Raw genomic sequence first — 46,147 nt, forward strand, 5'->3', positions numbered from 1 at the left:
CCGTCGTCGCGGGCGCGTCGATGGTCGCGCTGGTGCCGCTGCTCGGATTCGTGGCGAAGGAGGCCGCGTTCGAGGCGCTCCTGCACGGCAGCGTCGCCGAACGGTGGGTGCTCGCCCTGATCGTGGTCGGCTCCGCGCTCACCACCGCGTACACGCTGCGTTTCCTGTGGGGCGCGTTCGCCCGCAAGCCGGGGCTCGCCGACACCGCCGTGCACCGCGTCGGCCCCGCCTTCCTCGCACCGCCCGCGTTGCTCGCCGTCGCCTGCGTGCTGCTCGGCCCGGGGATCGGGTGGGTGGCACCGCTCTTCGAGGCGTACGCGGCGCAGTATCCCGTCCCCGCGCACCCCTATCACCTCGCGCTGTGGCACGGGTTCGGGCCCGCGCTCGGTCTGTCCGCGCTCGCCTGGGCGGGCGGCGCGGCGCTGTTCGTGGGCCGCGGCGGGGCGGTGCGGCTCGGGCGGCGGCTCGCGTGGCCCAAGGCGGACGAGGCGTTCGGGCGGACCGTGCTCGGTGTGGAGCGGACGGCTCTGCAGGTGACGGGCGCGGTACAGAAGGGATCGCTGCCCGCGTACGTGGCCACCGTCCTGGGCGTCATGCTCGCCGGGCTCGTCGCGGTCCTGGTCGTGGACCGGCCCTGGCACGGCGCTCCCGCGCCCCGCGTCTGGGACAGCCCGTGGCAGGCCGGGGTCGCCGCGCTGACCTGCGCCTGCGCCCTGATGTGCCTGACCGTGCAGCGCCGCATGAAGGCGGCCGTGCTCGCGGGCCTGACCGGATACGGCACGGCGCTCCTGTACGTCGTCCAGGGCGCTCCCGATCTGGCGCTCACGCAGTTCGGCGTGGAGACCGTGTCGACCGTGGTCCTGGTCCTCGTCCTGCGGCGGCTGCCGGTGCACTTCGGGAAGACGGCGAGGTCGTGGCGCGGCACGGCCAGTCTCCTGCTCGCGTTCGCCAGCAGCGTCGTGGTCGCCTGCGCGGTATGGCTCGGGGCGGCAGCGCGGACGGCGGATCCGGCCGGGGCGGCCATGACGGTGGAGACCGCGCACCACGGCCTGAAGGACGTCGTCGCGACGATTCTGGTGGACTTCCGCGCCTGGGACACGATGGGCGAGTCGGCCGTACTCGCCGTCGCCGTCCTGGGCGTGACGAGCCTGCTGTACGTGCACCGCAGGCAGGGCCCGGCTCCCGGAACGCCACCCGCGCTGCCCGGCGGGGTGACCGCCTGGTCGACGGCGTCTCCTGCCATCCAGGTGCCCCTCGAATTCCGCCGGACGGCGCCGGAGCGCAGCTGGCTGATGGCCGGTGACACGCTCGCACCCGAACACCGCTCGGTCGTCTTCGAGGTGATCGCCCGCCTGGTCTTCCACCCGATCCTGATGCTCTCGGTGTACCTGCTGCTGTGCGCGGAGAACCTGCCGGGCGGCGGATTCGTCGGCGGGCTCGTCGCGGGCGTCGCCCTGATGATCCGTTACCTTGCGGGCGGACGCCATGAGTTGGAGGCCGCGGCCCCGGTCCACCCGGGCTTCTTCACCGGGCTCGGCCTGGCCCTCTCGACAGGCGTCGCGCTCACGGGTCTCGCCGACGGGACGGTGCTGCACGCCTGGACGTGGCACGGACACCTGCCGCTGATCGGCGACTGGCACATGGGCACCGCCGTCCTCTTCGACCTCGGCGTGTACCTGCTGGTGCTCGGTGTGGTCCTCGACGTCGTCCGCGCACTCGGATCGAAGATCGACCAACAGACCGAGCGCAAGGCCGGGCTCGCGCTCGCCGGAGCGGAGGACCGGTGACCGTCAGCCTGACCCTGCTGATCTGCGCCGTCGTCCTGACCTCCGTCGGCGGCATCCTCATCCACACCCGCAGCCTGACCCGGGTGCTCATCGGGGTCATCGTGTGCGGCAACGGCATCAATCTGCTGGTCCTCACCACCACCGGGCGCGCCGGGGCTCCGCCGCTCCTGTACCCGGGCGTCGCCTACGCGCGCGTCACCGACCCGCTGCCCCAGGCCATCGTCCTGACCGCCGTCGTCATCACCCTCGCCACCACGGCGTTCGTCCTCGCGATGATCTACCGCAGCAGCCAGCTGACCGGCTCCGACTTCGTGCCCGACGACGTGGAGGACCGGCGCGTCGTCCTGCGCGCGGAGATCGCCGAGGAGCGCGCCGAACTGCGCGAACTGCACCGCGACGAGGGGCCGCGCGCCTGGCGCGACGAACGCCGCGAGCAGCGCCGCAGGGTGCGCGCGGAACGTGCCTTCCAGGCCCGCGCCCGCGACGCCACCGGCGACCTGTGGGACGACATCCTCGGCGCGGATCCGCCCCGCACGCTCAGCCCCGTACGGCAGGAGAACGACCCCCGGTGAACGCCCTCGTCCCGCTGCCCGTCGTGCTGCCGCTGACCGCCTGCGGCCTGAGCCTGTTCATCGGGCCCCGGCTGCGCCTGCTGCACCGGCTGATCGGCATCGGCGTCCTGACGGCCGTCCTCGCCGTCGACATCGTCCTCCTCGTCGAGGCCGACCGCGGCGGCCCGCTCGTCGTCCACCTCGGCGACTTCGCCCCGCCGCTCGGCGTGACCCTGGTCGCCGACCGGCTCGCCGCGCTGATGCTGACCGTCTCCGGCGCCGTCACCCTCATCGTCCTGGTCTACGCGCTGGGCCAGGACATGGTCGACCGCGAGGAACGCGCTCCCATCGCCGTCTTCCACCCCGCCTACCTGGTACTGGTCTCCGGGGTGTCGCTCACGTTCCTCGCCGGCGACCTCGTGAACCTCTACGTCGGCTTCGAGATCATGCTGATGGCCAGCTTCGTGCTGCTCACGCTGGGCGGCACCGAACCACGCCTGCGGGCCGGTTCGACCTACGTCGTCGTCTCCCTCGTCTCCTCGCTGGTGTTCCTCGCGGGCATCGCGGTCGCCTACGCGGCCTGCGGCACCGCCAACTTCGCGCAGCTCGCCGTACGGCTTGCCGAACTGCCGCTCGGCGTACGGACGTTGATCGAGGCGCTGCTGCTCACCGTGTTCGGCGTCAAGGCCGCCGCCTTCCCGGTGGCCGCCTGGCTGCCCGACTCCTATCCGACCGCGCCCGCCCCGGTGACGGCCGTCTTCGCCGGGCTGCTCACCAAGGTCGGCGTGTACTGCATACTGCGCGCCGAGACCCTGCTGTTCCCCGGCAACCGGCTCTCCGCCCTGCTCATGGCCGTGGCCTGTGCGTCCCTGCTGATCGGCATCCTCGGCGCGGTGGCCCAGACCGACCTCAAACGGCTGCTGTCCTTCACGCTGGTCAGCCACATCGGCTTCATGCTCTTCGGGCTCGCGCTCGGCAGCCGGGGCGGTATCGGCGGCGCCATCGTCTACACGGCGCACCACATCACCGTACAGACGACGTTGTTCCTGGCCGCCGGGCTGCTCGAAAGACGGTATGGCACAACGGACCTGACGCGACTGGGCGGTGCGGCGCGGACCGCGCCCCTGCTGGCCGCGCTGTGGTTCGTGCCCGCCATGAACCTCGCGGGGATCCCGCCGCTGTCCGGCTTCCTCGGCAAGCTGGGGCTGATGCGGGCGGGCGCGGCGGACGGCGGGATCGCCGCGTACGTCCTGCTCGGCGCCTGCGCCGTCGCCAGCCTCCTGACGCTGTACGTGATGGTCAAGGTGTGGAACCTGGCGTTCTGGCGGGCCGCGCCCTCGCAACTCCCCCTGGAAGGAACTGTGTTGGAGGACGTGGACGACAACGGGGATTCCGTACGCATCGTGCGCACGGTAGGCACTGGAGGCAGTGAGGGAGCGGGAGTCACGGGAGGATTCGGCGGCATCGGCGACACCGGCGCAGTGGTCGTCGCCCCGGCCACCGCCTGCGTACGCACCACGGTCCATGTGCCGCGTGTGATGATCGGCGCCACCATCGGCGCGGTGCTGCTCGGGCTGTCCTACACCGTGCTCGCCACGCCCCTGGCCGGTCTCGCCGACCGCTCGGCCGCCGAAATCCTGGCCAGGACCCCGTACATCACGGCGGTGCTCGGCCCGTGAGCACCGCCGACCCCACGCGTCGCCCGCGCCGCCGCCTCGACCTGTCCCTGATCGCCTGGCTCACGGTGATCTGGATGCTGCTGTGGTCGGGGCCGACCTGGGGGAATCTGGTCAGCGGCGTCCTGGTCGCCATCGCGCTGTGCCTGGTCTTCCCGCTGCCCGCCGTCGACCTCGCCCTGCGCCTGCGTCCGCTCGGCATCATGCGCCTTGCCGGGTATCTGGTGTACGACATGGTGGCCTCCAGCGTCACGGTGACGCGCCAGGCCCTGGGCGGCCGCAGGCGACCCGCCGCGGTGATCGCCGTCCAACTGCGGTGCCGCACCGACCTGATGACCGCCGCGACCGCTGTCGCCGTCTCCTGCGTGCCCGGCGGCGCCCTGGTCGAGGTGAACGGCGCCACCTTGTATCTGCACATGTCCGACGCCGACGACCCGGACGCGGTGCGCCGCACCCGGCGCGACGCGTGGCGCCTGGAGGCGTTGGTCGTGCGGGCCTTCGGTACGCGTGCCGAGATCGCGCGCGTCGCCGTGGACCCCGGGCCGGTGCCGCCCGCACCTCCTCCCGATCCTGACGAACCTCCCCCGCGAAAGGATCCCCAGCGGTGACCTCCGTGGACGACATCCTGCTCGACGCCGCCCTGACGGTGATCCTGCTCGCGTGCGCACTCCTGCTGATCCGTATCTGGCGCGGCCCGTCCATGCTCGACCGTGCGGTGGGCGTCGATGTCGCCGCGGCACTGATCGTGGCCGGGATCGGGGTACAGGCGGCCTCCACCCGTACCCGTTACTACCTGTCGATCATGCTGGTGATCGCCTTCCTCGGCTTCACCAGCTCGGTGGGCATCGCTCGCTTCATCGCCGTACGCGACCGCCCCACTCCGCGCCCGGCCCCGAGTCCCGCCCCGCCCGAGGAGGGTCCATGACCGCCTGGCACGACGTGGCCGACCTCGCGGGCGCGGCCATGCTCCTCGTCGGCGCCCTGGTGTGCCTGACCGGTGTCATCGGCTTGTTGCGCCTGCCCGACGTCCTCGCCCGGAGCAGCGCCGCCACCAACCCGCAGACGCTCGGCATCCTCCTGCTCACCGCGGGCGTCGCGCTGCGGCTGCGCTCGTGGGCCGACCTGGGCACGCTCGCTCTGGTCGTGTTCTTCCAGCTCCTCACCAACCCCGTCGCCGCGCATCTGGTGGCGCGCGTGGCCTACCGCACGGGGCAGATCGGCGACTGCGCCCTGCTCTTCGACGAGCTCGCCGGGTCGCGGTCGGTCACTTCGAACAGGGACGAGCGGCAGGAGCGGGAGACCTGACCAACCACTACGTGGGTCCGAGTACGCGTGGGCTTTCCTGGTCAGCGGGTGGGCCGGTGTCGCCGCTCTTCCACTCGGGGTCGTAGGCGCAGGGAACGCTCGCGCCGCCGGTGAAGTACTCCCGGTCCGCGTACCAGGTGAAGGACATCCGCTCGTCCCCGTCGTCCCGTTTGACGAACAGGTCCCAGTCCCCGCCCCTGGTGCCCTTGCGGTAGGACGTCACGTTCCAGCCGTCGTCCTTCAGCTCCTTGTGCAGCCGGCGCAGGCCGGAGACGGCCCGGCTCGCGGGCACGTGATCCAGCGCCCAGCTATGGCTCATCGCATAGGCGCCGTCGACCGTCTTGTCCTCCAGGCCCAACAAGCCCCCGTCGTAGCAGAAGTCGGTGCTGAACGTGTTCTGCGTGCTGACGCCGATGTCCTCGCCCCCTGGCTCCACCCTGCGGGTGAACCCCAGGACGTCGTACGCCTCCTGCGAACGCTGGAAGGCGCGGTCGCCCATCTCCTTGGGTGCGACCCGGGGATAGTCGGTCGACCCGGACGAGCTCCATATGAGCGGGACGGCCACGACGAGGACCACGAGGCCGACGAGTGAGACACAGCCGCATCCGATGCGTCCGAGGAGGGAGGGGGTGGAGATTGTCCGGGGCGGGGTGGTGGCCGTGTCCGTCGGGGCGGTGGTCGTGGACGTGGTGGTGCTGGGCGGTGCGGTCTCCTCGGGCATGTGGCGAGATTATGTCAGCGGGGGAGCGGGGTGGATGGGCGCGGATACCCGGGAAGGGGTGGGTACGCGTACTCAGGTGATCTTCATGTCGTCACGCGTGCTCAGTCGATCCGCGCAGCTGGAATACGAGGTCCAAGAGGTCCAAGGAGTGCGGGCAGGGCAGAATCCAGGACTGTGACGATCAGCGCGCGCGAACTCAACCGGGCCACCCTCAGCCGCCAACTGCTGCTGGAGCGTGAGCCCTTGTCCGTCCAGGAGGGAGTGCGGCGAGTGGTCGCGCTGCAGGCGCAGCACCCGGCCTCGCCGTACCTCGCCCTGTGGAACCGGCTCTCCGGGTTCACGGCGGACGCGCTCGACGCCGCGTTCACCGAAGGGTCCATGGTCAAGGCGACCCTGATGCGGATCACGCTGCACGCCGTGCACGCCGAGGACTATCCCGCCTTTCGTGCGGCGATGCAGCCCACGCTGTATGCCTCACGGCTCGGCTCCCGGTTCGCCGAGGCGGGACTGAGCCCCGCGGACGCCGACGCATTGGTGCCGGAGCTGCTGGACTTCGCCCGCGGGCCGAGGACCTCGGCACAGATGCAGGCGTGGGTGGAGGAGCGGCTCGGTGCCGACAAGAGGGACGGGGCCTGGTGGGGTCTGAAGGGGTACGCGCCGTTGCACCACGCTCCGACGGACGCGCCCTGGTCGTTCGGTCACCGGCCGTCCTTCGTCGCAGCCCCGAGCGGGCCCGTGCCGACGGGCCGGACGGCGGATCCTCAGGCGCTGCGGACCTTGATCCTGCGCTACTTGGCGGGGTTCGGGCCCGCCTCGGTCGCCGACGTGGCGCAGTTCGCCATGGTGCAGCGGACGCCGGTCCGCGCGGCGCTCCTGGGCTTGGGCGATGCGGTCGAGCGGCTCCAGGGCCCGGACGGTGAGGTGCTCTTCGACCTCCCGGGAGCCTCCCGGCCGCCCGCCGAAACCCCTGCGCCTCCCCGCCTCATGGCCATGTGGGACAGCACGCTGCTGGCTTACGCCGACCGTGCCCGGGTGATACCTCCGCACTACCGCCCTTGGGTGATCCGGCGCAACGGTGACGTACTGCCCACCTTGCTGGTGGACGGCCATGTCGCGGGGGTGTGGCGTCCGGTGGACGGCGGTGTCGAGGCCACGGCCTTCCACGCCTTGTCCCGCGCCACGTGGGACGGGCTCGCCGAGGAGGCCCAGTCCCTCAAGTCCCTCTTCGGCGACCGCGAGAGGGCGGTCTACAGCCGGTACCACCACTGGTGGGCGAAGCTCCCCGACGCCGAGGTGCGGAATCTGTAGCGCCGGGCGGCAACCCCTATGCGAGGCATGCCTGTTCGTAGATCCTTTGTCGTGGTGACCGACGTCCTGCTGCACGTCATCACCGAGACCGCGTGCCACGCGGGCCACCTCGACGCGGCACGGGCCCTCATCGACGGCCGCACGTGGTTGGTCCTGACGTAGCGGAGTTCAGGGCTCCCGGCGGGACGTCGCGGCCAGCGAGCCGAGCAGTGCGAGTGCCTCGCTGCTGGGCGAGGCCGGTTCCGCGTGATAGACGACCAGTTCCTGGCCCGGGGCCGCGCGGACGTCGAAGGTCTGCATGGTCAGCGTCAGCGGCCCGACGTCGCGGTGCTCGAAGCGTTTGTGTGCGAGCGCCTTGCCGCGGGCGTCGTTACGGGCCCACAGGTCGGCGAACTGCGGGCTCTGTTCCAGCAGTTCACCGAGCACCTGCCGCACCCGCGGATCGTCGGGCGCCGCGCCGTGGCCCAGCCGGAACCCGGCCACGGAGTTGCGCGCGACCTCGTACCAGTCGCGGTAGAAGGCACGGGCGGCCGTGTCGGTGAACACGACGTGCAGGAGATTGTGCGAGTGCGTCCAGCCGTGGAAGAGCGCGTCGGCGATCGTGTTGGACGCAAGGACGTCGTACGCGCGGTTGTAGACGATGGCCGGGTTGTGCGGCCAGGCGTCCATGAGCGCCAGCAGGCTCGGCTCGACCCGGTCGGCCACGGCGGCGGCCCTGGAGCGTGGACCCAGGCCCGCGAGCCGGAACAGGTGCAGGCGCCCGTCCTCGTGCAGTCGCAGGGCTGCGGCCAAGGCGTCGAGCACCTGCGCGGAGGGCGTGCGCTCCCGGCCCTGCTCCAGGCGTACGTAGTAGTCGACGCTGACCCCGGCGAGCAGGGCCACCTCCTCGCGCCGCAGCCCCGGCACCCTGCGGCGCCCCGTGGCGGGGAGGTTCACGTCGGCCGGGGTGACGTCGGCGCGCCGGGCGGTCAGGTAGGCGCCGAGCTCTGAGCGTGCCATGCCCGCCATGCTAGGCCCGTGCCCGCCGCGCATCCTGGGTGTGCTGCACCCAGGAGGACTCCGCCTCTCCCGCGGGCACCGAGGCCGGGCCAGTGTCGAGGCCATGACCACACAGCGACGGACCACACAACAAGAGACCACACAGCAACAGAGCGCACAGAGCGCACCTGAGCAGCCGGGCGACGCCGCGTCGGCCGACCGCAAGGTCGTCCTCGTCACCGGCGCCAGCAGCGGCATCGGCGCCGCCGTCGCCGCACGACTCGTGGCGGAGGGACATCAGGTGGTGGCCGGTGCGCGCCGCACCGATCGCCTGCGGGCGCTGGTCAAGAGCACGGCGGAGGCAGCCGCCGACTCGGGCGGGAGCCTGCAGCCCGTACGGCTGGACGTGACGGACCGCGCGGACGTCGAGGACTTCGTCCAGGGCGCCCGCCGCCTCTACGGACGCGTCGACGTCCTCGTGGCCAACGCGGGCGTCATGCCCCTGTCGCGTCTTGACTCCCTACTCGTCGACGAGTGGGACCGGATGATCGACGTGAACGTACGCGGCCTGCTGCACACGATCGCCGCGGCGCTGCCCGTGTTCGCCGCGCAGGGCGCGGGTCACTTCGTCACGGTTGCGAGCGTCGGCGCCCACGAGGTCGTGCCGACCGGCGCCGTCTACTGCGGCACGAAACACGCGGCCTGGGCGATCACCGAAGGCCTGCGCCAGGAGTCCGACCCCTCGGTCCGGGTCACGACTGTCTCACCGGGCGTGGTCGAGACCGAACTCGCCGACACCATCACCGAGGCCGGCGCCGCCGAGGCCATGCGCGCCTACCGGGCCCACACGATCGGCCCCGAAGCCATCGCGGGCGCCGTCTCGTACGCCCTCTCGCAGCCGTCCGACGTCGACGTCAACGAGATCGTCGTACGCCCCGTGCGCCAGCGCTGATCCCCTGCAGGACGGCTGCCCGCGTGGCCATCGCCAACGAACTCCTGGCCCTCCGGGACCGGCCCCAGGTCGTCCGGACCGTCATCGAAGGCGACCTCGGCCCCGTGCCTCAGGGCTTCCCTCGTAGGCTGAATCCCGCATATGCCACACATGGCGGACAGGAGGCTGAGGTGGCCGAGACGACGGTGGCCGAGGTGATGGCCGAGCTGGCCGCGCTTGAGGACCCGAAGGTGCGTGAGGTGAACGAGAGGCACGGTGACGATCACGGTGTGAACCTCGGCAAGTTGCGCGCCCTCGCGAAGCGGCTGAAGACGCAGCAGGAACTCGCGCGCGGGCTCTGGGAGACGTGGGACACCGCGGCGAGACTGCTGGCGCTCCTGATCTGCCGCCCGAAGGCGTTCGGGCGTGATGAGTTGGACGCCATGTTGCGCGACGCGCGTACACCCAAGGTGCATGACTGGCTCGTCAACTACGTGGTGAAGAAGAACGCGCATGCCGAGGAACTGCGCCTGGCCTGGTCCGCCGATCCGGAGACGGTGGTGGCGAGCGCCGGCTGGGCGCTGACCACCGAACGGGTGGCGAAGAAGCCCGAGGGCCTCGACCTCGTGGGTCTGCTCGACGTCATCGAGGCGGAGATGAAGGACGCCCCGGACCGCTTGCAGTGGGCGATGAACCACTGCCTGGCCCAGATCGGGATCGAGCACGCCGAGCACCGCGCCCGTGCCATCGACATCGGTGAGCGTCTGGAGGTGCTCAAGGACTATCCGACGTCCCCGGGCTGCACGTCTCCCTTCGCGCCCACCTGGATCACCGAGCTGGTGCGCCGGCAGCAGGAGAAGACGGCGGCTCCGTAGTCGCGGCTGGGCCGACTGCGTGCGGCTCAGCCCTTCGAGTGCGCGCCCGGTGTGTGGCCGAAGGTGCGGCGGAAGACGTCGATGAACGCGCTGGCGGACGACCAGCCGCACAGATGCGCCACCGCGGTGACGGGCGTGTGCTCGGCGAGCAGGATCAGCGCGTGGTGGAGCCGCAGTTGGGTGCGCCACTGCGGGAACGTCATGCCGAGGTCGCTGTGGAACAGGCGGGAGAGGGTGCGGTCGCTCGCCCCCACCTCGCGGCCCAGTTCCATGAGGGTGCGGCTGTCCGCGGGGTCGGCGCCCAGGATGCCGCACAGCGTCCGCAGCAGCGGCGCTGTCGGTGTGGGCAGGTGCAGCGGCTCCTGGGGCGAGGCCCGCAGCTGGTCCAGCAACACCGAGCGCAGGCGGGCCCGTTCGGGGCTTTCGTCGGCCGGGGAGTGGGTGTAGGCGACGATCAGTTCGCGCAGCAGGGGACCCACCGTGAGTACGGTCGGCGTCGCCAGGGCGAGCGGGTTCTCCGTCGCCGGCAGTCCCACCAGGTGCAGTTCGAGTTCACCGTGGGCCTGATGGGCATGAGCGGTGCCCGCGGGGATCCAGATGGCACGGGTGCCGGGGGCGACCCACGAACCGGCGTTGGTGGTGACGGCCAGGACTCCGCGGCCCGCGTAGACGATCTGGTGGTCGTCATGACGGTGGGTGCCGATCGCGGCCCCGGATGCCAGCGACTGCGTACGGGTCGGGGCGACCGGCTCATGGCGGATGTTCGTCATCGTCTGGCAGATTATCGGAAGTGCGACACGGGCCGCGGCGTCGACCATGACGGGGTGCGAAGAAATACACCGATCACTCTGTTGTCCGCCGGGCACGCCTGCGTCGACGTCTACCAGGGCGCCGTGGCGTCCCTCGTGCCGTTCTTCGTCGCCGAGCGCGCCTACAGCTATGCCGCGGTCTCGGGCATCGTGCTCGCCGCCTCCCTCCTGTCGTCGGTGGCCCAACCGGTGTTCGGCCTCCTCACCGACCGCTGGGCGATGCCGTGGCTGCTCCCGGTCAGCACGCTGCTGGGCGGTGCGGGCATCGCACTGAGCGGGGTGAGCGGCTCCTATGCGCTGACTCTCGTGTTCGTGGCGGTGTCCGGGGTGGGCGTGGCCGCCTATCACCCCGAGTCCGCACGGGTCGCCCGGATCGCCGGCCGGGGCGGCAACAAGGGGATGGGCTGGTTCTCGTTCGGCGGCAACCTCGGCTTCGCGGTGGCCCCGCTCATGGTCACCGCTGTCGTCGCCACTGGTGGACTGCGCCTGACGCCGCTGCTGGCGCTTCCGGCGCTCGTCGGCGCCGTGCTGTGCCTGCCCGTGCTGCGCGCGCTGGAGCAGGAACGGCAACGGCAGGCTGCCGGGGGCAGGCCGGCGCCGCCGGACAGGGCCGACGACAGGGCATCGTTCGTGAAGCTGTCGCTGGCCGTGGTGTGCCGGTCGATCGCGTTCATCGGACTGAGCACCTTCATCGCCCTGTTCGCCAAGGAGCGCATGGGCGGCAGTACGGCGGCGGGTACCGCGGCACTGTTCGTGCTCTACCTCGGTGGCGCGGTGGGCTCCGTCCTGGGTGGCACGATGGCCGACCGCTGGGACCGGGTCACCGTCGCGCGCTGGTCGTACCTGCTCTCGGTCGGCTGGGTCGCGGGCGTGGTGTTCGTACCAGGCCCGGCGCTGTACCTGTTCGTGGCGCTGACCTCGGCCGGTCTGTACGTACCGTTCTCGCTCCAGGTCACGCTCGGGCAGGACTACCTGCCCTCCCGCATCGGCACCGCCAGCGGGATCACGCTCGGTCTGACCGTCAGCATCGGTGGTCTGGTCAGTCCCCTCATCGGCAGCATCGCCGACGCGGCATCCCTTCGGACCGCTCTGGCGCCGTTGATCGTGATGCCCGCGCTGAGCTGGCTGCTGTTCCGCTCCCTGCCGGAGCCCGCCGCGCCGGAACATGTCGCGCCGCAACCCACCGGCCCGCAACCTGCGGACGAGGCCCATCAGGACGCGGCCCGTCCGCAGGGACGCGACGCCACCGATGCCGCGCCCACCCCTGCCCCTGCCCGTCTCGATCACCGCTGACCGGCTCCACCCGCACCCGGGCGAACGACTCCCCGAGCGATGCGCGCAACGGCACGCCGTGTGTCACAGAACGTCAACAGCCCCAACCGAACCGGCGGTTCTCGTCTCTCTCGGGGTGGACCGACAGCCCCGCGTCCGTTGTGTGCCGCCACCATCGAGGAGATCTCCACCATGCCCGGGACATCCACTCCTTCCACGAGCCGTCGCCTCCGAGGCCGCGCCACGGGACTCGCCCTGACCGCCACGGCCCTCGTCCTCGCCGCCCCGATCCCGGCGACATCCCTGACGGGCCAGGCGCAGGCCGCCGCGGCGGACCCGGTATCAGTCCTGAAGTACACCGCTCAGGAACGCAAGGAAGCCCTCACCTACTGGACGCCCGCCCGTATGAAGGCCGTCGGGAAGTCGGTGGACCTCGGCCCGACCGGACCGAAGGCCAAGCCGTGGCGGGGCACCACCCTGAAGAGCGTGGGGCGGCTGTTCTTCGTCAACGCGAACGGCGCCGACACCTGGTGCACGGCCACCGCCGTGAAGAGCGAGAACCGCTCCGCCGTGATGACCGCCGCCCACTGCGTGCGCCGGGGCTCCTCGCCCGGCAACACCAACTTCTCGATGGTGTTCGCCCCCGCCTACAGCAAGGGCAAGGCGCCGTACGGCGCGTTCGCGGTCCGCTCGGCCGCCGCCCCGCGCACCTGGGAGACGGATTCCACCAACGACATGTCCGCGCTGGCCGTCGACAGCGACAAGAACGGCAAGAAGCTCACCGACGTGGTGGGCTCCCAGGCCATCGCCTTCAACCGCCCCGTCGGTGGCACCGTCTCCTCCTTCGGTTACTCCGCCACCCGCCCGCAACTCGGCGAGGAACTCCTGCGCTGTGTCGGCACGGCGAAGAAGGAGAACGGCACGCAGGCCATCCCGTGCGACATGAGCGGCGGGTCGAGCGGCGGCCCGTGGCTGGCCGACTTCGACGCCACCACCGGCAAGGGCGTCCTTGTCTCGGTCAACAGCTCGCTGGACTCCCTGACTCCGACCAAGATGTACGGAGAGGTGTGGGGCGCCACGGCCAAGAAGGTGTACGACCGCGCCCAGCGCAGCTGAGGGGGCTCCCGCCGGTAGGGCAGTGGGCGGCGTTCGAGCTGTACGCGCCCACTGCCTCCCTGCCCCTCACGTGCCGCAGACAACCCGTCCCATAATCTCGTACGGGGGAAGATCTCATGTGATGCCGTGTGTCCCCGCTCTGAGGGGGGTTTGAGGAGGAGATGGTGACCGGAACCGGCGTGCGGTTGCTCGTGGGCGCTCTGATCGTGGCCTGCATGGCGCTCATCGGCCCCAGCACTCCGGACGGCGCTCGCGTCGCCAAGCCGCTGCCGGCCGACGCCCCCAAAGACTTCGTACCGAACCGGGTCATGACGTGGAACATCTGCAACCCCTGCAACGCCAGCGGGTTCAACGTCGGCCGGGCGGCGGAGATCGCCTCGTACGCGCCCCAGGTCGTCGGCCTGCAAGAAGCGTGCGTGCGTGACGTCGAGCGGATCCGCGATCATCTGCGGTATCTGTACGGGCTCGAATACCACGTCAAGTACGGTTCGGTGCTGCAGAGTTGGAGCCGTTGCGGGGGAGTTCCGTGGAACCCGGGCGGCTTCGGCCAGGCGATCCTCTCGGCGGCGCCGATGACGGACCGTGTGAACGAGGAATACCCCGACGGCGGATCCGAGGACCGCGGGTACATGGCAGTCACCACCCTCGTGGACGGCCACCCTGTCCGGGTCTTCAACACGCACCTGGCGCAGCGACGTCAAGAAGCGGTCCGAGCGAAACAGACCCGCGTACTCGCCAAGGCCGTCGCCCGGCACGACCGCGTGATCGTTCTCGGCGATTTCAACGCGGAGCCGGACACCCCCGAACTCACCGGGATGTGGGGCCTGGCCACGGACGCCGACCCCGGGTGCGGCCCCAAGGCCACCGGCACGTGCGAGCCGACCACCGACTGGCGCAGCAAGTTCGACTACGTCTTCCTGCGAGGCTTCGTCCCGGTCGACCACGGGGTGCATCTCACCCAGTACTCGGACCACGACCCGCTGCACGCCGACGTGGGGCAGTCGTAGTCCGTCCCCCCGCGTGTCGGTCGGTCAGCGATTTCTGCGGGTGCCCCACAGGGGCAGCTGCTCGAAGACGCCGACGGCCTCTTCGTTCCAGTGCCGGTGCCAGGAGGCGGCTTCGGCCGACGCGGCTCGGGCGTTGCGGTCGATGGCCGTCTGGAGGCGGGTGTGGACGTCGTGGCGGTGGGCGATGTCACGGACGCGGTCGATCGTATCCGGGGTGCAGTGCGGGCTGCCGAGGGCGGCCCGCACGGTGTCGTGATCGTCGCCGCCGGTGGCGGCGAGGAGCTCGCGGGTCGCGTAGGTGTGGCGGCCCGCCCGCAGGTCGGCGCCCGTCGGCTTGCCGGTGACGTCGGGGTCGCCGAAGAGGTCGAGGTAGTCATCGCGCATCTGGCCGCTGAGGCCCACCAGCCGGGCGTAGCGGCGCAGGCTCTCCTCGTGCGGCGCCAGATCCTGGCCCGCGGCGAGGAGGCCGAGGCGCAAGGGGGCCAGGATGGTGTAGCGGGAGGTCTTGTACTCGCACACCGTCTCAAGGAGCTCCTCATCGGTTGAGGAGGTCACATCACGTTCGAGGTCGAGGACCTGGCCGATGACGGTGTCGGTCGTCACCTCGAGCTGCACATCGAGCATGGCCTGCTTGCGGTCGGCGGGCAGGTCGGCCTGGAACAGGACGCGCAGGGCGAGGAAACCGGCGAGATCACCGGTCATCATGGCCAGTCCCAGCGCGGCCTGCGGGTGGTCCGGGAGGTCTTCGCGGCATGCGTAGTACGTCGACGGCCCACCGCGGCGCATCGGTGAGTCGTCCATGATGTCGTCGAGGACGAGCGCGTGGCTGTGGAGCAGCTCGAGACTCAGCGCGGCTTCCGCGAGACCCGGCACCTCCTCCCTGGTGACGAGGCCCGCCGCCTCGTGGAGCAGGGCGACCCGGATCCGCTTCCCGCCGCGTAGCGACAACTGCGCCAGCAGCTCCAGACACCGGGGCGCGAACCGGCCCAGCTGCGCGCCATTGAGGTCACCCGAGAGTTCGGCGAAGTACTTCGCGAAGGACACGTCGAACCGCTGCTGGTGACCGGCGACACGTTCCAAGGCGCTGGGGGCACTGCTGTCCATAGGTGCTCGGGCCGACCTCTCCTCGTGGATGCGGATGGCCAGCCTGTCATTCGCCGCGGAAGGCCTCGTCACCGGCGTCCGGGCCGCGGGGCCGTGGAGGAGTCAGGGCGGACGCGGGGCTCAGGCTCACCAGGCGACGGGCAGAGACCTCACCCCGTACACGATGCTCTTGGTGCTGAACTCCAGCTCGTCCTCCGGCACCGCGAGCCGCAGCTCGGGCAGCCGACGTAGCAGTGTCTCCAGGACGATCTGCAGCTCGGCGCGGGCCAGCGGCTGCCCCAGGCACTGATGGACGCCGAAACCGAAGGCGAGATGGCGGCGCGCGTCGCGCGTGAGGTCGAGTTGAGAGGGGTGGGCGGGGGCGTCGGTGCGGCCGTGGGCGTAGCCGTCCGGCGCGAACAGTTCCTCGTCCCGATTGGCGGTGGACAGCATGCAGATCACCCCGTCGCCGGCGGCGACCGACGTTCCCGCGATCTCCACGGGCTCCTTTGCCACGCGGGCCAGACCCAGATGGATGATGGTGAGATGGCGCAGCAGCTCCTCGACGGCCGCGGGGATCAGCTCCGGGCTCTCGCGCAGGAGCGTGGCCTGCCGAGGGTCACGAAGGAGCGCCAGGACGCACAGCGCGCTCATGTTGGCCGTGCTCTCGTGGCCGGTGACCAGGAGCAGGAAACCCAAGGAGGCGGTCTCCTGCGGGGTGAGGTCGTCGCGTGCCACGAGCCTGCTGAGGATGTCGTCGCCGGGCTGCCGCTGCTTCTGTGCGGCAAGTCGGGCCAGGTACGACATGAGCTCGTGGTGCGCGTGCGTGGCTTGATCGTGGGTGGTGTCGTTGTCGAGCAGGGTGCGGCTCAGGGACTGGAAGAGGTCGTGGTCCTCGTACGGAACACCGAGCATCAGGCAGATGACCAGGGAGGGCACAGGCAGCGCGAAGTCGCCGACCAGATCGGCGGGGGCCCCCTTCGCGACCATGCGGTCGATGGCGTCGTCGACGATGCGCTGGATGCCGGGTCGCAGCGCCTCGACGCGCTTCACCAGGAAGTCCTTGGTGACCATGCGCCGCAGCCGCGCGTGCTCGGGGTCGTCCATGCGGATGAAGCTCGGCCTGGCGGTGGCCAGTTGACGCTGGCCCGGGGACAGGAAGGGGAATCCGGGGGTGCGGGCGTCGGCGCTGAAGCGGGCGTCGGCCAGGACGGCTCGGACTTCCTGATAGCCGGTGATCAGCCAGCACGGTGAGCCGTCCGGGAGCACGGTGCGGGTGAGGGGCCGCTCGGCCGCCGCCTCCAGGTAGGCGGGTGGCGGGTCGTAGGGGCAACTGCCGTACGCCGCGGGGAGCGTGAGGGCGGGCGCCGTGGAGGTGATCGACATGGAGGTGCGCTCTCCGGGAGAGTTGGAGGGGAGGAGGCGGGGCAGGGGTTATGGCTTTGAGGTGACGGTGATCGCCCCACCGGGGCACAGCGCGGCGGCCAGCCGGACACCGCTCTGCGCTACGGACGCCTGGTGCCCGGGGCGGAGCAGTACGAGACCGTCGTCGTCGCACTGCTCGAAAACGCCCGGAGCGGTGCTGACGCACTGGCCCGAACTGCAGCACAGCTCACGTTCGATGCGTACGTCGAAGACCTGGTCCGCCGCGGCATCGGTTCGGGGCGCGTGCGACGCTTCGGCGGCCCGTGGGCCACCGGACCCCGTGCTGTCCGGCAGCGTCCGAAGGGTGCGCAGCGTCATGCACATCGTCGCCGACTGCCCGGCCAGCAGCAGGAGTTCGACCAGCTGATCAGGGCGCAGGCGCCGGGCCAACGGCTCCCACAGGGCATCCGGTACGTCGGCGCGCTCGGCCAGTGCGTCGACGGCCCGCAGCAGCACCAGGTCGTCGGGGTCCCAGCCGTGTGCGTCCAGGGGGGCCGCGGTGGCGGCCGTCTCGTCGGGGCGCAGTCCGGCGGTCCGGGCCTGGGAGGTGTGGCGGTCGTGGACGTAGGCGCAGTCGAGCCGGTGGGCGGTGCGCAGGATGACCAGTTCGCGGTCGCGCGCGGTCAGGGTGCCGTCGTGAGTGAGCACCCGGGCGAGCGCCAACCACGCCTCGGCCAGCGGCAGATGGTGGGCGAGGGTGCCGAACAGGTTGACCCGGCCCGGCCCGTCCTTGCGGGACGCGTCGAGCACCGCACGCAGGGCGCTCGGCCACTGCTCCGGGGGGACGGGGGCGATGCGGGGCTCGGTGTCGGAAGAATCGGCGGTGAGAGTCAGAGCGGGGGAGGAGAGGGGCATCGTACGACTCCGTACAAGAACAAAGGGAGGGGAAGCCGGGCAGAAGCGCGGAGTGGGGTCACCACTCGCACAGGACCAGGCCGCTGCTTGCGCCACTGGCGAATCCGAACAGGCCCACCAGGTGGCCTCGTTGCAGCCGGCCACTCTTGAGGGCGGTGGCCAGCTGGAGGGGAAGGGTGTTGGTGGCGACGTTGCCGTAGCTGGGGAAGGTGACCAGGATCTGCTCGGGGTCCACCCCGACCCAGTCGCAGGCCACCTTGGTGAAGGCCACCGACGGCTGATGGACGCAGACGAGGTCCAGGTCACCGGCCTTCACCCCGAAGTCGTGCAGGGCGCCGCGCACCTTCTCGGGCATGCCCTCGAAGGACGCCACCAGTGCGGCCGAGTCGATGCGCAGCCGGCCCAGGGTGCGGTGCTGGGCGTAGGGGTTGGGCAGGGTGGCGGCCTGCCAGCCCCAGGAGTTGGCGAAGAAGCGGCTGCCGAGGATGCCGGGACGATCGGCGGCCTCGACCAGGACGGCGGAGCCCATGTCGCCGGTGCTCAGGCTGGGCAGCGCGTGCAGGATGTCGGCGGCGTCGTCCAAGGACCAGCGGCTCTCCCGCGTGCTCACCTCGCCGGTGGTGACGAGGACGCGGCGGTACTGGCCGGACCTGATGAACGAGTCGGCGACCTCCAAGGCGTTGAGCACGCCGTTGCAGGCGTTCTTCAGATCGAAGACGGGACAGCCGAGACCCAGCTTGGCGGCGACGACATGGGCCGTGGCCGGTTCCTCCATGTCGGCGAGGATGCCGGCGAACAGCAGCAGGTCGATGTCCCCCGGGCCGGTGCCGTGCTCGTCGAACAGATTGCGGGCGGCCTGGGCGGCGAGATCGGAGGGCTGCTCGTCGGCGGGTGCCACGGCGCGCTCACGGAGCCCGTACATGTGCCGAAGGACACCGGGGGACAGGGCGATGCCGGGATTGTGGGCCCGGAATCGGTCCTCGGTCTCGGTCACGGTCTGCCGGCCGGGGGGAATGTGGACGCTCGCGTGGGCGAGCGCGCTGTACACGGTCACAGGGGAGGTGACTTTCTGAGGATGGTGATGTGCGGGACGGGATGGGGCGACGGTTCGGCGAGGGCGGGGGACGGCGCCGCTCAGGGCGCGCGCAGGACGAGGACCACGTTGTGTCCGCCGAAGCCGAACGAATGGCTGGCCGCGGCCCGTACGGTCTGCTGCCGGGGCCGGTCCACCACGCAGTCCAGGGGGAACCCGAGGTTGTCCGTCGTGAGGTTGGCGATGGGCGGAACGGTGGAGTGATGGATCGTCAGGGCCGTCAGGGCAGCCTCGATGGCCCCTGCCGCACCGAGGCTGTGTCCGATGACGCCTTTGGCGGAGGTCACGGTGGGCCCCTGCGGCAGCACCCGCGCGATCAGCTCGGCCTCGGTCCGATCGTTCAACGGGGTCGATGTGCCATGGGCGTTGACATGATCGATGTCCGCGGGCACGAGCCCGGCCCCGCCGATCGCGCCGCGCAGCGCCACTTCCGCCACCGTGCCGCCGGGGGCGGGCGCCGTGGGGTGGTGGGCGTCCGAGCTCAGACCGACGCCGGCCAGCTGGGCGTACTGCCGCGTGCCGCGTGCCCGCGCGTCCTCGGTGCGTTCGAGTACGAGGATGGCGGCGCCCTCGGCGATGACGAAGCCGTCACGGTCGTCGGCGAACGGCCTGGACGCCCTCGCGGGATCGTCGGTCCGGGCCGAGAGAGCGCCCATCCGCTGGAAGCCGGTGGTGACCACGGGGCTGATTGCGGCCTCGGCGCCGCCGGCCACCGCGATGTCGCATGCGCCGGAGAGCAGCAGGTCACGGGCGACGGCCAGGGCGCTGGCCCCCGATGCGCAGGCCGTCTCCGTCGCCAGGGACGGGCCGCGCGCGCCCAGGTCGAGGAGGACTTCACCGGCGGCCATGTTGGAGATCAGCATCGGGATCAGGACGGGGGACACCAGGTCGGCGCCCGACTGCAGGCGCAGGGTCTGCTCCTCCAGATGAGCCGCGCCGGCCAGGCCGGAACCGATGACGACGGCAACCCGGGCGCCGTCCCATGTGGTCGGATCAAGGCCCGCGTCGGCCACCGCCTCGCGCGCCGCGAGCACGGCGAGCTGGGAGAACCGCCCCATCCGCCAGGCCTTGCCGCCGCCGATCCTGCCCTGCTCCGGCGTCATCGCCGGAACGCGGCAGGAGAAGTCGACGGGAAGTCCCTTGAGCTGGTGGTCCTGGGCCGCGGCGGACTCGCCGCGCAGTACGCCTTCCCAGGTCGCGTCGCGACCGACACCGGCCGGGGTGATGAGCCCCAGGCCGGTGACGGCGACCGCACGGCCGTCAGTCGTCACAGCACCCCTGCCGCGGTGCGCTTGGCGGCCAGGGCGGCGGTGAGCTGGGCGACCGTGGTGCTCTTCGTCGCCTCGTGTTCCTGCACCTCGACGGCCAGCTCCTCCTGCAGGGCCAGGGCGAGTTCGGCCAGGGCGAGGGAGTCGAGGTCGAGGCTCTCCAGCGTGGCCTCGGGGCGGATGAGGTCCTGGGGAACCTCGAACTTCCCGGTCAGTACGGAGTGGATCGCGGTGTCGACCGAAGACGAAGGCATGGCTGTGCCCTTTCAGGGGATGCGGGGATATTCAGGGGTATTGAGGGGGTATTGAGGGGGTATTGAGGGGGTGTTGAGGGGGTGTTGAGGGGGGTGAGCGGGGACTGCGCGAGAACCGCCGCTCAGAGGGAACGCAGCGGGCCGGCGGCGGCGCCGTGGACCGACGGAACCGGGGCCAGGTCGGGCCACAGCAAGGCGGCGGAGCCCCAGGTGAGCCCGGCCCCGAAGGACGTGAGCAGGACGCGCTCCCCGGCGTGGAGCCGGCCGCTCCCGGCCGCGTCGGCGAGCGCCAGCGGAATGGAAGCGGCCCCGGTGTTGCCGACCCGGTCGATGTTGGCGACCTGCCGGTCGGCGGGTACGGGGATGCGGTCTGCCACCGCGTTCAGGATCCGCGCGTTGGCCTGGTGCGCGACGAACCGGTCGACGTCCTCCACCGACCAGCCGACGTTCTTGAGCAGCACCTGCGAGGAGAGCGTCATACGGGTGACGGCATGCTGGAACACGTCGCGTCCCCGCATCCGGAAGTGCAGGTCCGCCGTGGTGTACCGGTGGGGCGCCGAACGTGCCAGCGCGCCACCACCCGGCACTTCGATCAGTTCATGCCCGGCGCCGTCGCTGCCCAGGTCGAAACCCAGGACGCTGCCGGGTTCGCCGTACTCGCCCCGGCGCAGCACCACCGCCCCCGCGCCGTCCGCGAAGACGACGCCCGCGCCACGGTCCTCCGGCGCGATCAGCGTGGAGTACACGTCGGCGGCGACGACCAGGACCCGGTGGGCGATACCGGCCCCGATCGCACCGGCGGCGGTGGCCAGCGCGTAGACGAATCCGCTGCACGCAGCGGCGACGTCCCAGGCGGCGACCTCGCCGAGGCCGAGCCGGTGCGCCAGTTGCGGCGCCATGGCGGGCATCGGCCGGTCCGGGGTGGACGTGGCCACGATGACCGCGTCGACGCGGGGAGCGGTGGCCGCGCCCAGTGGATGGACCGGCGCGGCTGCCGCCACGTCGAGCGCGCGCCCCGCCGCCTCGAAGGCCAGGTCTCCGGTCGATACCCCCGGCCCGACCCAGTGGCGGGTTCCGATGCCGGTGCGACGGCGTACCCATGCGTCGTCGGTTTCCCATGCGGCCGGGAGCTCGTCGTTGCTCACCGCACGCGGCGGCACGACACCGGCCAGGCCTTCGAGCACAGCGGTTCGCTCTACGCCCGGCCGCCCGCGTGTACGAGACAGCGTCACCAGGGAGCCCTCTCCGCGCCGCCGACCGGGCCGCGGCACACCGCGCGCAGCCCGCACCCCGTCGCACCACGGAGCTTCAACTCCCTTGCCGTACACAAGAGTTCGCCAGACACCCACACCTCACCCGGGATCGCGTTCTGCTGGAATCGGCATGACCTTATGGGCGCAAAGGATCTTGGCAAGAATGGGCTGTTCTTCGAACGAAAGACCTAGATGCGCCAACCCGAGGCGATCGCGCAGCTCAAGAGGGCTCCTGCAGGAACGTTACGGCCGCTGCGCCGAACGGGAGTCACGCCAAGGGGTGAAGATTTGCGGCCATTTCGGTGCCGGCCTGCCGCCGGGGACAGGGGCGGGGGGCATCAGAATCGCCACCGCTCCGGTCAGTCAACGACCGGCTCGTTCGGCAAGGTTCGCGCCACGCCCCGGGTCGATGTTGAACGTGTTGAATCCCGGGCGCGGAGCTCCTGTCCCCCTCGGCTGTGACAACGGAAAGGAGCTGCGCTACGAGCCAGGGATCGGTCATGTCTCCATGCTCGGCGACCCGTTCGCGACGCGCACGTCCGACACGCGTCCCTGCAGCGGCACGACGCGGGGCGCGTGGTTCAGGCCTGTCGTACGGAGCGGATGCGTGCGATCTCCCGAGCGGCGCTGACCGAAGCGATGGTGACGTTCATCTGCTCGGCGGCGGCCACCGCCGAGCACATCTCCTCGCGGCGGCCCTCCGCGTGGTACAGCCGGGCTCGGGCCAGCAGGCTGAACAGGACGGCGCGCGATTCCTGCGAAGGGCGCTCGTCGAGCGAGGCGGTCAGCGCCGCATGGGCCTCACGCGGCTCACCGACACGGACCAGGACGGCGGCCCGCTGGTAGTGCAGGGACGCCGTGGAATAGACCGCGAAAGGCTCCTCGCCGCCGGTGTAGTGCGGCAGCAACCGGGACGCGGTCTCCAGCCATTCCAGGGCCGCCCGCCGCTCGCGCCGCGCCGCGCACACCCGGGCGGCCTGCGCGGCGACGTACGCACGCACCGGTTGGGGCGCGTGGCGGGAGACCTCCAGAGCGCGGTCGAGGTACCCCGACGCTAGAGGAGTCACGCCCTGCAGCAGGGCGTTCTCGCTCAACTGCCGCAGGGCGATGGCCTGCACGGGCCTGTCCTGTGCGTGGTCGGCGAGCGCTTCGGCGGCGGTCAGCGCCCCCTCCGCCTCCTGGGTGCGGCACGCGTCGGCATAACTGCCGGCCAGGAGAACGGCCGTCCGGGCGGCATGCGCCAACCCCGCCCTGGACTCCGTCGCCATGACCAGGGCGCCGCCCGCGGGACCGAAGGTGGACCGCAGGTAGGCCAGCAGCACCGGCTCGGTGCGCCGCCCGCCCAGCGCGCCCGTCTGCTGCACGAAGAATCGCTCCGCCCCTCGCCACACCTGCTCGTGCGACGCCGGAACCGGCAGGCCTTCGCTGGAGGGACGGGCGCGCTGCCCCGGCACGCGCTCGGAGGGCGGTTCGTCGCCTTGGACACCGCCGCGGACACCGCCGTGTACGCCGCTTGCGTCGAGGCCGGGGATGGCGGCGATCAGCGAGGCCGCGTCCTTCCGCGCCGGTGGCCGGCCATCGGCGAGCCCCAGCTCCACCGGCGTGATCAGCCGCCCGAGCCGCTGGGTGAACAGCCCGCACAGCAGTTCAGGCACCGGGCGGCGGGGGCGGGAGCCGCGGATCCAGTGCGCCACCGTCGTCCGGTCGTACGTGGTGCCCACTTTGTGCCGCCGCGCGTCCTCGTTGACGCGGTGGGCCAGGGCTTCGTACGTCCAGCCGGCCTCGCGGATCAGGCTCAGCAGGGAGTCGTTGGGCGTAGCCATGGCCTTACTCCGTCTACGAGGGCGGGAGCCCGGGAGGAACCTCCTCTCCGGGCCCAACGGGCTCGACGGCGTACGGTTTCGGCATACGGCATCCCCACACGACAGTTCCACATCCGGAGTGGGACGGGGCCATCGCCCGTCCGGGCGCGCAGCGGGTCGCCGAGCCGGTGGCCCTCATCTGCGTCACCTCTGTCACCTCTGCTTCTGCAAGACCCCCGCCTTCACGCACGACGCCGTCACCGCGAAGTTCCGCCGCACCTCCTGCTCGCCGATCACGAACGGGTTCGGCTGCGTGCCGTGTTCCCGCAGGGTGTCGATGCTGCGGGTGCCCATGGTCAGGAACGGATGGGTGCTGAGTACGGAATCGACGTGCTGCTTCTGGGCCGCCGCGCGGAAGGCGGTCAGGGACGCGGCCATCTGCCGGCGCCCTTCGAGCGTGGCGGGCTGGGCCGTGCCGCCCCAGAAGCCGGCGACATGCCGGCGGCCGTCGAAGTCCCTGACCGTCACGGTGATCGACACCGTGCCCGGTGTGTGCCCCGGCGTGGGCAGCAGGTGCATCCGGGTGGTGCCGAAGGAGAGCGTGGTCGGCCCGGAGATCGCGCGGTCCAGCGGCCTCAGCGTCGCCGGCAGCGCGGCCTCGCCCGCCGCGCCGGCCACGATCTTCGCCCCGTAGGTCTGCTTGAGGTAGGTGGCGCCGCCGTAGTGGTCCTCGTGCTCATGGGTGAGGACGACGTGCGTGATGTCCTTCGGGTCGAGGCCCGCGGCGGTCAGGCCCGGAACGATGACGTCGCGTGCGTCGGCCTCGTTCCACAGGGCGTCTACGAGGACGATGCCCTCGGAGGTCCTGATCGCGTACGCGCTCGTGCCCGGATAGCCGAGGAACACGACGTTCTCGAAGATCCGCTCGCCGTTGTATCCCGTGTCCCGGTCGGTCAACTGCTCGACCCACTCGGGCGGATTGCCCGTCGGCGAGACCGTCTCGATCTGACGGCACCACTCGACGCGGGCGTTCTGCAGGAACGGCGTGGTGCGGGTCGCGCGGGTGGCGTCATCGAGAGCCCGCCGCACCTCGGGGGTGTGCTTGCGCGTCGCGGTGGCCGCACTCCCCGCCGACGTCGCCGCCGTGGGCGGATCCGCGGCACAGGCCAGGCCGACGACCACGCCCGCCATGACGGCGGCCGCCGTCCTGCACGCGTGGTGAAGAGCCGTCCGCGGTGTGCCCCGCTGCGCTGTCCTGAGTGCTTTTCCTGGCCCCATCGCTCCCACTTCCTTACCGGTCGGCGCATTCCGCAGCCGTCCGGACGGTAGTGAGGTGCGAGGGCCCTCGGGGATGGACGGTTTCTCCATCGATGCGCGACGAGCCGGGAGAACTTCTCCCTGTCCCCGCCGAATCGGCCTGCCTACGGTGAGCGGGCTCACCTGGGGCTCACCTGGCGGAACGGTCGTTCACCCAGCACAGGGACATGAGGAGTCGTCGATGACGGAAGCCGAGACACTGCGACTGCGCCGCAGCGCACTGCGCAAGATCGCTCGAAGGCTCATCCCCTTCCTGGGACTTGTGTACTTCGTCAACTATCTGGACCGCACGAACATCGGCTTCGCCAAGCTGACGATGAGCGAGGACCTCGGACTCACGGAGACCATGTTCGGGCTCGCCTCGGGGCTGTTCTTCATCGGCTACCTGCTGTTCGAGGTGCCGAGCAACCTCGCCCTGCACCGTTTCGGCGCGCGGCGCTGGATCGCCCGCATCATGGTGACCTGGGGTCTGTGCGCGATGCTGATGGCCTTCGTGCAGTCGGCCGGGCAGCTGTACGGGGTGCGCGTGCTCCTCGGCGTCGCGGAGGCGGGCTTCTTCCCGGGGATCATGCTGTATCTGACGTGGTGGCTGCCGAGGGCCGAACGCGTGCGTCTGATCGGCGCGTTCCTGGTCGCCATCCCGCTGTCCAGCGCCCTGGGAGCGCCACTGTCCACGGCGATCATCACGTACCTCGACGGGTTCATGGGACTGGACGGCTGGCGCGTGATGTTCCTGCTGGAGGGCGTGCCGGCCGTGCTGCTCGGCGTGGTCTGCTGGTTCTACCTCACCGACCGGCCCGAGGACGCCGCGTGGCTCACCCCCGGTGAACGCCGTGCGCTCACCGCCGCCCTGGAAGCCGAACGGGCCGAACTCGCGCCCGCGGCCGAGGGCTCCGCCTGGCGGGCCCTGCTCAGCGGCAAAGTGCTCGCCCTGGGCGGCATCTACTTCGGGGTCGTGTACGGCCTGTACGCCCTCTCGTTCTTCGGGCCGACACTGGTCGCAGGCTTCTCCGAGCGGTTCGACACGGAGTTCACCCTCGTCCAGACCGGCGCCGTCGTGGCCGTGCCCTTCGTGGCCGGAGCGATCGCGATGATCCTGTGGAGCCGCCACTCGGACCGCACGGGGGAGCGGCGCTGGCATCTGGCGGGGCCCGCCATCGTGGGTGGCCTGACGATCCCTGTCGCCCTGTACCTCGACTCGCCGTACGCGGTCATGATCATGGTCACCGTCACGGCGATCGGCATCTTCTGCGCACTGCCGGTCTTCTGGCACTTCCCGCCCACGGTCCTGACGAGCGCGGGAGCCGCGGCGGGAATCGCCCTGATCAACACCCTGGGCAACGCCTCGGGCTTCCTCGCGCCGTACGTGACGGGGTGGGCCCGCGACGCGACCGGGGACATCGACACCGGGCTGTGGATCGTCGGCATCGTGATGGTCGCCGCCGGGGTGGGGGCGGCGCTGCTGCGCGAGACGCCGTCGGCGAAGGGCGGTGAGACGGCAGCCCTTGCGGGTTCGACCACGCAGAGGTCCGTCGGTTCGTGACGGGGGGTCAGGCGGAGCGGGGCGGGATCAGAGCGGCGGCCGGTTGCTGCCGCTGGGTGCGTGGCTCAGGTCGACCACGCAGAAGATGTTGCCGTCCGGGTCGGCGAGTACGACGAAATCGGGGTCGGGCGGGTACAGGTCCCATGCGACGGCTTGCGCACCCAGGGAGATCAAGCGCCGGACCTCTGCCTGCTGCTCCTCTCTGGTCTCGGTGAACAGGTCCAGGTGGAGACGCGGCCGGGACTCCACCGGTGACGCGCTGTGGGCCAGGGCGAGAGCCCTGCCGGAGCCGTCGGCATGATTGAGGGTCCGCCACGTGTCGTTCTTCCACTCCTCGGTGGCGACCAGGTCCAGCGCCTGTGTCCAGAAGGCGACGGCACGGGGGAGGTCGGTGACACCGACGACGGGAATTCCGAGCTTCAGCATGTGCGGAAGCCTAGGTGTTCGAGGAGCCTGGGCCGTTGCGGAGGCGGGGGTGAGCTGGGGCCTGATCCCTCAGGTCAGGCACGTCTGTCCGTCAAGTCGTGCAGGCGCAGGGCCAGTTGGATGTCCAGGGCCCGGTCCGCGCCGCGCCAGCCGCCGCCGAGGAGGTCGTCGGCCCGGTTCAGGCGCTGGTAGAGCGTATTGGCGTGGATGTGCAGGTCCGCACAGGTGCGGGCGTGGTGCTGCGCGTTGGCCAGGTACACCGAGAGCGTGGCCGCCAGGTCACCTCCCCGCCCCCGCTGGCGGTCATGGTCGAGCAGCGGGCCGACCGTCCTGCGGACGAACACCTGGGCGTCGTCGGTGCCCGCCTGGGTGAACAGGGAGCGGTAGGCGCCCAGTTCGGCGGGCTCGGCCACCGCGCCGTGCCGACCGAGCGCCCGCAGCATCGTCGCCGTCTGCCGCGCCTCCCGGTGCGCCCGGCGGATCTCCGCGACACCGCGCCCGCACGCGGCCAGGCCCACGGGTCCGGCGAGACCGCGTGGTTCCACCAGCGCCCTGAGCGCGGCCAGGTCGAGACCCGGCACCAGGAAGGTGATCTGGTCGCCCAGCTGGGCGCTCCAGCCCGATGTCTCCTGCACCAGCCTGGCGATCTGGTCGGGGGTGTGGTCGGTTTCGCGGGCATCCACTACGGCCACCGCCGCCACGGAGTCGACGTCCATGCCCGCGCCGAGCGCCCGGCGCCGCACCCCGGCCTCGTCGGCCTCGGCCGAGAGCAGCGAGGTCAGCACCTCCCCGCGGGTGCGCAACTGCGTCTCCAGGACCGAGCGTTCCAGCGCGGCCACCAGCGCCACGGTGACGGCGCCGATCGACAGCAGCCGTACGTCCTCGTCGTGGAACGCCTGCTCCCCGGTCGCGACCAGTGAACCGGCATGGCCCCCGCGCACCACCACGGGCAGCGCCACACCGTGGTGACCGTCGTGCTCGAACCGGCGTGCGGACCGCGGCTCGTCGCCGGTCCAGGGCCGCGGGCGTGCGCACTGCGGCCCGGCGAGCAGGTCGCCGTGCGAGTCGAGTACCGACACCGTGAGGCCGGTGGCGCCGGTGATGGCCCGCGCCACCTCGCGATAGCCGCCCCCGCCGACCACGACGTCCGTGAGCCTGTCGCGCAGTTCCGCCTCCGCCCGGCGCAGGGAATCGCTGTGCCGCAACGTCAGATTGGCCTCGCGCAGATCCGCGATGAGCGCCGCGTTGCGCAGGGCCACCGCCGCGTGGGCCGCCAGTGCGGCGAGCAGCTCCACCTCGCGGTCGGTGAACCGGCGCGGGCTGCGGTCGGCGGCGAGCAGGACCCCGACCGGCTCGTCGTCGACGATCATCGGCACGCCCAGGATCCCGCCCAGCTGCTCGGCCGCCGCGGCACTGTCGACGGCCGGGCTACGGGTGATGGCGGGGTCCTCGCGGTAGCGGACGGAGGACTGCGGCGCGCCACTGCGCAGCACGAGTCCGCCAAGTCCCGCGCCCGGTTCGAGCTCGATGCCCCGCAGCGTCGAGCCCATCGAGCCGTCGACGGTCTCGATCCGCAGCCGCTGGTCGTCGTGGAGCACCATGATGTACGCGAGGTCGACCGAGAGCAGCCGCCGCGCGTGCGCCGCCACTTCCCGCAGCACCCCGCTGGAGGCGGTCAACGCGCCCAGGCGCCGGGCCAGGTCGTTGAGCGCCGACAGCTCGGCAGACTCCCGCTGCTGCCGGGTCATGCGCCGCAGGATCTCGCGGGCGTGCGCGGCGGAGTCCTCGACCTCCTTCGCGGGCCGCCCCTCGTCGAGGAGCGCCAGGCGCAGCGCGTCGATCTCGTCGGGCGACGGGGCCTCGGAAAGCAGCCGCAGCCAGCGGTTCTCGGTGATGTGCACCCCCTCATGATGCAGTGGGGCTCAGGAGCCCACTGTGGAGAGTCTCTCCGTGGCAGGGGACGGAGCGTGGAGATTGTCTCCGTACGGATCACCGCGTCACCGTGTTTCGATCGACATCGGCAGCACCGCCCGCGCCGGCCCGGCGGTACTGCGAAGAGGGGACGGATACAGGTATGCACGCCACCGGAAGGCCCGCCTCGGGGCGAACCCACCGAGAGGACACACGATGAGCGCCACGGTCGTTCGAGCGATCCTCGAGCACATCCCAGCCGACCGGGTTCTCACCGATCCGGACAGCGTCGAGGCCTTCCGCCGTGACCAAGCGGCATGGGCGCCCAGCGGTCGCCCCGCGGCCGTAGTCCGCGCGACGTCCACCCAAGATGTCGCCGACACGGTCCGCGCCTGTATCCGTCACCGCACCCCCGTCGTCGCACGCGGCGCGGGCACCGGTCTTTCCGGGGGCGCCAACTCGGGGGACGGGCATGTGGTCGTGGCCCTCGAAGCCATGGACAGGATCGTCGAGGTGAGCCCGCTGGAGCGGCTCGCCGTCGTCCAGCCCGGGGTGGTCAACGACCACTTGCGGGCAGCGGTGGCCGAGCACGGGCTCTGGTATCCGCCCGACCCCGCCAGCTCCCCGTGGTCGACCATCGGCGGCAACGTGGCCACCAACGCGGGCGGTGTCTGCTGCGTGAAATACGGCGTCACCGGTGACTACGTACTGGCTCTGGAGATGGTCAACGGGCTCGGTGAGATTGTGCGGATCGGCCGCCGCACCGCGAAGGGCGTCGCGGGCTACGACCTGACGGGACTCGTCGTCGGCTCGGAAGGGACGCTCGGCATCGTCACGGAGGTGACCGTCCGTCTGCGTCCCCTGCCCCCGCCCGCGGTCACGGTGGCCGGCCACTTCGGCTCCGTCGTCGACGCCGGAGCCGCCGTACGCGCCGTCGCCGCGGCAGGACTGACGCCCTCGGCGCTGGAACTGATCGACCGGCACTGCCTGCGCGCCGTCGACGCGTGGAAGAACATGGGTCTCTCGCTCGACGCCGATGTGGTGCTCCTGGGCCGGATCGACGAGCCGGGCGAGACGGGCGCGGCCCAGGCCGGGCGCATGGTCGAGTGCTTCCGCGAGGCAGGCGCCTCCTGGGCCGAGCGGTCCACCGACGAGCACGAGGCGGACGCCCTGTTCGCGGCCCGCAGGCTCGCCTATCCGGCGCTGGAGCGCCTGGGCCCGGTCCTGACCGAGGACATCTGCGTGCCCAAGGACCGCATCGTGGAGATGCTCGGCCGCATCGAGAAGACCGCCGTCCGGCACGACATTCTCATCGCCAACATCGCGCACGCAGGCGACGGCAACCTGCACCCCCTGCTGATCACTCAGCCCGGCGACGACGCCGCACGCACCCGCGCCCAGGCGGCCTTCGCCGAGATCATCGCCGACGCCATCGCGCTGGGCGGCACGGTCACCGGCGAGCACGGAGTGGGCCTGCTCAAACGCCCGGGTCTCGCCGCGGAGATCACACCGGAGGTCATGGCCATGCAGCGGGCGGTGAAGCAGGCCCTCGACCCGTACGGCGTACTCAATCCGGGAAAGGTGCTGTCCTGAGGGTTGATCAGCCCGTCTCGGGCCGCCCCGTTCCAGGCGCCGACCGAACGCGAGGGCTGTGCCGGGTGAACGCCCACAGCACGAGTCCGAGACAGCTGAACGAGGCGCCGAGTACGCAGACGGCGCCCCAGCCGGCCACCGTGTAGAGGGAGGTCGCGGCGATGGCGCCGGTGGCGCTGCCGATCGAGTAGAAGACCATGTAACCGCCGATCAACCGGCTGCCCGCGTCCGGGTGCAGTGCGTAGATCAGCGTCTGGTTGGTGACATGGACCGCCTGCACGGCGAGGTCGAGAAGGAACACCCCGACGACCAGGGCCCACAGTGAGCTGCGGGTGAAAGCCAGGGGCAGCCACGAGGCAGTCAGCAGGGCCAGGGCGATGCCGGTGGTCCGCCGGGAGAGTCCGCGGTCGTTCAGGCGGCCCGCCACGGTCGCGGCCAGGGCGCCGACGACACCGATCAGGCCCAGGGCCCCGATCGCGCTGTGGGACAGGAAGTACGGGGCCTCGCTGAGCGGCAGCGCGACGCTGCTCCACAGGGTGCTGAAGGCGGCGAAGATCAGCAGGCCGAACAGGGCCCGGATCCGCAGCAGTCGCTCGGTCGCGAAGAGGGTGACCGTGGAGCGCAGGAGCTGTCCGTAGCGCAGGGTCGCCGCCGGAGCCGCGCCCTGGCGCGGCAGCACCCGGTACAGGACCAGGGCGAGCAGAGCGGTGAGCGACGCCGAGGCGAGGTAGACGGAGCGCCAGCCCGCGAGGTCGGCCATGAGGCCCGACACGGTGCGGGCGAGCAGGATGCCGATGACCACGCCGCCGGTGACCAGACCGACGACGCGTCCGCGCGCGTCGGCAGGGGCCAGCGATGCCGCGAAGGCCACCAACGTCTGCGTGACGACGGCCAGAAGCCCCGTCGCCGCCATGCCCGCGAGCAGGATCGCCGCCGTGTGCGCGGTGGTCACCACGGCCAGCGCCACCACCAGGAGCAGCAACTGGGCCACGACGAGCCGTCTGCGGTCGGCGATGTCGCCCAGCGGTACGAGGAAGAAGAGCCCGAGGCCGTAGCCGACGTGCGTGAGGGTGACCACGCTGCCGACGAGCGCCGGGCTCATGGCGAGGTCGTGGCCGACGGTCACCAGGAGCGGCTGGGAGAAGTAGACGTTGGCCACCGCGGCCCCGCAGGCGACGGCGAAGAGCAGGACGACGCCGCGGGACAGGACGACCGTAGCTTCCGCCTCGCCGCGGGCCTGGGGGTGTTGTGTCACGGCTTTACCGTTGCCGGGCATCGGCGTTCCTCCGCGCATGTGGTTTCAACTTGCTACCAGTGATGGCGGCGACGTTAGCCCGTCTTGGTAGCATGTTGCAACCGTCTATTCGAGCGCGAGGATGAGGAATGCCATGGTGACCAGGACCCGCTTCGACGACAGCGAATGTCCCGTCGCCCGGTCGGTGGACGCGATCGGCGACTGGTGGTCCCTGCTGATCGTGCGGGACGCCTTCGACGGAAGCAGGCGCTTCGGGGAGTTCCAGCGCAGCCTCGGCGTCGCGAAGAACATCCTCACCGCGCGGCTGCGCAGCCTGGTCGCGGGCGGTGTCCTGGAATCCGTCCCCGCCTCGGACGGCAGCGCCTACCGCGAGTACGTGTTGACTCCGAAGGGCGAGGCGCTCTTCCCCGTCATCGTGGCGCTGCGGCAGTGGGGCGAGCAGAACTTCTTCGCCCCCGGCGAACCGCACTCACAGCTGGTCGACCGACGGCAGGGGCAAGGTCTTCGCGCGCTGGAAGTGCTGTCCGCGGACGGGCGACGGCTGAACCCCGCCGACACCACCGTCCACAAGGTCCCCACCCCGTGAGCTGAGCCGGACCGATGGATACGTACGCCGGCACGCGACGCCGCGTACGTATCCACTCCGGTGGCCTGCGCTCAGGCGCTGCTCAAGCGATGCTCAGACGCGGTCCAGGACGACCACCGGGATCTCCCGGTCGGTCTTGCGCTGGTAGTCGTCGTAGGACGGCCAGGTGGCGGCCATGGTCCGCCACATGTCCGGCTTCTCGTCGGGGGTGGCGGTACGCGCACGGGCGGTGTACCGGTCGGCCTTCACCTGCACCTGGACCTCGGGGTTCGCCTCGATGTTGCGGTACCACAGCGGCGGCTGGTCGGCTCCGCCGTTGGAAGCCACCACGAGCACCGCGTCACCGTACGGCTGGTAGATCAGGGGAGTGCTGCGCTGCTCGCCGCTCTTGCGGCCCACGGTGGTGAGGATCAGGACCGTGGTGTTCTGCCAGTCGTGGCCTTCCTCGCCATCGGTCGCGACATAACGCTCGACGTGCTCTTTGCCGAACAGCATCTGCTGTCTCCTTCGTGTTCTGCGTGATCTTCGTGTGCTGACCAACTGCTGACCAACTCTTCATGGTCACTCTGCGGTTTCCGGCCGGCGTGGGCGCGGAACCGGCGCGCCCGGCCTAACGACGACACGATGATCCGCGTACTGCGCCATCCGAGGGTTCAGAAGCCTCGACGGACTCGGCGAGCTCAATTGGCCCCGAACGACCAGAACACGCCCACCTCGTCGTCGGTCACGGCGATCAGCCCGAGGTCCTCGAACAGATCGAGGCCGTTGAGGTACTCGGAGGTGAGGAAACCGTGGGAGCAAGTGCCTTGGAGGCCCGCCGCGAGGAAGTCCGGGGCCGGGTCGCCCGCAGCGGTCGTCGCGTTGGTCCAAAAGAGCGCGGTGGGGCCGTACCTGTCGAGGAGGGTCCGGGCGTCTGCCAGGACGGCGTCCCGGTCCGGTCGGGAGCGGACAGGTGCGGGTTCCGACTGCCATTCCTCGGTCATGACGGCGATCGCCGCGATCGCCGCGTCCGTCTCCAGGGGGTGCAGGTATGCGGGGAACTGCGCGGCGGCCGGCGGATCGAAGGGGTACGCGGGCACGGCGCGGCGGGCGTCGCTGTCCCGGTCCCAGTCCAGCCGGATCCAGCCCCGGGGGTCGGAGACCTCGCGGTGCAGTACGGCGAGGACGTCGTGCGCCCAGTCCGCGTGCCGGCGGGGACCGGTGGCCGTGAAGGTGTAGACGACGTCGAACAGCCGCAGGGCCGCGGCGTTCCAGGGGCAGCGGCGGCCGCGGAACTCCGTCAACAGGCTGCCGACCCGGCGCCGGTAAACGTCCCTCGGGTCGGCCGGGATGCTCCGGAGCTGGTCGAGGGCCCAGCGGACGAGCTCGTCGGCTCCGTCCGGGGCCAGGTGGAGCCGACTCTGGTCGAGCGGAAGGTCCGCGCCGCCCCAGAGTGCGTCCAGGTGGGCATCGAGGAGGTCGAGGGCGGGCGGGTCGGCGGGCAGCGGCATTGCGACACCTTAGACGGCCTCGCCCTTGCCCCAGCCCCGATCCCTAAGACCTCCGGGCGGCCGAAGCGCCGACGGCGGCGAGGATGGGCGTCATGGATATCCGGCAGCTGGAGTACTTCCTCGCGATCGTGGACCACGGGGGTTTCAACCGGGCGGCATCAGCCCTGTACCTGTCTCAGCCCTCGCTGTCCCAGGCCGTGCGGGCACTGGAGCGGGACCTGGGCAGCAGCCTCTTCCACCGGATCGGCCGCAGGGCGGTGCTCACCGAGGCGGGTACGGCCCTGATCGAGCCCGCGCGGGCAGCCGTACGCAGTCTGGAGACGGCCCGCGCCGGCGTTGCCGCCGTGCACGAACTGCGCGAGGGGCGGCTGGACATCGCCGCCATGCCGTCGCAGGCGGTGGAGCCACTGACGACGATGGTGCGCGCCTTCAGCGGCCGATATCCCGGGGTGTCGGTGAACATCCGGGCGGCCTTCACCTCGCGCGATGTGATCGACATGGTGCGCACCGGCGCCGCCGAGCTGGGACTTCTCGCGACGTCCGGTCCTGTCGCCGAGAAGGAGGTGAGGGCGCACGCCGTGGGTGAGCAGCGATTCGTCCTGGTCACTCCGCCCGACGGGCCGTTCCCTGCGGGCAGCCCGGTGGCCTGCGAAGAGCTGGCAGGACAGCGGCTCATCGTCGGACAGCGAGGCACCGGGATGCGCGCCTACGTCGACGGTCTTCGCGAGAGAGGGATCCCCTTCGCCATCGCGGCGGAGACCGAGCACCGGGTGGCGATCCTGCCGCTGGTGCTCGCCGGAGTAGGGCTCGCCGTGGTGACCGAGTCCTGGCGCGCGATGGCCGAGCGGGCAGGAGCGAGCGTGCTGGACATCGAGCCGAAGACGACGCTGCAGATCGCTCTGGTCAGCCGTCGGTCCGAGCAGTCGCCTGCCGCACGGGCCTTCCTGACCTGCGCACTCGGCCGAGCCGAAGACTCATAGGCTCGCCCTATAAGGCAGATCGGCAGAGCGTCTTGGACGGTGCCGCGGCCTGATTGCTGCAATCAGGCCATGACCCACCACGCCATGACTCACCACGCCACGAGCGACCAGTCCACGAGCGACCAGTCCACGACGCACCACCACATCGCGCTCATCCCCGGCGACGGCATAGGCGCAGAGGTCCTGCCGCCCGCCCAACAGGTCCTCGGCGCCGTGGGCGCCCGGCACGGCCTCGACTTCTCGTACACCTCCTACGACTGGTCGTGCGAGCGCTACGTCCGCGAGGGCGCGATGATGCCCGAGGACGGTCTCGACCAACTGCGCGGCAAGGACGCCATCCTGCTGGGTGCGGTCGGCTACCCGGGTGTGCCGGATCACGTCTCCCTGTGGGGGCTGCTGATCCCCATCCGGCGAAATTTTCGCCAGTACGTCAACCTGCGCCCCATCCGCGTCTTCGAGGGCGTCGAGAGCCCGCTGCGGGCCGCGGCACCAGGCGAGGTCGACTTCGTCGTCGTACGCGAGAACGTCGAGGGCGAGTACAGCGAGATCGGCGGCCGGCTCAACCGGGGCTTCCCGGAGGAGATGGCCGTCCAGGAGGCCGTGTTCACCCGCGCCGGAGTGACCCGCGTCCTCGACCACGCCTTCGAACTCGCCGCGCGGCGCGGCGGAAGGCTCACCTCCGCCACCAAGTCCAACGGCATCGTGCACACCATGCCGTTCTGGGACGAGCTGGTCGCCGAGCGCGGCGTCGAGCATCCGCAGGTGACCTGGGACCAGGAGCACATCGACGCGCTGGCCGCCAAGTTCGTGCTCGACCCGGCGCGCTTCGACGTGGTGGTGGCCTCCAACCTCTTCGGCGACATCCTCAGCGACCTGGCCGCCGCCGTGGCCGGTTCGATCGGCATCGCCCCGGCCGCCAACCTCAACCCGGAGCGCGAGTTCCCCTCGATGTTCGAGCCGGTCCACGGCTCCGCCCCGGACATCGCGGGCCGCGGCATCGCCAACCCGCTGGGGGCGATCTGGTCGGCCGCCCTGATGCTCGACCACCTCGGCCACGGCGCCGCGGCCAAGGACGTCACCGACGCCATCGCCGCGGTGCTCGCCAAGACCGATGTACGCACCCCCGACCTCGGTGGCAGCGCCACCACCACGGAGTTCACCGAGAAGCTCCTCGAACTGCTCTGACGCCGCTTCGCACCGCGTCCCGGCCGAGCCCACGTTCCTCGACGAGGAGAAACGCCATGGCAGCAAGCGCAACCACCCCACCCGGCACGGTTCCGGCCACGCCGCCCCCGCCCAAGCCCTGGTACAAACAGCTGTACTTCTGGGTGCTCACCGCGATCGTCGCGGGCGTCCTGACCGGTTGGCTCTGGCCCTCCGCCGGCGTGGCCCTGGAACCGGTCGGCACCACCTTCGTCTCCGCGATCAAGATGCTGATCACGCCGATCGTCTTCCTGACGATCGTGGCCGGCATCGGCGGTGTCGACAGCCTGCGCCGGGTCGGCAGGGTCGGCCTGAAGTCCCTGGTCTACTTCCAGGCAGGGACGCTGGCCGCGCTCGCGCTCGGACTGATCGCGGTCAATCTGTTCCGGCCGGGCGCCGGGGTCCACGCCCACCCCGGCGAACTCCAGCTGTCCGGTGATGCCGCCCAGTACGTCAAGGACGGCGAGAACCAGAGCTGGTGGCACTTCCTCACCGACATCGTGCCCGACAGCGCCGTCGGGGCGTTCGCCGAGGGCAACATCCTCCAAGTCATCTTCTTCGCCGTCCTGTTCGGCGTCGCCCTCAAAGCCGTGGGACCCGTGGGAGCGCCGCTGGTCGACGGCATCAACCGGCTGAGCACGGTCGTCTTCAAGATCCTGCACTACATCATGCTCGCGGCCCCCGTCGGCGCGTTCGGCGCCATGGCCTACACCATCGGCACGTACGGCATCTCGACCCTCACCAGCCTCGGGCAGCTCATCGGTCTCTTCTACGGGACGTCGCTCTTCTTCGTCGTAGCCGTCCTGGGCAGTGTTCTCGCCCTGCTGAGGATCAACGTCTTCCGGCTGCTGGGTTATCTGCGCGAGGAGTTCCTCATCGTCCTGGGCACCTCGTCCTCCGAGAGCGTCCTGCCCCGCGTCATGACCAAGCTCGAAGGGCTCGGCGTGCGCCGGGACATCGTCGGCCTGACCGTGCCGACCGGGTACTCCTTCAACCTCGACGGCAGCTCCATCTATCTCTCCCTGGCCGCCGTCTACATCGCCCAGGCCACCGACACTCCGCTCACCATCGGTCAGCAACTCGGCCTGCTGGCCGTCATGATCCTCACCTCCAAGGGCTCCGGAGGCATCACCGGCGCCGGGTTCATCGCCCTGGCCGCCACCTTGTCCACCGTCGGCACCGTCCCCGCCGCCGGGATCATGCTCATCTTCGGCATCGACAAGTTCATGTCCGAGTGCCGCGCCCTGACCAACCTCGCGGGCAACAGCGTGGCCACCCTCGTCGTCGCCCGCTGGGAACGCGTCCTGGACACCGCACGCGTCAACCGGGTCCTGCGTACGGGAATCCCCGAGCCGGCTGTGGCCCCGGACCCGGAGCCGGGGCGGGCGCAGCACGCCCCTCGGACTCACCTGGGCGATACGAGTGCGACCTTGGGGGCCGGGGGCTGAGCGGTGGACTCCGGCTCCGGCTCCGGCTGGGGCGGGTCCGTGAGGAGGTAGGCGCGCCGCCATCGGAGGAAAGGACGTTCGATGCCGTTGTACGTGACCACGGCTGTGATCAGGGTGACGGGCAGAACGGCGACTGCCGTGGTGATGAAGGCATCCACCACCGGGCGCCCCGTCAGCTCGATCCACCAGCGGCGGGAGATGAACATGGTGACGACCATGTAGTGGAGCAGATACACGGAGAAGCTCATCTCGCCGACCTTGGCGATGCCTCGCGACACGAGTCCCGTCGAGGTGACGGTGGCCACGTAGGTCAGCACCACCAGGGACCAGAGGATTCCCTCGACGTCGACCCAGAGCAGCCGGGAGGCGTGCCCTTCCTGGAAGGCGTGCGTCTGGTTGAAACCCCAGACGGCGGCGATGGCCAGGGCCGTTGCGACGGCGGCCTTCGCCGGTCCCTGGAACCGCTTCCGATGGTGCACGAAGAACCAGGCGGCCACCATGCCCAGGAGGAACTGGTCGATCCTGCCGGCGAGGCTGTAATAGAGCATCGAGTTCACGTTGATGGGCCCTGCGGCCGAGGCCCACACCAAGGCCCGGATCACGGCGACGGCGGCCAGCAGCTTGCCCAGAGCCAACGGGCCGTGCTTGGTGAGGACTCTGCTGAACAGCGGGAACAGCAGATAGAACTGCAACTCGACGGCGATCGCCCACCACATGCTCGACACGGCCCCCAGATCGAGGGAGCCGGGCAGATTCCCGAGACCGCCCAGGGACTGGAGCAAGGCCGGCAGATGCACACCCTGTTTGTGCGCGCCGACACCCAGAATGATCAACGCGATGTAGAGCGGGAAAATGCGCAGCAACCGATTGCCCAGGAACGGGCCGTAGCGAATGTCCTTGCCCAGGGTTCCGACGGTGAAGATGAACCCGGACAGCACCATGAAGAGGGCCACGCCGGTATGGCCTTCCACCACCAGAGTGGCCAGCGGGTTGTCCGAATACAGCCAGCCGCGCGGGTCCCGGTTCGGGATCTCCCTGAGGAACGGAGAGATCATCTGCGTGCCGTGGCAGAAGAGCACCAGCAAAGCGGCGTAGGCACGCAAATGGTCGACGGACACCAGGTACTGCCGATTGCGGCTGCGCATGAGTGGGCCCCGGCCTCTCTCCACCGACGTCGCGACGGGCTCGCGACGGAGAACGGATCAGGGACGAGGGCACCACGCGGGGCGGCCGAGACGGCACGTACGCGCGAGCCGTCTTTGTTTTTATCGGAAAATTTCACTCATCTGATGGGCGTCAATATGTTGACGGTTTGTCAGGACCGGGCGCTTCAGGCCCAGGCGTTCACGCCCAAGCATGCAGACGCAGGGCCAGGTCCGTCGGGTCCCATGGTGCCCCGCGACGCGGCGGCACGAGGTGCGGCGGAATCCGAGGACGTGGACGCCGACTTCGCCGCGCGGATGTTCATCGCGGCGTCCGACGGCCTTCAGCAGCAGTGGCTGATCGAGCCGTCGATCGAGCTCGAAGACGATCTGCAGCGGCCCTGCCGGTCAGATGTACCCCTCACGCAGCGCGTAGGCCACCACGTGCGCCCGGTTGCGCAGGTGAAGCCGTGTGGTCAGGCCGTGCATCACGTTCTTGACGGTCCGTTCGGAGTACGACAGCTTCATGGCGATCTCCGAGGTGTCGAAGCCCTCCGCCACCAGCCGCACCACGTCGACCTCACGTTTGGTGAAGCTGAGGAAGGACCCCTGCAGATCGGCGCTGCCCCGGTGGAGGCGCCCGACCTGGCCGATGAGCTGGCCCAACAAGTCCGCGGGCAGGTCGCCGCCTCCCCTGGCGGTGGTCAGCACCGCCTGGACCAGGCGCTGGGCGGTCGCTTCGTGGCGCCAGACTATGGCGCCCACCCCGCACTCGATGACCTCGAGGAGCTCGTGCTCGCGGACCGTGCCCGCGACCAGCACGGCACGTGCGCCCTCGCTGCGGACCGCGCGTCTGAGCCGGGCGAGCGCGGCCTCGTCGAGGGTGTCCTCGACGAGCAGGGCGACGCTGACGGGTTCGGAGTCCCCGTCCAGTTCGACCTCGGGGTGCCGGCGTAACTGACTGATGACTCCCTCACGGCTTATCGGGTCGGGGGCGGAGACGGCCACCCGCACCCGGTTGGTCGTCGGTGCGGAGCTTGGCGAGGCCGTGGAGGCCGGGGGCGAGCTGGACAAGCGGGCTTCCTCAGTTCTGGGACCGCGGTGATGGGTCCCGGACGCCGCCGGTGTGCGAGGGGCCGGCGGCGCCCGGTGGGGGTCAGGAGCAGGACTTGTAGAAGTGCTTCCACCCGTCGGTGGGCATGGCCGGCGGCTCGGCGGGGGTGCCGGTCTCGCCGTACTGCTGCTGGAGTTCGTAGTCGTAGGCGCCGGGGCCGCCGCCCGGCTTCGTCAGGCGGATGGACCGCTCCCACACGCCGTCGCCCGCGTTGTTGAGGACCGCGAGGTCCGGGTAGGCGTCGTCGCCGTAGTCGGCGATGCGGAGCTGCTTGGCCTCGCCCTGGTCGCCGATGTCGGAGTGCCGGGTGCCGGCCGAGGCCAGGTTCGAGCGCTTGAGCGGGCCGGGGCGGAAGTCGGCGACGCGTGCCGTGTTGGGGTCGTCGCCACCGGCGGGCGTGACGAGGTTGACGACGACGTCCAGGGTGCCATCGTTCTGGAAGTCGGCGACCGCGGCGGTCGTGACCTCGCCCGCCCGCGCGCCGAGGAGCTTGCTGACGGTCTGCTTGCTGCCGAAGGAGCCGTCCGCGGCACCCCACTGGATGGTCACCTTGGTGCCGGTGTGCCCGGGGTTGATGACCTTGTCGGGGCGGCCGTCGCCGTCGAGGTCGCCGATCAGCGTGGTGGCGTCGGCCAGGCACGGGACCGTCGCCGCAACGGCCTTGCCGGACCGTGCCGCGCCGCCCGCGTCCGGCGACTGGGCCGCGCCGGCCTGGTACCCGGCAGCGGTCAGTGTCAGGGCCACCGCCGCGACCGGAACGGCGATCAGGCGTGAACGCTTGCGAAGCATCTACGAACTCCTCAGGTGGGTACGGGGGAGGGAGACCTCCCGGATGAGCACGACGCATCGAGCTTGTGGGGTGGACCCTCCCGACTGCCATGAAATCCGCGCAGTTGGGGACGCTGGAACGCGAGAACGCCCTCTGACCAGGGGAAACGCAAGCCGCCTGGAATGCCGGGGTGGGACGCCCGGTTCGCCCGGGGGAACCGCCGGTTCCGGAATGCGCTCGTACACGCGCGCTCCTTCGATGCCTGTGCGGTGAAAACGACGCGAGGGGGCCGGAGTTGATCGGCCGCGAACGACGTTAGTGAGGCGGAAGGGAATTTGGCAGTGTTAGATTTTCCGCACACCGCGACGGATCCGTGAAGTGCTCCGGACGTCGACCGGCCGCGCCGATGGGACGGCCGGATACATCGGCCCGGAGGAACCGCACGCGCGAGGATGTGCTGCGCGCGTGCGGTGGACTGCCCCGTCCCGCGGACGAGTTCCCGTACGTCGCCGCTGTCAGGATGCCTGCGGCTGCTGGAGCCCCTGGAGGAGCAGCGCGACCAGCCGTCGGGGGTCGTAGCGGGGGTCGCTGTCGGGCGCGATGCAGAGATTCCCGATGCCGCGCATCAGCTCGTAGGGCCGCGTGCCGGGCCTGATCTCGCCTGCGGCGGCCGCGGCGTCGAGCAACTGCTCCGCGACGGGCAGCAGACGGTCGAGGAAGTAGGTGTGAAGCGCGGCGAAGCCGCTGCTGTCCGGTTGCACCGTGTTGGCCAGACCGTGCTTGGTGACCAGGAAATCGACGAAGACGTCGATCCACTGACGCAGCGCGGAGAGCGGCGATTCGGCACGGGCCAGCAGGCTCGGACCGGCTTCGGCGCACGCCTCCACCTGGTGGCGGAAGACGGCGACGACGAGATCCGCCCGCGTCGGGAAGTGGCGGTAGATCGTCCCCATCCCGACGCCCGCCTTGGCCGCGATCTCACGGATCGGCGCGTCGACGCCTGAGGTGACGAACACCTCCGCGGCGGCGGCAAGCAGCTTCTGCTGATTGCGCACCGCGTCGGCCCGCTTGCCGGGGGTCGGCGCCTTCCCGGACTGGTGGCCTGCAGTGGGCACCGCGCTCTCCTGTCTGTAGCCATTTCCGTGGCCACTCCTGGTGGCCGTGACCATCTCTGTGGCCGTCAAAAAATCGGAACACTGTTCCGCTTGTTAACCGGAACAGTGTTCCGTATCGTAAGTGGAGCAACGTTCCGCTTCACTCTAGCCGAAGCGGGACCTACCGAAGGGAAAGGCGCATCGTGAGCGCATCGACTTCCACGACCGACCTCATCGGCTCGCCCACCCCCGTGCTCTCGTTCAGCCCGGTGGTGCTGCCCATGCCCGGACGCCCCGTCGACCTGCGGGTGCGCGTCACCGCACCCGCGACCGGTACCGACCTGCCGGTCATCCTCCTGTCGCACGGACACGGCAACTCGAACCACCTCTCCTCACTCGACGGCTACGCCCCGCTCGCCGGCCGCTGGGCCGAGCAGGGCTTCGTCGTCATCCAGCCCACCCACCTCAGCTCCAAGACCCTCAGCCACCTCCACGCGGGCATCCCCGAAGCGCCCCTTTTCTGGCGCTCACGCGCCGAGGACATGACCCACGTCCTCGACCGGCTCGACGTGATCGAGGCCGCCGTGCCGCAGCTCGCCGGGCGCATGGACCACGACAGCGTCGCCGTGGCCGGACACTCCCTCGGCGGCTTCACCGCAAGCCTCCTGCTGGGCGCGCGGGTCACCGATCCCGACGGCGGTCAGGAGGCAGACCTCTTCGAGCCCCGGATCAAGCAGGGCGTACTGCTGGCCGCTCCGGGCAGGGGAGGCGACATCCTGACCGGAGTCATGGGCGAGCGGTTCCCGGTCTTCCGGACCATCGACTTCTCCCGGATGTCCACGCCCGCGCTGGTCGTCGCCGGGGGCAAGGACGACCCCCAGCACTTCACGGCGATCGGCCCGGACTGGTACGCCGACCCCTACCGACTCGCACCCGGCGCCAAGACGCTGCTCACCCTGGTCGACGCGGAGCACGTACTCGGCGGGATCAGCGGATACGACGCCGCCGAGACCACGGACGAGAACCCCGGCCGGGTCGCCGCTCTCGGGCGGCTCACCGCGGCCTACCTCCGCAGTGAGTTCCGGCCGGGCGACCACGCGTGGCAAGAGGCGCAGGACGCGCTGACCACCGGCCCCGACGCCTTCGGACGAGTCGAATCCAAGTAACGGACACCCAGGTCATCCCGGAAAGGGGCATCCGGGTAGGGGGATATCCACTCAGGCGGGGACGGCCTCCTGGTCGGCTTCGTCGAAGGGGGGATAGCTCTCGCCGCCCACCTGCTCGGCCGCGTCGATGTAGTCGGCGAGAGCGCCACGGGACCGGGCGAGTCTGTCCATCTGCTCGTCCAGCCGCCGCAGCCGGGACCGCATCGCGGCCAGCAGCTCCATGCAGCCGGGCAGCTCCGGTGTCTCGCCGACCGCACAGGGCAGCAGATAGGCGATGTCCTCGGAAGAGAGACCGGCGCCGAGCAGGTGCCGGATCTGCTTCACCCGGAGCATGGCGTTCTCGTCGTACTCGCGGTATCCGTTCGCCCTGCGGTCAGCCTCCAGCAGGCCCTGGGCCTCGTAATAGCGCAACTGATGGGCGTTGACGCCCGTCCGGCGACTCAATTCCCCGATCCGCACCCGAAACCTCGCTTGACCTTCACACCGGTATCAACGTTGACGATGCTGCCATGAACAACAAGAGCGATACACCCATCACCGTCATCGGACTCGGCCGCATGGGCCAGGTACTCGCCGGCGCGTTCCTCGATGCCGGGCACCCCACCACCGTATGGAACCGTACGCCCTCCAAGGCCGACCAACTGGTGGCCAGGGGCGCGCGACTGGCGCCGACGGTCGGTGACGCGTTCAAGGCCGATTCCCTGACGATCGTCTGCGTCACCGACTATGCGGCCATGTACGAGCTGCTCGGCGCGGGCGATGTCGCCCTGGACGGTACGACGTTGATCAATCTGACCTCGGGGGACTCCACCCAGGCCCGGGACGCCGCCCGCTGGGCCGAGAAGCACGGTGCCCGCTACCTGGACGGCGCGATCATGGCCATTCCGCAGGCGATCGGGACGGACGACGCGGTCATTCTGCACAGCGGGCCGCAGCCGGACTTCGAGACGCACAAGCCCACGCTCGACGCGCTCGGCACCGTCACCTACCTCGGCGCGGACCACGGGCTCGCGTCCCTGTACGACGTGGCGGGCCTGGCCATGATGTGGAGCGTCCTGAACGCCTGGCTGCAGGGCACCGCCCTGCTCAGGTCGGTGGGAGTCGACGCCGCGACGTACGCGCCGTTCGCGCGGCAGATCGCTGCCGGGGTGGCCGCATGGCTGCCCGGGTACGCCGAGCAGATCGACGGCGGTTCCTACCCTGCCGAGGTGTCGGCCCTGGAGACCGACGCACGGGCGATGGCGCACCTGATCGAGGAGAGCGAGGCAGCGGGCGTCAACACCGAACTGCCCAAGCTGCTCAAGGCGATGGCCGACCGTTCGATCGCCGCGGGCCACGGCGGCGAGCAGTATCCCGTACTGATCGAAGAGTTCGGCAAGCCCAGCGACAACTGACCGGGCCTGATACAGGGTCTCGCGGAACGCGCCCGAGGAATATTGATCCTCGGGCGCGTGGTTGTGATGCCGAAGATCCTTGTCGATCAACCCGAGAATGGAAGATCTTGCCTACCAAGACACTGACGATTCCCACCACGGACGGCCAGGCCGACGCCTTCGCCGCCTTCCCCGACGGCGGCGGGCGGCACCCGGGCGTCCTGCTGTACCCGGACGTCTTCGGCCCCCGGCCCGAGTTGGAGGAGAAGGCCCGCGAGCTGGCGGCGCACGGGTACTACGTGCTCGTCCCCAACCTCTTCTACCGGCACGGCCCGGCACCGGTGATCGAACTCCCCGAGCACATCAGCAACGACGTACGGCCCGAGATCTTCGCCCAACTGATTCCCTTGGTCGAGGCCCACACCACCGAACGCATCCTCGGCGACGCCGATGCCTACATCGGCTTCCTCACCACCCAGCCCGAGGTCGGTGCGGGACCGGTCGCCGCGATCGGCTACTGCATCGGCGCCGCGCTGGCGATGCGCACCGCGACGGCCCACCCCGGGCAGGTGGCGGCCCTCGCCGGATTCCACCCCGGCTTCCTGGTCACCGAAGCGGCCGACAGCCCGCACCTTCGCGTCCCCGATCTCACCGCTCAAGTCCACCTGGGTCTCGCCGAGGGCGACCTGACGCCCGAGGCCATCAGCGAGCTCAACAAGGCCTTCGACGCCGCAGGTGTCGACTACACCACCGAGGTCTACCCCGACACCCTCCACGGCTTCACCATGTCCGACACCGACGCCTTCAGCCCCACCGGACTCCAGCGCCACTGGGACCGCCTGCTTCCCCTCCTCGACCGCGCCCTCGCCCACGACTGAGGCTCAGGCCCGGGAAAGCCGGCCCACCGGCTACCGGCCGGAGGCGAGGGCCAGTTGGTGGAGGTCCTCCAGCGCGTCGACGAGGACGGTGTGCTGGTGCCACTTGATCCAGGTGCCCAGGGCGCGGCTCGTGGTGTGCAGGGCGTGGAGCTGCGCCTGGGTGAAGTCGGTCAGGGGGCGGTCGTGGTGCGAGGAGATGACACCGTGGACCGTGTCCTCGTCGTCGACGATCGGGACGCTGTGGCAGGCGCGGCTGCCGGCCGCGAGGATCACACGGCGCCTCTCGTCGTCGAAACCGGCCGATGTGGCCACGTCCTTGACGGTGACCTGGGTGGTGCTCGACGCGGCGCGAGCGCAGGAGGTCTTCCCGTCGACGAACGCGAAGTAGTCCGTGAACTGCCGGGGCAGACCAGTGTGTTTCACCATGCGCAGGACGCCGTCCTCGACCAGCTGTACGTTCCCCATGCCCGCGCCGGTGATGGCCAGGACGCGGTGCAAGGCGGCGCCGAGGACCTCGCCCTGGTTGCTCGCGTCGAGCGTGCCGGCCTCGAGCGCGGTCAGGTCGGGCAGCGGATGCGGTGCCCGACCGCTGAACCACGTCCTGGCGCCCGGCGCCGGTCCTGGCGTCCGGGCCACCGCGGAGGCCAGTTGGTGCAGCTTGATGTTGGCCCGCTGCGACGCCTGGCGCAGCAGCGTGAACGCCGCCTGCGCGTCCGCCAGGCGGTAGCGCTCGACCAGGACGCCCTCGGCCAGCGCGATCCTGGGGCGCGCCCGCGCCTGGATCTCCAGCTCGGACACCTGCTCGCGCAGTTGCTCGGCGGTGGCTCGCAGCTGTTCCGTCTCGCCGCTGGGGGAGGGGGCCTTGGGGGAGGGAACCCTGGGGGAGGGGGGCCGCTGAGACGAGGGCTGATTCTCGGGTGGAGGCGCGGAGGGCCTCGTCACGTTCTCTCCCATCGCTGCGCCCTGCTCCTGCTTGCTCGTCGCTCAGGGAGCGGCGGTCGACGACGCCGTGGCGCCGAAGTCGGCCATGCCCAGCTCCGTCCGCCGGAGAGGCCCGCTCCTCACACAACATGTGACCTTAACCCGGCCCGTCATCGCTGTTTCCGCCGCCCACGGAGTGGCGATGCGCTTGCGCATGTGGCGAAGTAGGGAGGTCACAGGGGTGTCAGCCAGGTACGCGGCCGGTGCGCACGGGATCCACCCGAAGGTGAAGGTCCCGGGAGTGTGCGGTGTGACCATCCCCCTGCTTCCGATCACCGCGGCTTTCCTTCTACTCTCGGACTAGGTGAAGTTGGGCGCACGCCCACACCGCAGGCTCCCAGCCCCCGAGCCATGATCGACCGCCGAGGCCGACTGGAGCCGCATCACCGACAGCGCGGCCCCAGCCTCCGCCCTCCACGCGCGCCGGTGAGGCGACTCCCGCAGCACCGCCGGCGCCGGGAGGGCCCTCGCGCGAGCACCGATCGAGGGGGAGCCTCGGTGCCTCGCGC

At 70.7% G+C, this 46,147-nt stretch carries 44 protein-coding genes and 1 pseudogene; 22 read left to right on the forward strand and 23 right to left on the reverse strand.

What is annotated here, in order from left to right:
* From mbhE to mnhG, 6 genes are all read left to right on the forward strand, one after another.
* The coding region (gene mbhE / locus ACFUPX_RS35700) for a hydrogen gas-evolving membrane-bound hydrogenase subunit E (RefSeq protein ID WP_383332309.1) at positions 1-1,787 on the forward strand (1,787 nt) is incomplete at its 5' end.
* Positions 1,784-2,359 (forward strand): Na(+)/H(+) antiporter subunit C, encoded by a 576-nt coding sequence (locus ACFUPX_RS35705; protein WP_383332311.1) that lies wholly within the window; start codon positions 1,784-1,786, stop codon positions 2,357-2,359. The genes mbhE and ACFUPX_RS35705, both read left to right, overlap by 4 nt.
* On the forward strand, positions 2,356-4,017 hold the full coding sequence (locus tag ACFUPX_RS35710; RefSeq protein ID WP_383332313.1) for a Na+/H+ antiporter subunit D: 1,662 nt from the start codon (positions 2,356-2,358) through the stop codon (positions 4,015-4,017). Before ACFUPX_RS35705 ends, ACFUPX_RS35710 begins: the two co-directional genes overlap by 4 nt.
* The gene (locus tag ACFUPX_RS35715; protein ID WP_383332315.1) at positions 4,014-4,622 is read left to right on the forward strand and encodes a Na+/H+ antiporter subunit E; all 609 of its coding nucleotides are present in this window, start codon (positions 4,014-4,016) and stop codon (positions 4,620-4,622) included. The genes ACFUPX_RS35710 and ACFUPX_RS35715 overlap by 4 nt, the downstream gene beginning before the upstream one ends.
* On the forward strand, positions 4,619-4,939 hold the full coding sequence (locus tag ACFUPX_RS35720) for a monovalent cation/H+ antiporter complex subunit F (RefSeq protein ID WP_383332317.1): 321 nt from the start codon (positions 4,619-4,621) through the stop codon (positions 4,937-4,939). The genes ACFUPX_RS35715 and ACFUPX_RS35720 overlap by 4 nt, the downstream gene beginning before the upstream one ends.
* The gene (mnhG, locus tag ACFUPX_RS35725) at positions 4,936-5,319 is read left to right on the forward strand and encodes a monovalent cation/H(+) antiporter subunit G (protein ID WP_383332319.1); all 384 of its coding nucleotides are present in this window, start codon (positions 4,936-4,938) and stop codon (positions 5,317-5,319) included. Before ACFUPX_RS35720 ends, mnhG begins: the two co-directional genes overlap by 4 nt.
* 7 nt (positions 5,320-5,326) lie before the next feature.
* On the opposite strand, the gene ACFUPX_RS35730 is transcribed toward mnhG, so the two are convergent.
* Positions 5,327-6,040, reverse strand: coding sequence for a hypothetical protein (locus ACFUPX_RS35730; protein WP_383332321.1), 714 nt, complete (start codon positions 6,038-6,040; stop codon positions 5,327-5,329).
* A 174-nt stretch (positions 6,041-6,214) separates the two neighbouring features.
* On the opposite strand from ACFUPX_RS35730, the gene ACFUPX_RS35735 reads away from it, so the two are divergent.
* Complete coding sequence (locus ACFUPX_RS35735) at positions 6,215-7,348, forward strand: winged helix DNA-binding domain-containing protein (RefSeq protein WP_383332323.1); 1,134 nt, start codon at positions 6,215-6,217, stop codon at positions 7,346-7,348.
* Positions 7,349-7,402: 54 nt separating this feature from the next.
* Positions 7,403-7,510, forward strand: a pseudogene (locus ACFUPX_RS35740) (DUF664 domain-containing protein); the annotation flags it as partial.
* 6 nt (positions 7,511-7,516) lie between these two features.
* Here ACFUPX_RS35740 and ACFUPX_RS35745 read toward each other — a convergent pair.
* Positions 7,517-8,356: a helix-turn-helix domain-containing protein gene (locus ACFUPX_RS35745; RefSeq protein WP_383332325.1), complete on the reverse strand. Its 840-nt coding sequence runs from the start codon at positions 8,354-8,356 to the stop codon at positions 7,517-7,519.
* A 94-nt stretch (positions 8,357-8,450) separates the two neighbouring features.
* Here ACFUPX_RS35745 and ACFUPX_RS35750 point away from each other — a divergent pair, with 94 nt between their 5' ends.
* Together ACFUPX_RS35750 and ACFUPX_RS35755 are read left to right on the forward strand one after the other, a co-directional pair.
* On the forward strand, positions 8,451-9,278 hold the full coding sequence (locus ACFUPX_RS35750) for an SDR family oxidoreductase (RefSeq protein WP_383332327.1): 828 nt from the start codon (positions 8,451-8,453) through the stop codon (positions 9,276-9,278).
* Positions 9,279-9,475: 197 nt separating this feature from the next.
* Positions 9,476-10,132: a DNA alkylation repair protein gene (locus tag ACFUPX_RS35755; RefSeq protein ID WP_383332392.1), complete on the forward strand. Its 657-nt coding sequence runs from the start codon at positions 9,476-9,478 to the stop codon at positions 10,130-10,132.
* Positions 10,133-10,158: 26 nt separating this feature from the next.
* Here the strand turns inward: ACFUPX_RS35755 and ACFUPX_RS35760 are convergent, their stop codons facing one another.
* Positions 10,159-10,902, reverse strand: coding sequence for an AraC family transcriptional regulator (locus ACFUPX_RS35760; RefSeq protein ID WP_383332329.1), 744 nt, complete (start codon positions 10,900-10,902; stop codon positions 10,159-10,161).
* A 54-nt stretch (positions 10,903-10,956) separates the two neighbouring features.
* On the opposite strand from ACFUPX_RS35760, the gene ACFUPX_RS35765 reads away from it, so the two are divergent.
* From ACFUPX_RS35765 to ACFUPX_RS35775, 3 genes are all read left to right on the forward strand, one after another.
* A complete protein-coding gene (locus ACFUPX_RS35765; protein ID WP_383332331.1) occupies positions 10,957-12,234 on the forward strand; it encodes an MFS transporter in 1,278 nt (425 codons plus the stop codon).
* A gap of 171 nt (positions 12,235-12,405) precedes the next feature.
* A complete protein-coding gene (locus ACFUPX_RS35770; protein ID WP_383332333.1) occupies positions 12,406-13,329 on the forward strand; it encodes a trypsin-like serine peptidase in 924 nt (307 codons plus the stop codon).
* 161 nt (positions 13,330-13,490) lie between these two features.
* Positions 13,491-14,336 (forward strand): endonuclease/exonuclease/phosphatase family protein, encoded by an 846-nt coding sequence (locus ACFUPX_RS35775; protein WP_383332334.1) that lies wholly within the window; start codon positions 13,491-13,493, stop codon positions 14,334-14,336.
* Between the two features lie 24 nt (positions 14,337-14,360).
* Here the strand turns inward: ACFUPX_RS35775 and ACFUPX_RS35780 are convergent, their stop codons facing one another.
* From ACFUPX_RS35780 to ACFUPX_RS35820, 9 genes are all read right to left on the reverse strand, one after another.
* On the reverse strand, positions 14,361-15,440 hold the full coding sequence (locus ACFUPX_RS35780; RefSeq protein WP_383332336.1) for a polyprenyl synthetase family protein: 1,080 nt from the start codon (positions 15,438-15,440) through the stop codon (positions 14,361-14,363).
* A 126-nt stretch (positions 15,441-15,566) separates the two neighbouring features.
* Positions 15,567-16,805 (reverse strand): cytochrome P450, encoded by a 1,239-nt coding sequence (locus tag ACFUPX_RS35785; protein WP_383332338.1) that lies wholly within the window; start codon positions 16,803-16,805, stop codon positions 15,567-15,569.
* Between the two features lie 48 nt (positions 16,806-16,853).
* On the reverse strand, positions 16,854-17,699 hold the full coding sequence (locus tag ACFUPX_RS35790; protein ID WP_383332340.1) for a carboxymuconolactone decarboxylase family protein: 846 nt from the start codon (positions 17,697-17,699) through the stop codon (positions 16,854-16,856).
* 58 nt (positions 17,700-17,757) lie between these two features.
* The gene (locus ACFUPX_RS35795; RefSeq protein WP_383332342.1) at positions 17,758-18,753 is read right to left on the reverse strand and encodes a 3-oxoacyl-ACP synthase III family protein; all 996 of its coding nucleotides are present in this window, start codon (positions 18,751-18,753) and stop codon (positions 17,758-17,760) included.
* An 80-nt stretch (positions 18,754-18,833) separates the two neighbouring features.
* Entirely contained in the window at positions 18,834-20,063 is a 1,230-nt protein-coding gene (locus ACFUPX_RS35800; protein ID WP_383332344.1) for a beta-ketoacyl-[acyl-carrier-protein] synthase family protein, read from the reverse strand.
* Positions 20,060-20,314: a phosphopantetheine-binding protein gene (locus ACFUPX_RS35805; RefSeq protein ID WP_383332346.1), complete on the reverse strand. Its 255-nt coding sequence runs from the start codon at positions 20,312-20,314 to the stop codon at positions 20,060-20,062. The genes ACFUPX_RS35800 and ACFUPX_RS35805 overlap by 4 nt, the downstream gene beginning before the upstream one ends.
* Positions 20,315-20,436: 122 nt before the next feature.
* A complete protein-coding gene (locus ACFUPX_RS35810) occupies positions 20,437-21,498 on the reverse strand; it encodes a beta-ketoacyl-ACP synthase 3 (RefSeq protein ID WP_383332348.1) in 1,062 nt (353 codons plus the stop codon).
* A gap of 650 nt (positions 21,499-22,148) precedes the next feature.
* Positions 22,149-23,390, reverse strand: a complete 1,242-nt coding sequence (locus ACFUPX_RS35815; protein ID WP_383332350.1) for a hypothetical protein — start codon at positions 23,388-23,390, stop codon at positions 22,149-22,151.
* Positions 23,391-23,582: 192 nt separating this feature from the next.
* Positions 23,583-24,560 (reverse strand): MBL fold metallo-hydrolase, encoded by a 978-nt coding sequence (locus ACFUPX_RS35820; RefSeq protein WP_383332352.1) that lies wholly within the window; start codon positions 24,558-24,560, stop codon positions 23,583-23,585.
* Between the two features lie 307 nt (positions 24,561-24,867).
* Between ACFUPX_RS35820 and ACFUPX_RS35825 the strand changes: the two genes are divergently transcribed.
* Positions 24,868-26,229 carry an MFS transporter gene (locus ACFUPX_RS35825; protein ID WP_383332354.1) on the forward strand — a complete coding sequence of 454 codons (1,362 nt, stop codon included), beginning with the start codon at positions 24,868-24,870 and terminating at the stop codon, positions 26,227-26,229.
* A gap of 27 nt (positions 26,230-26,256) precedes the next feature.
* Here the strand turns inward: ACFUPX_RS35825 and ACFUPX_RS35830 are convergent, their stop codons facing one another.
* Together ACFUPX_RS35830 and ACFUPX_RS35835 are read right to left on the reverse strand one after the other, a co-directional pair.
* On the reverse strand, positions 26,257-26,655 hold the full coding sequence (locus ACFUPX_RS35830) for a VOC family protein (RefSeq protein ID WP_383332356.1): 399 nt from the start codon (positions 26,653-26,655) through the stop codon (positions 26,257-26,259).
* 74 nt (positions 26,656-26,729) lie between these two features.
* Positions 26,730-28,556: a GAF domain-containing protein gene (locus ACFUPX_RS35835; protein ID WP_383332358.1), complete on the reverse strand. Its 1,827-nt coding sequence runs from the start codon at positions 28,554-28,556 to the stop codon at positions 26,730-26,732.
* A gap of 226 nt (positions 28,557-28,782) precedes the next feature.
* On the opposite strand from ACFUPX_RS35835, the gene ACFUPX_RS35840 reads away from it, so the two are divergent.
* Positions 28,783-30,159: an FAD-binding oxidoreductase gene (locus ACFUPX_RS35840; RefSeq protein WP_383332360.1), complete on the forward strand. Its 1,377-nt coding sequence runs from the start codon at positions 28,783-28,785 to the stop codon at positions 30,157-30,159.
* A 7-nt stretch (positions 30,160-30,166) separates the two neighbouring features.
* Here the strand turns inward: ACFUPX_RS35840 and ACFUPX_RS35845 are convergent, their stop codons facing one another.
* The gene (locus ACFUPX_RS35845; RefSeq protein ID WP_383332362.1) at positions 30,167-31,435 is read right to left on the reverse strand and encodes an MFS transporter; all 1,269 of its coding nucleotides are present in this window, start codon (positions 31,433-31,435) and stop codon (positions 30,167-30,169) included.
* A 112-nt stretch (positions 31,436-31,547) separates the two neighbouring features.
* Here ACFUPX_RS35845 and ACFUPX_RS35850 point away from each other — a divergent pair, with 112 nt between their 5' ends.
* Entirely contained in the window at positions 31,548-32,000 is a 453-nt protein-coding gene (locus tag ACFUPX_RS35850) for a winged helix-turn-helix transcriptional regulator (RefSeq protein ID WP_383332364.1), read from the forward strand.
* A gap of 93 nt (positions 32,001-32,093) precedes the next feature.
* Here ACFUPX_RS35850 and ACFUPX_RS35855 read toward each other — a convergent pair whose 3' ends face one another.
* A complete protein-coding gene (locus ACFUPX_RS35855; protein WP_383332366.1) occupies positions 32,094-32,495 on the reverse strand; it encodes a nitroreductase family deazaflavin-dependent oxidoreductase in 402 nt (133 codons plus the stop codon).
* A gap of 185 nt (positions 32,496-32,680) precedes the next feature.
* Positions 32,681-33,490 carry a hypothetical protein gene (locus ACFUPX_RS35860; RefSeq protein WP_383332368.1) on the reverse strand — a complete coding sequence of 270 codons (810 nt, stop codon included), beginning with the start codon at positions 33,488-33,490 and terminating at the stop codon, positions 32,681-32,683.
* 92 nt (positions 33,491-33,582) lie between these two features.
* On the opposite strand from ACFUPX_RS35860, the gene ACFUPX_RS35865 reads away from it, so the two are divergent.
* From ACFUPX_RS35865 to dctA, 3 genes are all read left to right on the forward strand, one after another.
* Complete coding sequence (locus ACFUPX_RS35865; protein ID WP_383332370.1) at positions 33,583-34,470, forward strand: LysR family transcriptional regulator; 888 nt, start codon at positions 33,583-33,585, stop codon at positions 34,468-34,470.
* 84 nt (positions 34,471-34,554) lie between these two features.
* Positions 34,555-35,655, forward strand: a complete 1,101-nt coding sequence (locus ACFUPX_RS35870; protein ID WP_383332394.1) for a tartrate dehydrogenase — start codon at positions 34,555-34,557, stop codon at positions 35,653-35,655.
* 56 nt (positions 35,656-35,711) lie between these two features.
* On the forward strand, positions 35,712-37,121 hold the full coding sequence (dctA, locus tag ACFUPX_RS35875; protein WP_383332372.1) for a C4-dicarboxylate transporter DctA: 1,410 nt from the start codon (positions 35,712-35,714) through the stop codon (positions 37,119-37,121).
* On the opposite strand, the gene ACFUPX_RS35880 is transcribed toward dctA, so the two are convergent.
* The 4 genes from ACFUPX_RS35880 to ACFUPX_RS35895 all read right to left on the reverse strand — a co-directional run bounded on the left by ACFUPX_RS35880 (position 37,079) and on the right by ACFUPX_RS35895 (position 41,261).
* On the reverse strand, positions 37,079-38,266 hold the full coding sequence (locus tag ACFUPX_RS35880; RefSeq protein WP_383332374.1) for an acyltransferase family protein: 1,188 nt from the start codon (positions 38,264-38,266) through the stop codon (positions 37,079-37,081). The genes dctA and ACFUPX_RS35880 overlap by 43 nt on opposite strands.
* Before the next feature lie 405 nt (positions 38,267-38,671).
* Positions 38,672-39,337 (reverse strand): LuxR C-terminal-related transcriptional regulator, encoded by a 666-nt coding sequence (locus ACFUPX_RS35885; protein WP_383332376.1) that lies wholly within the window; start codon positions 39,335-39,337, stop codon positions 38,672-38,674.
* A gap of 82 nt (positions 39,338-39,419) precedes the next feature.
* Positions 39,420-40,166 carry an FG-GAP repeat domain-containing protein gene (locus ACFUPX_RS35890; protein ID WP_383332378.1) on the reverse strand — a complete coding sequence of 249 codons (747 nt, stop codon included), beginning with the start codon at positions 40,164-40,166 and terminating at the stop codon, positions 39,420-39,422.
* A gap of 495 nt (positions 40,167-40,661) precedes the next feature.
* Positions 40,662-41,261, reverse strand: a complete 600-nt coding sequence (locus tag ACFUPX_RS35895; RefSeq protein ID WP_383332380.1) for a TetR/AcrR family transcriptional regulator — start codon at positions 41,259-41,261, stop codon at positions 40,662-40,664.
* Between the two features lie 182 nt (positions 41,262-41,443).
* On the opposite strand from ACFUPX_RS35895, the gene ACFUPX_RS35900 reads away from it, so the two are divergent.
* Entirely contained in the window at positions 41,444-42,406 is a 963-nt protein-coding gene (locus tag ACFUPX_RS35900) for an alpha/beta hydrolase family protein (protein ID WP_383332382.1), read from the forward strand.
* A 51-nt stretch (positions 42,407-42,457) separates the two neighbouring features.
* Here the strand turns inward: ACFUPX_RS35900 and ACFUPX_RS35905 are convergent, their stop codons facing one another.
* Positions 42,458-42,865, reverse strand: a complete 408-nt coding sequence (locus ACFUPX_RS35905; protein ID WP_383332384.1) for a MerR family transcriptional regulator — start codon at positions 42,863-42,865, stop codon at positions 42,458-42,460.
* A gap of 50 nt (positions 42,866-42,915) precedes the next feature.
* Between ACFUPX_RS35905 and ACFUPX_RS35910 the strand changes: the two genes are divergently transcribed.
* Positions 42,916-43,800 (forward strand): NAD(P)-dependent oxidoreductase, encoded by an 885-nt coding sequence (locus ACFUPX_RS35910; protein ID WP_383332386.1) that lies wholly within the window; start codon positions 42,916-42,918, stop codon positions 43,798-43,800.
* Positions 43,801-43,907: 107 nt separating this feature from the next.
* Positions 43,908-44,657, forward strand: a complete 750-nt coding sequence (locus tag ACFUPX_RS35915) for a dienelactone hydrolase family protein (protein WP_383332388.1) — start codon at positions 43,908-43,910, stop codon at positions 44,655-44,657.
* 30 nt (positions 44,658-44,687) lie between these two features.
* Here ACFUPX_RS35915 and ACFUPX_RS35920 read toward each other — a convergent pair whose 3' ends face one another.
* Positions 44,688-45,599: an ANTAR domain-containing protein gene (locus tag ACFUPX_RS35920; RefSeq protein WP_383332390.1), complete on the reverse strand. Its 912-nt coding sequence runs from the start codon at positions 45,597-45,599 to the stop codon at positions 44,688-44,690.
* Positions 45,600-46,147: the final 548 nt, after the last annotated feature.

This window comes from Streptomyces sp. NPDC057302 (assembly GCF_042667685.1).
Classification (GTDB): domain Bacteria; phylum Actinomycetota; class Actinomycetes; order Streptomycetales; family Streptomycetaceae; genus Streptomyces.

Coding starts and splice junctions, on each gene's coding strand:
- mnhG (WP_383332319.1), top strand. CDS start 4,936: ATGACCGCCTGGCACGACGTGGCCGACCTCGCGGGCGCGGCCATGCTC.
- ACFUPX_RS35730 (WP_383332321.1), bottom strand. CDS start 6,040: ATGCCCGAGGAGACCGCACCGCCCAGCACCACCACGTCCACGACCACC.
- ACFUPX_RS35745 (WP_383332325.1), bottom strand. CDS start 8,356: ATGGCGGGCATGGCACGCTCAGAGCTCGGCGCCTACCTGACCGCCCGG.
- ACFUPX_RS35750 (WP_383332327.1), top strand. CDS start 8,451: ATGACCACACAGCGACGGACCACACAACAAGAGACCACACAGCAACAG.
- ACFUPX_RS35755 (WP_383332392.1), top strand. CDS start 9,476: ATGGCCGAGCTGGCCGCGCTTGAGGACCCGAAGGTGCGTGAGGTGAAC.
- ACFUPX_RS35760 (WP_383332329.1), bottom strand. CDS start 10,902: ATGACGAACATCCGCCATGAGCCGGTCGCCCCGACCCGTACGCAGTCG.
- ACFUPX_RS35770 (WP_383332333.1), top strand. CDS start 12,406: ATGCCCGGGACATCCACTCCTTCCACGAGCCGTCGCCTCCGAGGCCGC.
- ACFUPX_RS35775 (WP_383332334.1), top strand. CDS start 13,491: ATGGTGACCGGAACCGGCGTGCGGTTGCTCGTGGGCGCTCTGATCGTG.
- ACFUPX_RS35780 (WP_383332336.1), bottom strand. CDS start 15,440: ATGGACAGCAGTGCCCCCAGCGCCTTGGAACGTGTCGCCGGTCACCAG.
- ACFUPX_RS35785 (WP_383332338.1), bottom strand. CDS start 16,805: ATGTCGATCACCTCCACGGCGCCCGCCCTCACGCTCCCCGCGGCGTAC.
- ACFUPX_RS35790 (WP_383332340.1), bottom strand. CDS start 17,699: ATGCCCCTCTCCTCCCCCGCTCTGACTCTCACCGCCGATTCTTCCGAC.
- ACFUPX_RS35805 (WP_383332346.1), bottom strand. CDS start 20,314: ATGCCTTCGTCTTCGGTCGACACCGCGATCCACTCCGTACTGACCGGG.
- ACFUPX_RS35815 (WP_383332350.1), bottom strand. CDS start 23,390: ATGGCTACGCCCAACGACTCCCTGCTGAGCCTGATCCGCGAGGCCGGC.
- ACFUPX_RS35820 (WP_383332352.1), bottom strand. CDS start 24,560: ATGGCGGGCGTGGTCGTCGGCCTGGCCTGTGCCGCGGATCCGCCCACG.
- ACFUPX_RS35825 (WP_383332354.1), top strand. CDS start 24,868: ATGACGGAAGCCGAGACACTGCGACTGCGCCGCAGCGCACTGCGCAAG.
- ACFUPX_RS35830 (WP_383332356.1), bottom strand. CDS start 26,655: ATGCTGAAGCTCGGAATTCCCGTCGTCGGTGTCACCGACCTCCCCCGT.
- ACFUPX_RS35840 (WP_383332360.1), top strand. CDS start 28,783: ATGAGCGCCACGGTCGTTCGAGCGATCCTCGAGCACATCCCAGCCGAC.
- ACFUPX_RS35845 (WP_383332362.1), bottom strand. CDS start 31,435: ATGCCCGGCAACGGTAAAGCCGTGACACAACACCCCCAGGCCCGCGGC.
- ACFUPX_RS35850 (WP_383332364.1), top strand. CDS start 31,548: ATGGTGACCAGGACCCGCTTCGACGACAGCGAATGTCCCGTCGCCCGG.
- ACFUPX_RS35855 (WP_383332366.1), bottom strand. CDS start 32,495: ATGCTGTTCGGCAAAGAGCACGTCGAGCGTTATGTCGCGACCGATGGC.
- ACFUPX_RS35860 (WP_383332368.1), bottom strand. CDS start 33,490: ATGCCGCTGCCCGCCGACCCGCCCGCCCTCGACCTCCTCGATGCCCAC.
- ACFUPX_RS35865 (WP_383332370.1), top strand. CDS start 33,583: ATGGATATCCGGCAGCTGGAGTACTTCCTCGCGATCGTGGACCACGGG.
- ACFUPX_RS35870 (WP_383332394.1), top strand. CDS start 34,555: ATGACTCACCACGCCACGAGCGACCAGTCCACGAGCGACCAGTCCACG.
- dctA (WP_383332372.1), top strand. CDS start 35,712: ATGGCAGCAAGCGCAACCACCCCACCCGGCACGGTTCCGGCCACGCCG.
- ACFUPX_RS35880 (WP_383332374.1), bottom strand. CDS start 38,266: ATGCGCAGCCGCAATCGGCAGTACCTGGTGTCCGTCGACCATTTGCGT.
- ACFUPX_RS35890 (WP_383332378.1), bottom strand. CDS start 40,166: ATGCTTCGCAAGCGTTCACGCCTGATCGCCGTTCCGGTCGCGGCGGTG.
- ACFUPX_RS35910 (WP_383332386.1), top strand. CDS start 42,916: ATGAACAACAAGAGCGATACACCCATCACCGTCATCGGACTCGGCCGC.